General features: G+C 39.2%; 48 protein-coding genes, 1 tRNA gene and 1 pseudogene. 21 read left to right on the plus strand and 29 right to left on the minus strand.

Going from position 1 to position 57,671, the window contains the following annotated elements; all coding sequences use genetic code 11:
• Positions 1–49 precede the first annotated feature (49 nt).
• Together QZ738_RS13775 and QZ738_RS13780 are read right to left on the minus strand one after the other, a co-directional pair.
• Positions 50–949, minus strand: a complete 900-nt coding sequence (locus QZ738_RS13775; protein ID WP_293788337.1) for a DMT family transporter — start codon at positions 947–949, stop codon at positions 50–52.
• Entirely contained in the window at positions 949–1,488 is a 540-nt protein-coding gene (locus QZ738_RS13780; protein WP_293788338.1) for a GNAT family N-acetyltransferase, read from the minus strand. Before QZ738_RS13780 ends, QZ738_RS13775 begins: the two co-directional genes overlap by 1 nt.
• Positions 1,489–1,560: 72 nt before the next feature.
• Here QZ738_RS13780 and QZ738_RS13785 point away from each other — a divergent pair, with 72 nt between their 5' ends.
• The 8 genes from QZ738_RS13785 to QZ738_RS13820 all read left to right on the plus strand — a co-directional run bounded on the left by QZ738_RS13785 (position 1,561) and on the right by QZ738_RS13820 (position 9,435).
• Complete coding sequence (locus QZ738_RS13785; RefSeq protein WP_293788339.1) at positions 1,561–2,427, plus strand: LysR family transcriptional regulator; 867 nt, start codon at positions 1,561–1,563, stop codon at positions 2,425–2,427.
• A gap of 135 nt (positions 2,428–2,562) precedes the next feature.
• On the plus strand, positions 2,563–2,943 hold the full coding sequence (locus QZ738_RS13790) for a transmembrane 220 family protein (RefSeq protein WP_293788340.1): 381 nt from the start codon (positions 2,563–2,565) through the stop codon (positions 2,941–2,943).
• Between the two features lie 36 nt (positions 2,944–2,979).
• On the plus strand, positions 2,980–3,822 hold the full coding sequence (locus QZ738_RS13795; protein ID WP_293788341.1) for an EboA domain-containing protein: 843 nt from the start codon (positions 2,980–2,982) through the stop codon (positions 3,820–3,822).
• 22 nt (positions 3,823–3,844) lie between these two features.
• A complete protein-coding gene (locus tag QZ738_RS13800) occupies positions 3,845–4,825 on the plus strand; it encodes a TatD family hydrolase (protein WP_293788342.1) in 981 nt (326 codons plus the stop codon).
• A 4-nt stretch (positions 4,826–4,829) separates the two neighbouring features.
• Complete coding sequence (gene eboC, locus QZ738_RS13805) at positions 4,830–5,714, plus strand: UbiA-like protein EboC (protein WP_293788343.1); 885 nt, start codon at positions 4,830–4,832, stop codon at positions 5,712–5,714.
• 28 nt (positions 5,715–5,742) lie between these two features.
• Positions 5,743–6,906, plus strand: coding sequence for a 3-dehydroquinate synthase (locus tag QZ738_RS13810; protein ID WP_293788344.1), 1,164 nt, complete (start codon positions 5,743–5,745; stop codon positions 6,904–6,906).
• 3 nt (positions 6,907–6,909) lie between these two features.
• Positions 6,910–8,076 carry a metabolite traffic protein EboE gene (eboE, locus tag QZ738_RS13815; RefSeq protein WP_293788345.1) on the plus strand — a complete coding sequence of 389 codons (1,167 nt, stop codon included), beginning with the start codon at positions 6,910–6,912 and terminating at the stop codon, positions 8,074–8,076.
• A gap of 9 nt (positions 8,077–8,085) precedes the next feature.
• The gene (locus QZ738_RS13820) at positions 8,086–9,435 is read left to right on the plus strand and encodes an alkaline phosphatase family protein (RefSeq protein WP_293788346.1); all 1,350 of its coding nucleotides are present in this window, start codon (positions 8,086–8,088) and stop codon (positions 9,433–9,435) included.
• A gap of 705 nt (positions 9,436–10,140) precedes the next feature.
• On the opposite strand, the gene QZ738_RS13825 is transcribed toward QZ738_RS13820, so the two are convergent.
• Positions 10,141–10,287 carry a hypothetical protein gene (locus tag QZ738_RS13825; RefSeq protein ID WP_293788347.1) on the minus strand — a complete coding sequence of 49 codons (147 nt, stop codon included), beginning with the start codon at positions 10,285–10,287 and terminating at the stop codon, positions 10,141–10,143.
• Positions 10,288–10,542: 255 nt separating this feature from the next.
• Positions 10,543–10,800 (minus strand): helix-turn-helix transcriptional regulator, encoded by a 258-nt coding sequence (locus tag QZ738_RS13830; protein ID WP_293788348.1) that lies wholly within the window; start codon positions 10,798–10,800, stop codon positions 10,543–10,545.
• A gap of 1,397 nt (positions 10,801–12,197) precedes the next feature.
• Here QZ738_RS13830 and QZ738_RS13835 point away from each other — a divergent pair.
• The 3 genes from QZ738_RS13835 to QZ738_RS13845 are packed head-to-tail and all read left to right on the plus strand — an operon-like array spanning position 12,198 to position 18,012.
• Positions 12,198–13,451, plus strand: a complete 1,254-nt coding sequence (locus QZ738_RS13835; protein WP_293788349.1) for a TlpA disulfide reductase family protein — start codon at positions 12,198–12,200, stop codon at positions 13,449–13,451.
• A 1-nt stretch (position 13,452) separates the two neighbouring features.
• Entirely contained in the window at positions 13,453–16,641 is a 3,189-nt protein-coding gene (locus QZ738_RS13840) for a SusC/RagA family TonB-linked outer membrane protein (protein ID WP_293788350.1), read from the plus strand.
• Between the two features lie 15 nt (positions 16,642–16,656).
• Positions 16,657–18,012: a RagB/SusD family nutrient uptake outer membrane protein gene (locus tag QZ738_RS13845; RefSeq protein ID WP_293788351.1), complete on the plus strand. Its 1,356-nt coding sequence runs from the start codon at positions 16,657–16,659 to the stop codon at positions 18,010–18,012.
• A gap of 36 nt (positions 18,013–18,048) precedes the next feature.
• Here the strand turns inward: QZ738_RS13845 and QZ738_RS13850 are convergent, their stop codons facing one another.
• The 3 genes from QZ738_RS13850 to QZ738_RS13860 all read right to left on the minus strand — a co-directional run bounded on the left by QZ738_RS13850 (position 18,049) and on the right by QZ738_RS13860 (position 19,661).
• Positions 18,049–18,369, minus strand: a complete 321-nt coding sequence (locus QZ738_RS13850) for a hypothetical protein (RefSeq protein ID WP_293788352.1) — start codon at positions 18,367–18,369, stop codon at positions 18,049–18,051.
• 133 nt (positions 18,370–18,502) lie between these two features.
• The gene (locus QZ738_RS13855; RefSeq protein WP_293788353.1) at positions 18,503–18,928 is read right to left on the minus strand and encodes a MauE/DoxX family redox-associated membrane protein; all 426 of its coding nucleotides are present in this window, start codon (positions 18,926–18,928) and stop codon (positions 18,503–18,505) included.
• Positions 18,929–19,070: 142 nt separating this feature from the next.
• Positions 19,071–19,661 carry a hypothetical protein gene (locus QZ738_RS13860; RefSeq protein ID WP_293788354.1) on the minus strand — a complete coding sequence of 197 codons (591 nt, stop codon included), beginning with the start codon at positions 19,659–19,661 and terminating at the stop codon, positions 19,071–19,073.
• A gap of 321 nt (positions 19,662–19,982) precedes the next feature.
• Here QZ738_RS13860 and QZ738_RS13865 point away from each other — a divergent pair, with 321 nt between their 5' ends.
• The gene (locus QZ738_RS13865; protein ID WP_293788355.1) at positions 19,983–20,213 is read left to right on the plus strand and encodes a hypothetical protein; all 231 of its coding nucleotides are present in this window, start codon (positions 19,983–19,985) and stop codon (positions 20,211–20,213) included.
• Here QZ738_RS13865 and QZ738_RS13870 read toward each other — a convergent pair.
• The 4 genes from QZ738_RS13870 to QZ738_RS13885 all read right to left on the minus strand — a co-directional run bounded on the left by QZ738_RS13870 (position 20,210) and on the right by QZ738_RS13885 (position 23,664).
• Positions 20,210–21,361, minus strand: coding sequence for a hypothetical protein (locus tag QZ738_RS13870; RefSeq protein WP_293788356.1), 1,152 nt, complete (start codon positions 21,359–21,361; stop codon positions 20,210–20,212). The genes QZ738_RS13865 and QZ738_RS13870 overlap by 4 nt on opposite strands.
• Positions 21,362–21,584: 223 nt before the next feature.
• A complete protein-coding gene (locus QZ738_RS13875; protein WP_293788357.1) occupies positions 21,585–21,716 on the minus strand; it encodes a hypothetical protein in 132 nt (43 codons plus the stop codon).
• 292 nt (positions 21,717–22,008) lie between these two features.
• Positions 22,009–23,208, minus strand: coding sequence for a pyridoxal phosphate-dependent aminotransferase (locus QZ738_RS13880; protein ID WP_293788358.1), 1,200 nt, complete (start codon positions 23,206–23,208; stop codon positions 22,009–22,011).
• Positions 23,209–23,271: 63 nt separating this feature from the next.
• A complete protein-coding gene (locus tag QZ738_RS13885; RefSeq protein ID WP_293788359.1) occupies positions 23,272–23,664 on the minus strand; it encodes a DUF1573 domain-containing protein in 393 nt (130 codons plus the stop codon).
• Between the two features lie 171 nt (positions 23,665–23,835).
• Here QZ738_RS13885 and QZ738_RS13890 point away from each other — a divergent pair, with 171 nt between their 5' ends.
• Positions 23,836–26,256 carry a thiamine pyrophosphate-dependent enzyme gene (locus QZ738_RS13890; protein ID WP_293788360.1) on the plus strand — a complete coding sequence of 807 codons (2,421 nt, stop codon included), beginning with the start codon at positions 23,836–23,838 and terminating at the stop codon, positions 26,254–26,256.
• 302 nt (positions 26,257–26,558) lie between these two features.
• Positions 26,559–28,814, plus strand: coding sequence for a tetratricopeptide repeat protein (locus tag QZ738_RS13895; protein ID WP_293788361.1), 2,256 nt, complete (start codon positions 26,559–26,561; stop codon positions 28,812–28,814).
• 1 nt (position 28,815) lies between these two features.
• On the opposite strand, the gene QZ738_RS13900 is transcribed toward QZ738_RS13895, so the two are convergent.
• The 9 genes from QZ738_RS13900 to QZ738_RS13940 all read right to left on the minus strand — a co-directional run bounded on the left by QZ738_RS13900 (position 28,816) and on the right by QZ738_RS13940 (position 37,952).
• Complete coding sequence (locus tag QZ738_RS13900) at positions 28,816–29,571, minus strand: LytTR family DNA-binding domain-containing protein (RefSeq protein ID WP_293788362.1); 756 nt, start codon at positions 29,569–29,571, stop codon at positions 28,816–28,818.
• A 114-nt stretch (positions 29,572–29,685) separates the two neighbouring features.
• Positions 29,686–30,294, minus strand: coding sequence for a DUF1684 domain-containing protein (locus tag QZ738_RS13905; RefSeq protein WP_293788363.1), 609 nt, complete (start codon positions 30,292–30,294; stop codon positions 29,686–29,688).
• 10 nt (positions 30,295–30,304) lie between these two features.
• Entirely contained in the window at positions 30,305–31,402 is a 1,098-nt protein-coding gene (aroC, locus tag QZ738_RS13910; RefSeq protein WP_293788364.1) for a chorismate synthase, read from the minus strand.
• Between the two features lie 197 nt (positions 31,403–31,599).
• Positions 31,600–32,889 carry a 3-phosphoshikimate 1-carboxyvinyltransferase gene (gene aroA / locus QZ738_RS13915; RefSeq protein ID WP_293788365.1) on the minus strand — a complete coding sequence of 430 codons (1,290 nt, stop codon included), beginning with the start codon at positions 32,887–32,889 and terminating at the stop codon, positions 31,600–31,602.
• Positions 32,890–33,027: 138 nt separating this feature from the next.
• On the minus strand, positions 33,028–34,167 hold the full coding sequence (locus QZ738_RS13920) for a chorismate mutase (RefSeq protein ID WP_293788366.1): 1,140 nt from the start codon (positions 34,165–34,167) through the stop codon (positions 33,028–33,030).
• A 125-nt stretch (positions 34,168–34,292) separates the two neighbouring features.
• Positions 34,293–35,126: a prephenate dehydratase gene (locus QZ738_RS13925; RefSeq protein WP_293788367.1), complete on the minus strand. Its 834-nt coding sequence runs from the start codon at positions 35,124–35,126 to the stop codon at positions 34,293–34,295.
• 609 nt (positions 35,127–35,735) lie between these two features.
• Positions 35,736–36,689 (minus strand): sterol desaturase family protein, encoded by a 954-nt coding sequence (locus QZ738_RS13930; RefSeq protein ID WP_293788368.1) that lies wholly within the window; start codon positions 36,687–36,689, stop codon positions 35,736–35,738.
• A 1-nt stretch (position 36,690) separates the two neighbouring features.
• Positions 36,691–37,746, minus strand: coding sequence for a 3-dehydroquinate synthase (gene aroB / locus QZ738_RS13935; RefSeq protein ID WP_293788369.1), 1,056 nt, complete (start codon positions 37,744–37,746; stop codon positions 36,691–36,693).
• Positions 37,746–37,952, minus strand: a complete 207-nt coding sequence (locus QZ738_RS13940; RefSeq protein WP_293788370.1) for an RNA-binding S4 domain-containing protein — start codon at positions 37,950–37,952, stop codon at positions 37,746–37,748. Before QZ738_RS13940 ends, aroB begins: the two co-directional genes overlap by 1 nt.
• Before the next feature lie 94 nt (positions 37,953–38,046).
• Here QZ738_RS13940 and QZ738_RS13945 point away from each other — a divergent pair, with 94 nt between their 5' ends.
• The gene (locus QZ738_RS13945; protein ID WP_293788371.1) at positions 38,047–39,231 is read left to right on the plus strand and encodes a proline dehydrogenase family protein; all 1,185 of its coding nucleotides are present in this window, start codon (positions 38,047–38,049) and stop codon (positions 39,229–39,231) included.
• A 357-nt stretch (positions 39,232–39,588) separates the two neighbouring features.
• Here QZ738_RS13945 and QZ738_RS13950 read toward each other — a convergent pair.
• The 3 genes and pseudogenes from QZ738_RS13950 to QZ738_RS13960 form a co-directional block, all read right to left on the minus strand.
• Positions 39,589–39,909: pseudogene (locus QZ738_RS13950) on the minus strand (Mpo1-like protein).
• An 8-nt stretch (positions 39,910–39,917) separates the two neighbouring features.
• Positions 39,918–40,553, minus strand: coding sequence for an HAD family phosphatase (locus tag QZ738_RS13955; RefSeq protein WP_293788372.1), 636 nt, complete (start codon positions 40,551–40,553; stop codon positions 39,918–39,920).
• Positions 40,554–40,781: 228 nt separating this feature from the next.
• Positions 40,782–43,490: a PQQ-dependent sugar dehydrogenase gene (locus QZ738_RS13960; protein WP_293788373.1), complete on the minus strand. Its 2,709-nt coding sequence runs from the start codon at positions 43,488–43,490 to the stop codon at positions 40,782–40,784.
• A gap of 790 nt (positions 43,491–44,280) precedes the next feature.
• On the opposite strand from QZ738_RS13960, the gene QZ738_RS13965 reads away from it, so the two are divergent.
• The 3 genes from QZ738_RS13965 (at position 44,281) to QZ738_RS13975 (ending at position 45,681) form a co-directional block, all read left to right on the plus strand.
• On the plus strand, positions 44,281–44,466 hold the full coding sequence (locus tag QZ738_RS13965) for a cold-shock protein (protein WP_293788374.1): 186 nt from the start codon (positions 44,281–44,283) through the stop codon (positions 44,464–44,466).
• A 7-nt stretch (positions 44,467–44,473) separates the two neighbouring features.
• On the plus strand, positions 44,474–44,671 hold the full coding sequence (locus QZ738_RS13970; protein ID WP_293788375.1) for a cold shock domain-containing protein: 198 nt from the start codon (positions 44,474–44,476) through the stop codon (positions 44,669–44,671).
• A 227-nt stretch (positions 44,672–44,898) separates the two neighbouring features.
• Positions 44,899–45,681 (plus strand): AraC family transcriptional regulator, encoded by a 783-nt coding sequence (locus QZ738_RS13975; RefSeq protein ID WP_293788376.1) that lies wholly within the window; start codon positions 44,899–44,901, stop codon positions 45,679–45,681.
• A gap of 601 nt (positions 45,682–46,282) precedes the next feature.
• On the opposite strand, the gene QZ738_RS13980 is transcribed toward QZ738_RS13975, so the two are convergent.
• The gene (locus QZ738_RS13980; RefSeq protein WP_293788377.1) at positions 46,283–47,551 is read right to left on the minus strand and encodes an Hsp70 family protein; all 1,269 of its coding nucleotides are present in this window, start codon (positions 47,549–47,551) and stop codon (positions 46,283–46,285) included.
• Between the two features lie 76 nt (positions 47,552–47,627).
• Positions 47,628–49,721, minus strand: coding sequence for an HRDC domain-containing protein (locus QZ738_RS13985; protein WP_293788378.1), 2,094 nt, complete (start codon positions 49,719–49,721; stop codon positions 47,628–47,630).
• Between the two features lie 228 nt (positions 49,722–49,949).
• Between QZ738_RS13985 and QZ738_RS13990 the strand changes: the two genes are divergently transcribed.
• A tRNA-Ile gene (locus tag QZ738_RS13990) sits at positions 49,950–50,023 on the plus strand.
• Between the two features lie 719 nt (positions 50,024–50,742).
• The gene (locus tag QZ738_RS13995; RefSeq protein ID WP_293788379.1) at positions 50,743–51,585 is read left to right on the plus strand and encodes a squalene/phytoene synthase family protein; all 843 of its coding nucleotides are present in this window, start codon (positions 50,743–50,745) and stop codon (positions 51,583–51,585) included.
• A gap of 1 nt (position 51,586) precedes the next feature.
• Here the strand turns inward: QZ738_RS13995 and QZ738_RS14000 are convergent, their stop codons facing one another.
• Positions 51,587–52,300 carry a LytTR family DNA-binding domain-containing protein gene (locus tag QZ738_RS14000; protein WP_293788380.1) on the minus strand — a complete coding sequence of 238 codons (714 nt, stop codon included), beginning with the start codon at positions 52,298–52,300 and terminating at the stop codon, positions 51,587–51,589.
• Positions 52,297–53,031, minus strand: coding sequence for a sensor histidine kinase (locus QZ738_RS14005; protein WP_293788381.1), 735 nt, complete (start codon positions 53,029–53,031; stop codon positions 52,297–52,299). The genes QZ738_RS14000 and QZ738_RS14005 overlap by 4 nt, the downstream gene beginning before the upstream one ends.
• A gap of 578 nt (positions 53,032–53,609) precedes the next feature.
• On the opposite strand from QZ738_RS14005, the gene QZ738_RS14010 reads away from it, so the two are divergent.
• Positions 53,610–56,027 (plus strand): TonB-dependent receptor, encoded by a 2,418-nt coding sequence (locus tag QZ738_RS14010; RefSeq protein ID WP_293788382.1) that lies wholly within the window; start codon positions 53,610–53,612, stop codon positions 56,025–56,027.
• A gap of 197 nt (positions 56,028–56,224) precedes the next feature.
• Here the strand turns inward: QZ738_RS14010 and QZ738_RS14015 are convergent, their stop codons facing one another.
• Both QZ738_RS14015 and QZ738_RS14020 read right to left on the minus strand, forming a co-directional pair.
• Positions 56,225–56,917, minus strand: coding sequence for a DUF421 domain-containing protein (locus QZ738_RS14015; protein ID WP_293788383.1), 693 nt, complete (start codon positions 56,915–56,917; stop codon positions 56,225–56,227).
• A gap of 157 nt (positions 56,918–57,074) precedes the next feature.
• Entirely contained in the window at positions 57,075–57,341 is a 267-nt protein-coding gene (locus QZ738_RS14020) for a hypothetical protein (RefSeq protein ID WP_293788384.1), read from the minus strand.
• Positions 57,342–57,671: the final 330 nt, after the last annotated feature.

Genomic DNA, 57,671 nt, shown 5'->3' on the forward strand with positions numbered 1-57,671 from the left:
CCATCGTACTAAGATATTGATCATTTATCCGGCATCAAATATTGGCTTATCACTTTTTCTGTTTGGATAGGTTTGCCAGAGCCATTAAGGCAGGCATTCTCCATTTAAGTTCCGAAATCAGCGTGGCTGTAAAAATCAATCCTCCGCCGATCAATAAACGGGAGGTAATGGCTTCACCCAGGATAAAATGTGCTGCGAAGGCACCAAAAACCGGTTCAAAAAGATAAATGATTGATACCCTTTCGGCGCTAATGTACTTTTGAGCGATGTTTGATATGGTATACATATATGCGGTCGAAAATAATGCACAGAAAATAATACCGAACCAAAAGGTTTGCGTTTCAGGAATCCAGACCGTGTCTTTTTGAAAGAAGGCCAGTAAAAAGGTAAGTATGGCGCAGGTGGCGAACATGGGGACAATTGTTGGTACAATATCACCTTCTTTCGATTTCTTTTCAACCTGAATTAAATATATGGCAAAGCAAAAGGCACCGATAATGGTGTATAGATCGCCTATGCCAATACTTAATTTGCTGGTAACCGATATAACGAAAAGGCCGATAAGTGCTACGCAGGCCGCAATCCATATTTTCAGCGGTGCAGTTTTTCGGTAAATGATGAGTTTCATTAAAGGAATGATCACCACGGTTATCCCGGCTACAAAGGAGCATTGTGATGCTGAAGTATGGGTAATGCCCAGGGTTTGAAGGTAAATGCCCAATACAAGTGATACTGCCAGGCTTGCACCGGTTTTTATTACGGTTACATTAAGTTTTTTTACGTATTTCAAGAAAATTACCGATAAAACCACGGTGGCCAGGAGGAAACGATAGCATAAAAACAACAATGGCTGACCGTGGCCAATGGCGAGTTTGGTAACCGAAAAAGAAATGCCCCAGAAAGCGGTACCCAAAATCAGTAAAATCAGAAAAAGTGTTCTTTTTTCCATTATAATGTATTTAATTCGTTTGGATGAGCCAATTCTTTTTTCATTAACAGATCGGTTTGTTGATCGTTGCCGAGCCAGAACGCATGCTTACCGAAAGCTTTAAAACCGTTTTTTTCATAAAACCTTAATGCCCGGTGGTTTTCTTCCCATACCCCAAGCCATATGCAGGAAACCTGTAGTTCGTGAGCAATATCAATGGCTTTTTGATAAAGGGTTTGCGCTACTCTTTTACCATGAAATGCCATCAAAACATAAATCCGTTCAATTTCGATCGCATCTTCTATTGCTTCGGTTTGTGCTTCGCCAAAATTGATCTTTAAATAAGCCACTATATGCCCATCTACTAATGCAAAATAAAACTTTGATTCCCTATTATTAAGTTCTGTCCTTAGTTTTTCTGCTGAGAAACTGTTTTCCAGGTAGTCCCTCATATTTTCCGCTGTATTTACATTGGCAAACGTTTCAAAAAATGTCTGTCTTCCAATTGTTTGTAACTTTTGTATGTCGTTTGTGGTTACCTTTTCAATACTGATCTTCATGGCACGAATGTAATGAGTTGTTAAATGATTTAAAATGTTATTATTTCATTTATTAATGCATATTTTGCATTAATGGATATCCAACGAATCAAATATTTTTTAGCCCTTGCAGAGCAGCTTCATTATTGGAAAACCGCAGAGAAGGTGAGCATCACGCAGTCGGCACTTAGCCGCCAGATCCAGTCGCTTGAAAATGAGCTGGGTTTACAGCTTTTTGAGCGTAATAAGCGTAATGTGAAACTTACCCCGGCAGGTAAATTCCTGAAAGAAAAGTGGGAAATCGAATTAAATGAACTGGAATATATCCATCAATTTGCTAAACAGCTCCATTTAGGTGAACGTGGAACTATGACTATTGCGCACCCTGATTCCATATCCGCTTCGCTCATGCCCGATATGCTGGCGAAGATTACGCAGGCACTTCCCCAGCTCCAAATTAAGTTGGTGCAGGTTTTATATGAAAATCAACTGGATTTTCTGAAAAACTATAAGATTGACCTGGCCATCACGAGAGATATCAACAACGAACCGGGGATCAGGGCAAAAAAAATATATTCCGATCACCTTGCCTTGGTGGTTCCACTCGAACACTCTTTTAAAGTGTTTGAAGACCTATCTGCCGAAAGTCTGAAAAAGCAGAAATTTATACTGCCCACAAAAGATGAGGGAAGCAGTTATAGTGAGATCATCCAGGCGCTTTTCAAATTTTACGATTTTGCTCCGGATGTGTTTTTACACTCTGAGTTTGGTTCAACCATTATTGCACTGGTGAGAAAAGGCCTGGGCATAGCCATTTTACCCGATTCTTATATGCACCATCAAAGTCCTGGCTTGCGCTTTATCCCGCTACCATTTAAAACGGATTTATGGATCAATTGGCGGGCCGATGATCACAATCCTGTACTGGCCAATATTTTGAAACTTGTTTTTGAGGAATAGAAACTTAATCAAAAAAATATTTTATCGCAGTATATAATTTACATTTTACAGGCAAAAAAAGCCTTCAGTTTAAATAACTTTGTTTTTAAATGAAAATCGGAAACCGATTAAATTATTTTAAACCAAATAACTAAAATGCTTTTAATTATTCTTAACATTATTTTCTGTATCTCCTTTTTGGGCTTTGCTTATGTAAACCTTAACGATAACGACGCCTTCTTATGGGTGTCTATTTATTTAAGTGCTGCAATATGCTGCGGATTGGCGGCAGCTGGTAAATATTATCCTTTTGCTTACCTGTTTTTAACCGCTTTTTATTTAATTTATGCGGTTATTCTTTTCTTTGCAAAAGATGGCGTGCGCGACTGGATCACCAAGTACAGGCGTGAGAGCCTGGTGCAGAGCATGCAGGCTACCAAACCTTATATCGAGCAGACACGCGAATTTTTCGGTCTGTTGATTATTGCCGGCGCACTGTTGATCAATTATTTTGTTTCTGCGGGGCTAACCGCATAATAGCCATTTTGATATTTATTTAGGAGAGATGAGCATATGAAGGCCATAAACGAAATCATAGGAGCTGTTGTTAAAAATAATATCAGTGTAGAAGCCCAAAAATGGCTGGATGATTTTATACAAACTACAGATCAATCGGCACTATTAGCCAGGGTGTTCGTCATGCTGCCCCGTAAAACAGGTAAATTACCCGTTGCAATTTCTGATGACCAACAAGAGGTGCTGGATACAGCGGGGTTTGGCTATATTCGTAGCTGGACAGTTGATCGGTTGAGTCGCGTATGGTTGTTGGCCGGTTTGAAGATGAATGATAAAGAACTTTTATCTGCGGCCATTAACCGGTTATTTTTGTCGGCGGAGGTGAACGAAGCGGTAGCTTTATATTCAGCGCTTCCGTTTTTGCCTTATCCCGAAATTTGGATAAAGCGCTGTGCCGAAGGAATCAGGAGCAATATTGGTTCCGTGCTGGAAGCCATTATGGAAAACAATCCTTATGCGGCAGCAAACCTGGACGAAGCTGCATGGAACCAGCTGGTGCTAAAAGCTTTTTTTACAGATAAAGATATCAACCTGATTGTGGGTTTGGATCACCGCGCCAATCTGAAGCTTGCTTTAACCCTGGTAGATTATGCTCATGAACGCTGGGCTGCGGGTAGGGAAGTACATCCGCAGTTGTGGCGACTGGTGGGTAAATTTATCAATGCCGAAATTTTTGAAACCCTTAAAACCGGTTTGCAGCATTACAACCAGGTAGAGCAACGGGCCATTGCCTTGGCCATTTCGCAGTCTGATTACCAACCTGCAAAAGATTATATCAATACTTTTCCGGAACTTAAATTGGCTCTGGCAGATGGAAGCTTAAACTGGAATTCATTTTAACCTAAAAAAATAAGATCAAAATATGTGTTGTAGCAGTTCAATAGCAAGAGATAAAGCCTTGATGGGGGCGCCCGAAGCTTTCGATATCAGTGCGGTAAAGGGCATGAAGTTTTTCGACCCGCATGTACACATGACTTCGAGGACAACAGACGATTACCAGGCGATGGCCGATGCCGGCGTAGTTGCTTTGATAGAGCCCGCATTTTGGCTCGGGCAGCCTCGTACCGGACTGGATAGTTTCAGGGATTACTACAGCAGCCTGATTGGTTGGGAGCGGTTCCGTTCTTCACAATTTGGTATTAAACATTATTGCACCATTGGCCTTAATTCAAGAGAGGCCAATAACGAAAGCCTGGCCGAACAGGTAATGGAAATCCTGCCTTTGTTTGTTTATAAGGAAGGCGTAGTTGGCGTTGGCGAGATCGGTTTCGACGACCAGACCGCTGCGGAGGAGAAATACTACCGTTTACAGCTGGAGCTTGCTAAAGAAGCAGGTTTGCCTGTACAGGTACATACCCCACACCGCGACAAGAAAAAAGGTACCCAGCGGAGTATGGATATTGCTTTGGAACATGGACTCGATCCTTATAGTGTGATTATCGATCACAATAATGAAGAAACGGTAAAAGAGGTATTGGATAGAGGTTTTTGGGCAGCTTTTACCATTTATCCGTTTACCAAAATGGGCAACGAGCGTATGGTAGAAATTGTAAAACAATACGGTTCGGAGCGTATTATGGTAAATTCTGCTGCCGATTGGGGTATTAGCGATCCGTTGGCGGTGCCAAAAACCGCCGCACTGATGAAAATGCATGGGTTAAGCAATCAGGATATTGAATTGGTTACCTATGGGAACGCCATTAAAGCTTTTGCACAAAGCGGACAGCTTGATGAAGCTGACTTTAACGCAACGATAGACCTTACCGAGAAATTTGAAGGTAACACGATTTTACGTGGCGGACAGCAACCGAGAACAGACAAATCTTCTATTATTATAAGTTAAAGTATTGAAAAAAATAGTTGTCTATCTGCGCATGATGCGCCCGGCCAATATCGTAACCTCAGTAGCCGATATACTGGCGGGGATTGCCATTTCCGGTGTACTAAGCAATGGCTCTTCTATTCCCTGGGTATCTATTGTATTACTGGCAGCATCAACCGCTTGTTTATACGGTGGAGGAATCGTTTTTAACGACGTTTTTGATGCCGATCTCGATAAAATAGAACGTCCGGAAAGGGCTATTCCAAGTGGTATGATCAGTTTACGGCATGCAACCCTGTTAGGCGCTATCTTGCTGATTGCCGGAATCGCTCTAGCCTGCTTAAATAGCCTTACCTCGGGATTACTGGCGCTCCTGGTGGCTGTTTTTGCTTTGCTTTATAATAAATTTGGGAAACATCATTCCTTTTTCGGTCCGTTGAATATGGGGCTCTGCCGCGGATTTAACCTGTTGTTGGGAGTAAGTATGGTACCGGAAATGCTTTGGAATCATTATTATCTGGCCTTTATCCCGGTAATTTATATTTTCTCCATTACGATGACCAGTCGTGGCGAAGTTCATGGTGGTCATGCCAAAAACTTATATCTGGCCGCTTTTCTATATGCTGTTGTAATTTTGGCTATTGCTTACTTTGCTTTTATAAACGATAGGTTGGCCTGGTCACTTCTATTTTTGTTTCCTTTTGCCTTTATGATTTTCAGGCCACTTTTAAAAGCGATAAAAGAGCCTATCGGAAAAAATATCGGAGGGGCCGTAAAAGCCGGCGTCATTTCGCTTATCTTGATGGATGCCGCCTGGGCGGTAACTTTCGATGCTTTGATTCTGGCTTTTATCATAGCAGCTTTATTGCCATTATCTTTATGGCTTTCTAAATTATTCGCGGTTACTTAAACCGTTAAACACCACTTTAACAATTGTTATGGAACATTTACATCAATCCTTTACCGTACAATATCAATATAATATTTTCTTCACTTCATCGCTTTTTTTACCTGACAACGAATTGCTGAACAGCTTTTTGGTTAACTTAAATCCGGCTCTTGCTGTAAAGAAAATTCTATTTGTGATTGATGAAGGCGTAGCCAATGCACATGGAAAACTTATTGAAGAAATTAAAGCTTATTTTTTAAAACACAATAAAACCCAACTGGTTCAGGATATTCTGGTCATCCCGGGTGGAGAACAGGTAAAGAATAACACCAAATATTTTGATCAGGTGTTGGAAGCCATAAATATTCATGGCATAGACAGACATTCTTTTGTTGCCGCAATTGGTGGCGGAGCGGTGCTTGATATGGTTGGTTATGCAGCAACCGTTGCGCACCGTGGTATCAAACATATCCGGATTCCGAGTACGGTACTTTCGCAGAACGACTCAGGTGTTGGCGTTAAGAACGGAATCAATTATTTTAATAAAAAGAACTTTTTGGGTACTTTTTCACCACCTGTGGCCGTTTTTAATGATGAAGTATTGCTAAGCACCTTATCCGACCGCGATTGGCGTTCGGGTATTGCCGAAGCGGTTAAGGTGGCACTGATTAAAGATGCCGGATTTTTTGAATGGCTGGAAGCAAATGCTGTTGCACTTGCAAACCGCGATACCACAGCCATGAACTACCAGATCTGGAAATGTGCGAAACTGCATATAGAACATATCAGAAGTGCCGATCCATTCGAAAATGGTTCTGCACGGCCCCTGGATTTTGGCCACTGGAGTGCGCATAAATTAGAATACCTCACCAATTTTGAAGTGCGACACGGGGAAGCTGTGGCCATGGGAATTGCTTTAGATACCGTCTATTCCCATTTATCGGGCAGGATCAGTGCTGAAGATGCACAACGGGTGATCAATCTGATTCAGCAGCTTGGCTTTGAGCTCACGCACCCGCTATTGCAGGTTACTGAAGGGAATAGTCCGATTCTGGATGGCCTGGAAGAATTCCGCGAGCACCTTGGCGGCCAGCTTACCATTACTTTGCTTACCGGCCTGGGCAGTGGTGAGGAAGTTCATGAAATTGATGCTGAAATTTTAAAACAGGCCGCAGAAATTTTAAATCAACAGGTGGCTACTATCCAACATTAAGCGATGAAACTAAATTCGGGTCATTTAACCTTCTGTACCAATATTTATGCCGGGGAGAACTGGATGGCACATTTTGACGTGTTAAAGTCTAGTTTTCCAATACTAAAGGCAGAATTATCGCCAGATGCCCCAATGGGTATCGGTTTACGTCTTTCTAACCTGGCCAGCATCGAGTTACTGCAGCAAAATCATCTTCAAACATTTAAGCAATGGCTTGCAAAGGAAGGTGGTTACGTTTTTACCATGAACGGATTTCCATATGGCGGCTTTCACCATACCAGGGTGAAAGATCAGGTACATGCGCCCGATTGGACAACGGTAGAGCGGGTTGAATATACGCTCCGTTTGGCTGAAATCCTCTCGAAACTGCTTCCTGATGATATGGAGGGTGGCATTTCAACTTCGCCACTGAGCTATAAACCCTGGTTTAACGATTCAGAAGGCAGAAAAAACGCCACTGCTATTGCAACGGCTAATATTATAAAGGTAGCGGAAAACATACATCAGCTCTGCAGCCAAAGTGGCAAGGTCATCCATTTGGATATTGAACCTGAACCGGATGGTTTTCTGGAATCAGGGCCTGAATTTATCGATTGGTATGAAAATGTACTTTTACCCGCCTCAAATGATGAAGGTCTAATTAAAAAACACATTTGTTTATGTTATGATGTGTGCCATTTCGCCATCGGTTACGAACCACACACCGACATGATCAACGAACTGCGGCAAAAAGGCATTAAAATCGGGAAAATCCAGATCAGTGCGGCGCTGAAAGCTAAATTGCCGTCTTCTGACGCAGAAAGAGGCGCGGTATTGGATCAGCTTGCCCGATTTGATGAACCCGTTTATCTTCATCAGGTAATCGCCAAAAAAAACGATGGTGGTTTAATTCGTTATCCTGACCTTAAAGAAGCACTGGCAGAAGGTAAAAACCCTGAAGTTGAAGAATGGCGGGCGCATTTCCATGTGCCTATTTTTGTAGAGGACATGGGCCTGATCCAATCCACACAATCGGATATTACTGCGGTGTTGAACCTTCAGAAAACTAATCCCTTTACCAATCATTTAGAAGTGGAAACCTATACCTGGGAGGTTTTACCAGCTGCTTTAAAAGCACCCCTTAACGACTCTATCATCAGAGAACTGGCCTGGGTAAAAAAATTATTATAACTTAAGCATATGCATAAAACCGTTGTTATCGATATCGTAGCCCTATCCACCTCTGTAATAGGAAAACATACCCCTTTTCTCCAGAAATACATCGCTGAGCGCCACCTCACCACTATTGAACCTTTGTTGCCAGCGGTTACCACGGCTGTGCAATCAAGTTATCTGACGGGCAAATTCCCTTCAGAAAACGGTATTGTGGGTAATGGCTGGTATGACCATGAGGATGCCGAAATCAAATTCTGGAAACAGTCTAACAAACTGGTTAATGCTGATAAAATATGGGATCTGGCTAAAAAAGAAGACCCGAATTTTACCTGTGCCAATATGTTCTGGTGGTACAATATGTATTCTACAGTTGATTTTTCGGTAACACCGCGGCCTAACTACCTTGCCGATGGACGTAAACTGCCTGATTGTTATTCACAACCGGCCGAACTCCGCGACTATTTGCAGGCCAAGCTGGGGCAGTTTCCTTTGTTCCAGTTCTGGGGACCAGGTGCAAATATCAAATCCACAAGATGGATTGCAGATGCCTCGATGGAAACCGAGAAACTGCATCATCCAACACTTACCTTAATCTATTTGCCCCATTTAGATTATTGTTTGCAAAAGTTTGGCCCTGAGCTGGATCAAGTGAGTGCCGAGCTGAAAGAAATTGATCAGGTGGTAGAAGAACTCGTGCATTTTTATGAAAGCAAGGGTGCGCGCATCATCTTACTTTCTGAATATGGCATTGCACCGGTAAATCAGCCCATTCATTTGAACCGTTTGTTCAGAGAAAACGGCTTGATCCAGATCCGTGAAGAAAGAGGATTAGAATTGCTTGATGCGGGGGCATCGAAAGCCTTCGTAGTGGCCGACCATCAGGTGGCACATGTTTATATCAACGATAAAAATGTAACTGAACAGGTAAAAGCGCTACTGAAAAATGTAGCTGGAATTGATTTGATACTTGATAAAACAGCGCAGGAACAATACCATATTAACCATAAACGTTCGGGCGATCTCGTACTGGTTGCGAAAGAAAACAGCTGGTTCACCTATTATTTTTGGTTAGATGATGCCAAGGCACCGGATTATGCCAGGGTGGTGGATATCCACAAAAAACCCGGATACGATCCGGTAGAAATGTTTATGACCTCAAAATTAAGGGCAGGGTATAAGCTCCTGAGAAAAAAGGCAGGCTTCCGGTACGTAATGGATGTAATTCCGCTTGATGCTACTTTGGTTAAAGGATCGCATGGTGGCATTAATATAGCTGATCAATATAAGCCTGTCCTGGTTACTTCAAAAGCAATTGATAAAAAATTGCAGGCGCCAGATGTTTATCAGGTAATTTGGGATAGTTTAACTGTTTAAAAAATCACAAAAAATCGTGATTGCGGGAAGGCTTTTTCAGCCGACGAAGCCTGGCCTGCAGCAAACAGACAAACTTTATATTAAGGATTGCTTTCGTGAAAGATTGCTTGGTCGTTCCTCCTCGCAAGGACGACAGTTATTGGGTTTGCGGATTGAAAGGTTAGAATTTTTCAAATACATTGAAAGTTTGAAGACAGATATCCAATGGGTATCATTTCCGCAGCGGAGAACCCAAAGGCTCAGCAAAGCTGAATCTTTAACTTGGTCCAAAGATCTCACTACTACGCTTTGCTTCGCTCTAGATGACGCTGATTTTGGAATCTGTAATTGGTAGTATTTCAAATGACAGATATTTTGGTGTTTTCGATTAGTAAAGATCTTCGACTGGCTTTCCGTAGAAGTCCTTTGGACAGACTGACAATGTGTATACTTGTACTTTTTTAACCCCTGACCTCAAATTTATTATTTCCTTACAAATTTATACCCACATCCCTCAATACAGGGCGGATTAAGTTCCAGTAATTTTGCGGAGACACGGTATCTGAAGATCGTTGGCGTTTTGTGGGTTTTGCTGTAAACCTCCATTTTTACACTGTCTAAAATCCTAAATGAAAATAACTCTGGAAAGTCATCTCCCTCAAATTTACCAGCTTGATTTCCTGTTTTTTCCAGTCTAAGGTACTTGGCTGCATCGATAACTTTTGTTTACTTACCCTGTCCATTACCGATATCAAACAGGGTTTCGGTCAGTTTCCATTTTACATAAACTTCGCCCTGGCCATCATTCGCTGTTTTTTTGCACGAAGAACTAATGATAACTGCAACTGCTAAAAGAAGTAATATTTTTCTCATAACGTTTAATTTATGGCTTATACGGTAATGGACCCCAAAACGCTACCGGAAATCTCTATTAATTGTTGCTGTTTATAGCAACATCTCTAGTTATGTAGGTAAAAATGGTTCAGCTGGTCGGCCTGCTGTTTCGTATTCCGATTATCAGGGGGCGGAACAAGCTTGTATAGAATATGGTGGTCGGTTTGATTACATTAATAAGAGTATCAACCTTCATGTTGCCATTAAAGCCGGCATAACTTTCCGTTGCACATATTATTCCAGTCCGGCACTGAAATCTACTCCAAAATCAAAATCAAGAAGTACCGTTGGGTGCACTTTTAAACCGATGGCCAGTCTCATAATGGTAATGAAATTGGGGCTGGTTTCTCCGTTTTCATATTTAATGATATCTCCGGTGTTAACCCCACTTCTTTTGTAAAATTCGCGATAAGAAAGTTCCTGTTTCTCTTTTAAGGATTTTAAATGCTCGCCAAAGCTTTTCAGAATTATTTTTTCTTTCTCACTGATCATTTCATTGCTGATAAAAATACAATTGGCAATGTCTTTTATATTTTATTTAAAAATGTCATGCAATTACTTGACATTTGTCTTTTTTTTATTTAGGTTTACGTAACAAAAAAAATAGACTACTAAAAGGTAAAATTAAGAGTCTTGCAACCTCAAATCTCACGCCGTTGGAGCAAGACAGCAGATTTTATCCCATTTCTTATAGCGGAATTGCTATCTTTAGCTTTTCTAAAATAAGAGTGGGCTTCTGCTGTAATTCCATTTCAACGTAAGGCGTGAGAAACATTATGAGGTTATGGTTTGGGAAGCCCACTTTTCTTCTCTCCGGCAAGACTCATAACATAATGTTATGGGCAGGCAAAAAACAGATAGCATAATTGAGCAGATACTTACCAAAGTAAGTGCATGTTATTGTGCCATTTTATTTTCCCGCCTTTTTCAAATATTTCTATACCAGTCTCTGTCCAGTTGTCCATTCGATAGGCTTTATGCCTTGAAACCTAAAAACCCGGAATGATCTTTTGATAAGGCAGGCTAGCCTTGAAGGTTAATGAAAATTTAGGTTTTTTAATGATGATGGCCTGCCTTATTCCGCTTTGCAGAGATTATTTGATACGCCGGTAGTGCTTCTGTGCTAACGGGATATCTTATAAAAAATAAGTGGCTTGCGCTGCAATGGGATTGTTATGTCTAAATTTTTCGCTTAACACTGCTTTTTCCGCCAGACAGATTTCTTAATAACACTAATTTTTAAGTTCAAACCAACCCCGTCACGTCATCAAAAAATGAGATTCAATAATGCTTATTTGCCTCTTTTTTTCTTTTGCTGGGCTTTGTTGTACAGTCCGCTAGTGATTTGGTATGCTTTTGAACAAAATGAAAATTTGAAATCCGTTAATATGAGGGTCAGGCATCATGATGAGACGGCTGAGCGAAGGAGTTTTGATTGTTGTTCTTTTACTGATACATCATTCAGGTTTACAACCGGGCATGATCCTAAAGGTTGCAATTTAAGCGATGAAAACATTCCATTTGTTTTTTATAAAACTGATCAATGTGGAGCGCATAAGAAAAATTAGGTGGTTTCTGCCTGATTGCCGCATGCACGAAAGTTTAAACCAGACGAAAAGGGTGGTTTTGCTATTACATTTTGCAAACATTCTCTTTTTGGAATTGAATCTGCTGGCAGGACTTTCTTATTTAAATATCAACTAACCATTACAAAACCATTAGCAAAGATTTCGGTGTAGCATTTTTATCCTTAAAATGTTAAGCGGATTAACAAATTATCTGATGCCGGTACTCCTGATCCGCAAAACAGGTACGGCAAGCTTTAGCGCAGTTTTTAAAACTGCCTAAAGCCTTTTGAAATTCCGATTCAGGCTAATTAACTCAATTTTATGAAAGTATTTATTGCGACAGGCATGATGCTTGTTTTTTCAGTTTTTTTATATGCCCAGGGGCCACCAATGGCCTTAAATTTGGGTGATCGGGTGCCAGATGCTTTTTGGACCAACCCCAGAAATTTCATGGTGGATGGCAAGGTCGTGCAGAAGGATATGCAGCAATTTAAAGGTAAACCGTTGATTATTGATTTTTGGGCTACTTTCTGTATTCCATGTATTAAAGGGATGCCAGAACAAGAAAGGCTTTCCAGGCTTTTCCGGAAGGAGATCAATATCGTAAGCGTAACGACGGATAACGAGAAACAGGTTTCCACTTTTTATTCTTCAGAAAGAAATCCCATTGGCAGGGATTTTACTTCAATTGTAAATGATAAAGAGTTAAACCGACTCTTTCTACACAATAAGATTCCTCATTTGGTTTGGATCGATAGCCAGGGAATAGTAAGAAATACCACCGAGGGAGATGCACTATCGGAAGCAAATATTAAGGCAGCCCTATCTGGAAATTTAAGTGTATCCCCCTTAAATTACATTTATCCAAATACGGTTTTAATGATGAACCGGAATCCGGAGGGCATGCAATCGTTTAACCTGTTAATTAAAGGCAGAATACCAGGTATTTCGAGCTCAATGTTTCGCTCAAACGGGGCAAATACTGGAATGATCATTTTCAATCATCCGCTACGGTGGATATACAGTGTGCTGGCAAGGGGAGAATTCAGTTGGTTCTCGGATCAGCGTTTTAAACTTGATTTCGAGGATACAGATGGTTTTAATAATCCATCTTTAGATCCTGAAAATCTTTGGACTGTAGACTTATGGGTGCCAAAGGAAAAATCTGCTTCGTTAAAAAAACTGACGATGAAGTACCTGAACGAAAATTCGGGATTTTCGGCCTCAGTAAAAGTAATCAACACCGCGGTGTATAAATTAAAGTATTTACCATCAAAGGCTACCCGCCAGCTGAAAACAAAGGGTGGACGGCCAGCTAATCTGGGTTTTCATAAAGGATCGACATTTATCAACCAACCCATAACCCACCTGATAAATAATATTCAAGATTGTGCCTTTGTTAAATATCCGGTTTTGAACGATACCCAGCTCAGTTTTATGATTGATATGGAACTTTCAGAAGTGAAAGATATTGCAGCGTTAAATGCATTGCTAAACCCATACGGTTTATGGCTGGTAGCCGGTCGTCAGAAACTGGAAATGCTTGTAGTCAGTAAAACCGATAAAACAAATTAATATGAGATACATCTTATTTTTAACTGCTTTCCTCATTGCATTGAGCACAACTGCCCAGGAGAAATTAGCCGGCATAAAGGTTTTTAATGCAGAAGCGAAAACTCCTTTGGAAGGGGTGGTCCTAAAATTTACAACAATTAACAAAACCTTACTTAGTGATAGTGCAGGGAAGGTTTTGATTCCGAAATATACCGGGGCGTACACCATTGAAGTAGGCCACATGGGTTATGAAAAAACTTTAGTGAAACTAAATCTGCCCTTAAAGGCTGATCTGATCATTTACTTACAGCCTACAGTAAGGTTGCTGGACGAGGTACAGGTGCATACAGGTTACCAGACCTTGCCGAAGGAACGCTCTACAGGCTCATTTACCAATTTAGACAATAAACTATTGTCGCAACAGGTTGGGCCTAACATTATCTCCAGATTAGAGGCAGTTTCATCAGGGCTGATCGTTGACCGGTCTACCAACAGCGGTGGAAGGCTGATGATCCGCGGATTAAGTTCGATACAGGGGCCGAAAGCGCCACTGATTGTACTGGATAATTTTCCTTACGAGGGCGACATCAACAATATAAATCCCAACGATGTGGAAAGTATCACCATTTTGAAAGATGCAGCTGCTTCGAGTATATGGGGCGCGCGTGCTGGAAATGGAGTGGTGGTTATCACATCCAAAAACGGGCGGTTTAATTCGAAAGTCAAGATCGATGCAAATATCAATACCAGTGTCGTTCAAAGCCCTGACTTTTCCAGGTTAAAGCAGATCACTTCGGCTGATTATATTGATAACGAAATCTTTCTTTTTTCAAAAGGTTTTTATCAATCGCAAGTCAATAATGCTCAACAGCCAGCCTTAAGCCCCATTGTAGAACTATTGCTGAAAAAAAAGAACGGAACAGTATCGAATGATGACGCGCAGGCAGAGATTGACAGGTTAAAGTCGCTGGATGTAAGGGACCAGTATAAGCAGTATTTTTATTCAGCCGGATTAAATAATCAGGCTTCTGTTAATATCTCCGGTGGGCAGGAATCGTTTAAATGGTACTCGTCTGTTGCCATTGATGACAACAGATCGGTAACAGATGCTGTTTTCAGGAAGTTCAATTCAAAAATGAGCATGACTTACAAGCCCTATAAAAGCCTGGAGGTTAGCACCGGATTTTATTATACCAATAGTACTGCGCGCACAGGAAAGCCAGATTATGGCAGTATCGCTTCCATTTCTGGCAATCTTTATCCTTATGCAGAATTTGCGGATGCCAGTGGCAACGCCCTTGCCATTCCAAAGGAAAGGCGTGCATCTTATCTGAGTGGATTGGCAGGTGGCCTTTTGGGTGATTGGAGATATTATCCTTTAACGGATTACCAGCATGTTAACAACCAGATCAAGGTAGGAGACCTGCTTCTTGATGCCGCTTTAATGCAAAAATTACCTTATGGGTTTTCTGTTACGTTAAAATACCAATATGAAAACCAGGAACGGAAAAATCCGGTGCTTAGCGATGAGCAAAGTTATTTTGCCCGTAACTTGGTTAATGATTTCGCTCAATATGCAAACAATGTTTTAAGTTATAAGATACCGAAGGGAGGAATTCTGGATAATTCTTTCAACTCTTTACAGGTTCATAATCTGCGCGGGCAGCTAAACTATGGCCTAAGTACACCAGTACATGTGATAGCAGGATTTATCGGTGCAGAAACAAGGGCGTCGTCGGTTAACGGATTGTCTTCCAGGTTGTATGGTTTCAGGGATGATATTATTTCTGCGGGCGTGGTTGACTATACGACTGCATATCCCTCACTTGTTACCGGAAACAATTCATTTATACCAGACAGAAACGGAATCATATCTACAGATACGCGATTCGTTTCCGTTTTTTCCAATTTATCTTATTCCTATAAATCCAGATATACCGTTACCCTGAGCGGCAGAAGGGATGCCTCCAATCTTTTTGGGGTTAACACCAATGATAAATGGAATTTACTTTGGTCAGCAGGGTTACTATGGAACCTGTCAAATGAGCATTTTTTTAACAAAGACCTTTTCAGTTCGCTTAAGATCAGGGCAACTTATGGGCTTACCGGTAACATTGATCCAGCTATGACTGCAGTATCAACTATTGTTTATGTAGGAAACTCTTCCAATACCGGACTGCCATATGCCAGATTCAATACCTACTCTAATCCTTCCTTACAATGGGAAACATCCTCAATGACAAATCTGGGTGTGGATTTCTCGATGTGGAAAGACCGCTTGTCTGGTTCCCTGGAGTATTTTCATAAAAAGGGAAAAGATTTATTTGGTTTTGCGAGTCTGGATTATTCTGGTGGTGTAGGCCAATCTATTATTAAAAACGTGGCCGAGATGAGCGGGAACGGCTGGGAGATTCAGCTTAACTCCATCAATACGGAAGGCCGGTTGGTCTGGAAAAGCAGTTTTAATATAAGTGGTTACCGGGATAGGATTGATAAATATTTATTGACAAATTACCAGGGAAGCAACTTTTTAGGCATTGCAGGGGGACCTTCAATCTCTGGCGTAATTGGAAGTCCGGTTTACTCGATGTATGGTTACAAGTGGGGCGGCTTGGATCCTGCCAACGGCGATCCCATAGGATACCTCAATGGCAACACCAGTAAGGATTATAATTTAATTACCGGGCAGGGAACACAGCTTTCGGACATGGTTTATTATGGTTCTGCTGTGCCCAGGATATTTGGTGGCTTAGGCAACGGTTTTCATTATGGTAACCTCGAACTTAATGTTCACTTTAGCTTTAAGCTTGATTATTTTTTCAGGAGAAATTCCATTCAGTATGCTAATTTAAATATTTCAGGATTGGGGCATGCTGACTATAGCTTGCGCTGGAAACAGCCAGGCGATGAACTTAACACGGATGTACCTTCGCAAATATATCCGACAGTTAGTGCCAGGGATAATTTTTACCGGGGTTCTGAGGTGCTGATCACAAAAGGCGATCATATCCGCTTGCAGTATATCAATGTGGGTTACAGCCCAAAAATTCAGTCGAAGGTATTTAGAAGTTTTACAGTTTATGCTACCGTTTCGAATTTGGGCCTAATATGGGCGGCAAATAAACAGGGTTTAGATCCTGACTATGAAATTGGTCTAGCTGGTTTGGTACCTCCCAAAACATTTTCAGTTGGCCTTCGGACGAGCTTTTAATCTTAAATGAATTATATGAAAAAATTATATCTAGTAGCTATTGTGCTGACGATGTCATTACCTGGCTGTAAAAAGTTTTTGGATGAAAAATCTGATATGAAGTTGGCCGTACCAGAAAGGCTTGACGATCTGCAGGCGCTGCTGAATAACGAAAATTTAAACAACGCGGTAGATCCGGGCGCGGCTGAGGTTAGTGCTGATGATTATTTTGTGACTGATGCAGACTTGAACAGTTTGTCAAATGAGCAAAACAGAAGGTTATATACATGGGAAAAGGACAATTTATTTACCAGTGCAAACTTTCCAAATGATTGGCAGTACCTATATACATTAGTCTATACCGCTAATACCATTTTGGAGAATCTGGAGAAAATCGAGCGGACTTCGTCAAATGCTGCCCAATATGATAATATAAAAGGGCAGGCATATTTTAATCGCGCACGTGCTTACTACAATGTGTTACAACTTTGGTCTGTAGGTTATAATAGCAATACAGCAAGTGCCGATTTAGGCCCGGTAATAAGAGAATCTACTGATTTTAATAAAACTTCAGTCAGATCATCCGTAGCCAAGGGCTATAATTATGTTCTTGCTGATCTTTTTGAAGCCAAACGCTTGCTGCCAAATGTATCGGTACATCCGCTTCGCCCTGGTAGGCAGGCATCTTACGGATTACTTGCCCGTGTTTATTTAAGCATGAGAGATTATGGAAAAGCCGCGCTATATGCAGATTCGTGTCTTAAGATTAAAGCTGTTTTATTGGATTATAACCAGATCAGCACTACGCCGACATTTCCTTTTGCCAGGTTCAATGCCGAGGTTATTTACGAATCTGCTGCTTCTATTCCGCAGATTTTAAATAATTCAAGGGCAAAGATTATTCCAGATTTGATCAACCAATATGCAGCTAACGACCTGAGGAAAGTCCTCTATTTTAAGAATAACAATAATGGAACCTTTGGCTGGAGGGGAAGTTACAGGGCAGGACAAGGTGCATTTCCGGGTATTACGGTTGATGAGCAATACCTTATACGCGCAGAATGTAATGCGCGTTTGGGAAATTTTCAAGCTTCGGTAGATGATCTGAATACGCTATTGATCAAACGTTTCAAAAGTGGTACTTACATTCCTTATACGGTCAATTCACCGGATATTTTAAGTTTGATTTTAAAAGAGCGGAGAAAGGAGTTGGTAATGAGAGGTTTACGCTGGACTGATTTAAAGCGGTTTAATCTTGAGGGCGCGAACATTACGTTGAGAAGAACCGCCAACGGAATTAACTACGAACTTAAACCCAATGATAAGAGGTATGCCCTTGAAATTCCGCAAGATGTGATTGCAATAAGTGGTATTGAGCAAAATCCAAGATAAAAATTAGTGGGGAAAATTTCCCCACTAATTTTCTAATTACTGTTCTGGTGTACGTTGAGCCGATAATTGAAGAATCTCATTGTCGGTTTTTCCAGCCAAAAAAGCTTGAAGGTCTGATTGCGTGGTAACTGTTTCCGGAACTTCGATAACACATGGCAATGGCTCATTATCTTCAGTGCATTGCGCCGAAGGCTCCGAGGTATGCATGTACTTTGTGTAATCTCTCAAATTATTGTCTGGATTTGGTTGGTAAGCCCAGAAAGTAGTTGCTCTGGTAGTAGTGAAAGCACTTTGTGTTGCGATAAGGCCGAACCCCAATACGAGGGCTACAAGGCCTAAGTTGATTTTTTTTAACATGTTTTTTTAGTTTGATATTTCTTGCTTATCAAATAGGGCTTAAGCAGCTAGCCCTGCTGTTTGTTTTTCTTGGCCATCAATACAGCTTGTAGTTTTTTAATCTGTTGGCTTGGCCAGGGCCATTGTAGAGCTTTTAATCTTTGTCACGTACCTCCGGCTTTAGTGTAATAAATAGGGAAAGAATTGAGGCGCTAATAAAAAAAATATTGAAAATAAGGTGAGCTTTCCAGCCCATGGCTTTAATGATGCCACCACAACTGCATGGTTTTTTGGGAAAATATCCTGAAATGATGAGTATAATATATCCCGTAAAAACCAGCATGAGTAAGAGAGACAAAATCATGCCTGCCTTATTTGTTCTTTTAACCAATAGCAATATTGCAGTAAGTATTTCCAAAAGTGGTATTGCATATAATAGCACAAGTGTTACACCCGGACTGAAAACTTGCAGACTCATTTCCTGTTTGTAAGCCTGAAAGTCAGCCAATTTGCTGCCTGCGGTATATACCCAGAGTAAAATGAATGCTGCTGAAATAACCTTTACTATCGATGTCTTCATATCCGATTTATTTGTTATTTCGAAATTGGAGCTTTACCTGCTAAATCATGTCACATATACATGGGAAAAACATAGATATTGAAAAGAATAGATGACGGCTACATGGGTTATAACGGTAAAATTTTACGATGGAATACTTAATTTATGGGATATGCTTTTTATTTGTGTTTCTCATTGCACTTAAGGTACTGCTATGAATACCTAGGTATGATGCCACATCTTTGACTGCAGTCTGGCTAAAAATTGTCGGAAAAGATTCAAGAAGTTGACTTAGCCTTTGGTTAGCATTTTGCGTTTTTAAGCCAATCATGATCATGATCAATTTTGCCAGTATTTTCGCATTAATTTCATCATTCAAATTGGCAGATTCGCGGAAGAGTTTGTGTATGTTATCTCTGTGTTTTGTGGGGATGCTTAAGACAGCTGAGTCTTCTAAAAATTGTATAAAAAGCTGCCCTTGCATATACTTAGAGATGGATTTAAAATCTGGCAGCATATCTTGTGATTGGAAGAACATAACGGTAATCTCCTGCTCATTTTCAATGTCATAAATATATATTCTTCCACTGCCTTTAGCCAGGTAACAAAAATGGCCGATTACTATATTATTGAATGCGATTTTTTCCATTTTCCTAAAATCGGTTTGGCACATCGAATAGCTAAGGTAGGCGCGGAAGCCGATGGAAAGTTTATGATAGGAAGATAATTTAGAGAGATATTGTTCTTTTTCCATAACCCGTTTTTTAAGGTAAAGAAATGCATATTTTAAAGTTTGTCAAGTTGCTGTTGCAGCAACCCCCGGCAACCCCTTTATTTTTTTGATTTAAGAAAATAAAAGGCGCAGATCTGTTATATTTGAGCCATGAAATAAAAATTAATTTACATATTGATATTATTAGCAATAGCTATTTTACTGTTTTAGAAAACCGCAAAACTTCAAAAAGACACAGGAAAAATAGACGGTTGCCTACGCCATGCGTGGGTGCCTGTTTATCTTGTGTCTGGGCATTTTGCGGTGCCTCTAAAGCGGATATCAGGTTAACCCACGCTTTTTATGGATAGTTCCTACCAGTCAAATTATTTTCTTCTTAATCTGCCCATCGCAGAACTTCCACTATCCGAAAATTTTAAGCTTAGAAGTAAATTAATGGGTTTTTTTACCCTTCAGGATATTATCGGAATTAAACAAAAAGAGTTATCTACACTGGAGGATTATTCAGAACACTGGTATCTGGAATTTGTAGATTTCTTATACAGAAAAGAATTATTGAACCTGCTTGGTTAGCATTTGAGCTGGGCAATGCTTAACATGGTCGCAATTTTTTCGATTACCTTTTGAATATCTTTATCTAAATGCCCATAGTATGCATTTTTGAAACTTTTTTCCGATATCACCTCTTTTTCAGCAGTACTATAATGTTTCGTAACGTATTGATGTAATGCCTTCGGACTGTTTGTTATGATAATGCCCGCCTCAACCTGTAGATTGATAAAGAGTGCAAGCTGCCTAACGGTAAAGGTTACTTTAAAATTGTTTTCTAAAATCCCGCCGCGACTCAGGTCTTCGGCTATGGTATCTATTGATCGGAGATAGCTTATTTCGCTTTCGATGTACCTCAAGATAGCTTCATTAATATCTGGCAAATTTCTATTGTATGGTGTGCTGATGGTTTTAAAAACCTGTCCAATCAGTTTTTTAAAGAAATGGATTAATCTGTATTGCTCGCTAATATTTTCGCAGTTCTGAAGCTCATCATTAAGGTGGCTGCAGCATGAGTGATAAAAAGACGGATGATTAAAATTCAATGATACAAGTAGGAGTACGATATCTGAGAAATCCAAAGCTGGAACAAATGTATTTAACGCAGTTTTGAGTGAATCAAAAAAGTCGTACAGATACTTAGCCTGTTCAAAAGTAAAACGCCCTTGATAGTTATTCAGATGTTTGAAGATCTGCTTAAACAGGATAATGGTTTGAGTGTCCGAATGCAATTCTTCAAGTCTTTTCTGGATTTGGCAGGAATTTTCTGCAATATCTGAAATGAGTTGTTGCTGACTAATTGCTGAAATTGGGCAATCAAAGTCAAAATAATAAGGTAAATGTTGCTGGAGGTCTGAAACCATTTGGTTGAGTAGGTTGACTATGCTATTAATCTCCTCATTTCTGTGTTTTTGATCAGCATAAAACTCACCCTCAGTTATTACAGTTTCTAATTCATTTATTAACTGCATCAGTCCTCTTTGATGTTGCCTGACGTATGCCTTTGATCTATCGGGCTCAACCTGCATAGTATGATATAGAATGGAACTGACTATCCGTTTACTTTCTTTTAAAATTTCTTCTTTTGGCTTCTTAAAAGGGCATTGATCTGACGCTTCATTTATAACCGCATCTAATATTAATTCCCTGAAGCTTAAAATTTCGTACGTCATTTGCTTAATCGCCAAATTGCCTAATTCTAGCTTTTTTATTTTTAGCTTTCGAATTAACTTGGTGAAATTCAGCGTTAGCGTGGTGAAACTGAGTTTTAACGGTTGTTGGCTGTTATAAATTCGTTGTATTGATTTTAAACAGCTGGATCAGCATTTAAATCAGGAGGGGAAGGAATTAAAAGGCTTGCCGATTTTTTAGCTCAGACGATTATCTGCTAATGTATTATTGCAGATGGTTTTCTATTGCGCCGGAGATCTGGTTGATCTCGGCCACGCCTAAGAAAAGGTGATGACCGTTTCCGGTGAGTTTATAATCAGGAGTTAACTCTTCAGGATCGATTTCTTCTGCTTTCATTAAGATCCAGTCAGATTCCTGTTTTCTTAAAATTCCTAAAAAGCTCTCCGGAGTAAACGATTTTAAAATAATCGTCTTTTGGAATAATCTCCAGCGTTATGGCCTGATCGTGGTGATTGATTTCAATATTAAATGCAGTCATAATCTCAAAAACTCTGCATGCCGCTTATTGATTCGGTATAATATTATAGCTTACCAGATTAACCAATACTTAGGTATAAATATTGACTGTTGAAACCGATTAATTGTTTGAACTACTGCCCAACAACTAACCGGTTTAAACAATTATATTTTAATCTACTCTTCCCGGATATTGCTTCAAGGCTATTTCTAAACAGTCCATAGCGGTATTTAAATCATCTGTATTTAATACGTAAGCCATACGAACTTCATTTTTACCAGAACCGGCAGTAGAGTAAAAGCCGGTGGCAGGTGCCATCATTACCGTTTGGTTTTCATGGTTAAAATCTTCTAAAATCCACTGACAGAATTTATCGGCATCATCAATCGGGAATTTGGCTACTACATAAAATGCCCCCCCCGGATTAGGACAGAAAACGCCATCAATATTATTTAAGCGGTTTACCAAAGTATCTCTGCGTAAAGTATATTCGGTATTTACTTTCTCAAAATAACTGTCTGGTGTATCAACAGCTGCTGCACCGGCAATCTGTTCAACCATACCCGGGCTTAATCTTGCCTGAGCAAATTTTAATCCTGAAGCTATAACTTCGTTGTTTTTAGTGATTAAACAGCCTAAGCGTGCACCACAGGCACTATAACGTTTAGAAACGGTATCCATAACCACCACATTTTCATCCAGTCCCTCTAAATGCATTGGCGAAATAAATTCCCTTCCATCGTAACAGAATTCGCGATAAGCTTCGTCAGAGAATAAAAACAGATCGTATTTGACACAGAGTGTTTTTAAAGCTTCTAATTCTTCTTTGGAATATAAATAACCAGTTGGATTATTGGGATTGCAAATAATAATCGCTTTGGTTTTCTCAGTAATCAACTTTTCAAATTCTGCAATCGGTGGTAACGCGAAACCATTTTCAATGTACGAAAGGATCGGTTTCACTACCACATTGCTCATACAGGCAAAGCCATTGTAATTGGCGTAAAAAGGCTCTGGAATGATGATTTCATCTCCTTCGTTTACGCAGGTTTGCATAGCAATGGTAATGGCCTCAGAACCGCCAACGGTTACCAGGATATTTTCTGGTGTAATGTTATAGCCCAGTTTATTATAATATTCGGTAAGTTTTAAACGATAGGCAAGTGTACCTTCAGACGGGGTGTAGGCCCAAACATTAAAATCAATGTTTTTAATGGCGTTTAACATTCCTTCAGGTGTTTCTATATCTGGCTGACCGATATTTAAATGGAAAACTTTTTTACCATCTTTTTTAGCTTGATCTGCAAATGGAGTTAACTTTCGGATTGGTGATGCAGGCATCTGCACACCTTTTTGTGAAATTTTTGGCATGGCACAAAAATAAAAAAGTCCGGATGAAAATCCGGACTTTTTAAATATTATCGTTTAAAAAAATTATTTGGAAGATGCGGCAACTGTTTCACCTTTAATGTAAAGCACTTTAATTGGCGTTTTAGCATTTGAAGTAATGGTTACGGCTTTAGAAAAAGTTGATGGGCCGGCAGCAGCATTAAAGGTTACAGAAATTACACCTGTCTCACCTTTTTTAATTGGTGTAGAAGTATATTTAGGTACGGTACAGCCACAGCTTGCTTCAGCTTTGGTGATGATTAACGGCGCCTCGCCAATATTGGTATATTTGAAATCGTATGTTACTGGTTTGTTCAACACAATTTTACCAAAATCGTGCGTTTCCGACTCAAATTTAAACTCTGCAGGCTTGGTTTGTGCATTTACTGCAAGCCCAAAACCTAAAACAAAAGCGAATAATACTAAGATCTTTTTCATGTTATGCGGTTGTAATTTATTTTTTTAAATTCTAAAACAAATTTAATGTTTTCTTCATAAAACAAAAACTATTCCAAGTATATTTTGCAAATCGATATATAATTTTACAATAGAGGATAAAGGCAAGCTTTTAATTTTGCCTATATTTGCCGCAACCAATCTTTGATTACTATGCCGAATGAAAAATTGATGACCAAAACTATTGATGCTTCCGAACTTAGTTTTAACGATTTTAAATCTATCGTTATAAACGACTATAGAATTGCCTTCGAAAGCAGGCAGGCCAGTATTTTAGGCCGTAGGGAAGTATTAACAGGGAAGGCTAAATTTGGTATTTTCGGCGACGGTAAAGAGGTTCCGCAATTGGCTATGGCGAAAGCCTTTAAAAATGGCGATTGGCGTTCGGGTTATTACCGCGATCAAACTTTTGCCTTTGCAACAGGGATTTCTACCATTAAAGAATTTTTTGCACAGCTTTATGCCAATCCAACCGATGGCGCTGACCCATTTTCGGGAGGAAGACAGATGAACTGTCATTTCGCAACAAAATCGGTTAATGAAGATGGTAGTTGGAACGATTTAACACAAATTAAGAACTGCTCATCTGATATTTCGCCAACGGGTGGCCAGATGGCCCGCCTGGTAGGTTTAGCTTATGCTTCTAAATTATTCAGACAAAATAAAGAACTGGATTATTTAAAACACTTCTCTGTAAACGGAAATGAAGTGGCGTTTGGTACCATTGGTAATGCATCAACTTCGGAAGGGGTATTTTTCGAAGCCATTAATGCTGCTGGTGTTTTACAGATACCAATGGCCATTTCTATTTGGGATGATGACTATGGCATTTCAGTTCCGGCAAAATATCAAACAACTAAAGAAGATATTTCCGAAGTTTTAAAAGGTTTTCAACGTAATGCTGATCAACCGGGATATGAAATTTATAAAGTAAAAGGCTGGGATTATCCCGCTTTATGCGAGGTGTATGAAAAGGCAATACAGGTTTGCAGAGACGAACATGTGCCTGTTCTAATTCATGTTACCGAGCTTACCCAACCTCAGGGGCACTCCACCTCCGGATCGCACGAAAGGTACAAATCAAAAGACCGTTTATCCTGGGAAACAGAGTACGATTGTATCCAGAAAATGCGTACCTGGATGCTCGAATCGGCGCTGGCAACAGAAGAGGAAATTACAACACTCGAGAAAAACGCAAAGGTTTTTGTACGCGACGCGCAAAAAGAAGCCTGGAATGAATTTCTGGATAGCATTAAACCAGAGCAAAAACAGGTGGTTGATCTTGTTAGAGCCATCGCTAAACATCAGCCCGAACTGGCAAAAATTGCTGCAAATTTAGCTTCAATTGCCGATGCGCAACGCAGGGAAGTATTTGCTGCTGCACGCAAAGCCATACGTTTGTCAGCTGGTTTTAACAGTCCTGAACGTAATGAGCTATTAGCCTGGTATAAACAACAGGATCATTTAAATTATGACCGTTACAATTCCAAGCTGCATACCAACGGTAAAGAAAGTCCGGATACGATTGCATTGGTTGAAGCCATATATGATGAACAAGCTAAAATGGTTGACGGTAGGGAAGTACTCAATGCCTGCTTTAATGAAAACTTTGCACGCGATCCACGTTTAGTTGCTTTTGGAGAAGATTTAGGGAACATTGGAGACGTAAACCAGGGTTTTGCAGGCTTACAGGCCAAATATGGAGAATTAAGGATTACCGATACCGGAATCAGGGAAATGACGATAATGGGGCAGGGAATCGGTTTAGCGATGAGGGGTCTGAAGCCAATTGCCGAAATCCAATATCTTGATTATCTGATTTTTGCATTAAATGTGCTCAGCGACGATCTGGCATCGCTTTCTTATCGAACCAAAGGAATTCAAAAAGCGCCGGTTATTGTACGTACCCGTGGTCATCGTTTAGAAGGCATCTGGCATTCCGGTTCACCAATCAGTATGATTTTAAGTACGTTAAGGGGAATGCATGTATGCGTGCCCAGAAATATGACCCAGGCTGCCGGTATGTATAATACGCTTTTTAGGGCTGATGAACCAGCAATTGTAATCGAATGTTTAAATGGTTACAGACTTAAAGAAAAACTGCCAGCTAATGCCGGAGAATTTACCGTGCCACTAGGCAGCGCTGAGGTTTTGGAAGAAGGAACTGATGTTACGGTTATTTCATATGGTTCTTGCTTAAGAATAGTACAGGAGGCGGCAGAAGAGCTGAGCTTGTTCGGTATTTCTGTCGAAATTATTGATCCTCAAACGCTCTTACCTTTCGATACCACACAGGTTTGTGTAAACTCGCTTGCCAAAACCAACAAATTGCTGGTAGTAGATGAGGATGTTCCTGGAGGGGCTTCTGCTTATATTCTTCAGAAGGTGCTTGAAGAGCAAAAAGGCTATTTCTATTTAGATGGTCAGCCAAAAACATTATCGGCTAAAGCGCATCGCCCCCCATTCGGATCAGATGGTGATTATTTCAGTAAGCCATCCATTGATGATGTGATCGAAGCTGTTTACCAGATGATGCATGATGCAAATCCCAATAAGTACCCCTCACTATTTTAACTAAGGGTCTAGTACAGATAATTTTAGCCTTTTACAGCCAAATTTCTTGTTTATGTTACAAATGATTGTAATTTTGAAGTAATGGTAAAAAAAATGTGACTCGTCCGCCTTTTTTACCTTTATAAGCCAAAATTTACTTTTGTAATTTCAGAATGTCTTATCTCATCCCGGATATAAACGCTGTAATTTCAAGATTTTTAATGAATTTTTCAGCTCAGATAATTAATTAGTTCGGTCTGAAAATGAGGTCCTGTCTTGGAAATATCCAGTTAGTAAATAAAGTATGTCTTCTAAAAAAAGGCATGCTGTTTCTTTTTTTTTCATTCCTATGTACGGTAGGCTTCAGCCAGATCGCTGCACCACAGAAAAAACTGGATAGTCTTTTAAAATTAAATCAGAAGAATTCGAAATCAGACTCTACTAAAATTAAAATATTGACGGAAGTTTACCGCCAATACATGAGGATGAAAAATGTAGAAAAGGCGGAAGAATATGTCGGAAAAACCATTCAGCTTGCTCATGAGAAAAATCTGAAAAAATTTTCTGCAATGGCTTATTACCGCAGAGGTTTAATGTACCATGGGAGGTCTGAATATGAAAAAGCAGAAGAAAACTATCAACAGGCGGTTACTGAGTTTAAATCGGTAGGAAATTTGGATATGGTAGCCGGTACTTACCTTAACCTGGGAGCCTTATATAGTAGTATCCCTGATTATGCTAAATCATTGGAGGTAAACCAAAAAGCTATCGCTATTTATGAAAAAATGGGCAATGAAGTTGATCTGGCAAGTTGTTATACCAATGTCTCAACGATTTATCAGCGTTTGGGCAATCAAAGTCAGGCCCTTGTTTACATGAACATGGCGCTAAAAATATTTACTAAAGATGGAGAAAATACGAGAGGGGCGGCAGTTGTTTATGGCTTAATCGGAAGCAATTATTTCGAGGCTTCAGATCGTGAGTTAATGGAAATGAATGTGATGCCCGGCCAAAAGATAAAACTGGCATTAACCTATTATAACAAATCGTTGAAGGTATCAGAGGCTATTGGAGATTTAGGCATAATCGCTACGGTCAAAAGAGAATTGGCCGACTTGTATACTTCAACAGGACAAAAGGATATAGCATTAAAATCATATCAAAAATCGGTTGAGCTCAATAAATCGGAAGAAGATAAAGAAGCTTATGCAGCAAGTTTATATGCTTTAGGGAACTTTTACCAGAAAGAAAGTGATTTTGAAAATGCAATTATCTTGCTCAATAACAGTTTAAAAATTGCAGAAGAAAACAGACTGCTTGATATAGAAAAACAATCGACCTTAGGTTTGAGTGTTGTATATGAAAAATTAAAAGATTACAACAAATCCTTAGCTTACTATAGACGATATATTGTGGTTAGAGATAAAATTTTTGATCAGGAAAAGGAAAGGGAAATTACCAGAAGGCAAATGCAGCTTGATTTTGGCATTAAGGAACGTGATTATTTATTGAAACAAAAACTTACGGAAGGCGAGTTGAAAAGGCAGCAGCAGGAACTTGAACTGAAGAGACAACAATTGGTCTTGATTGATAAAGAAAAAGCATTGGATCTGTTAACTTTTCAAAAAGCGAAAGCTGATCTTGATCTTCAGCGCCTGGCTCAGGAGAGTAAATTTGCCAAAGCTAAATTTGAGGCACAGCTAGCCAGCGGAATAAAGGATAAACAGATTAGTAAGCAGGTACAACAGATTAAATTTGATAGTCGTGTTAAATTATTTCTTACCACAGCCACGATGCTGATTCTGATTATTGCCACGGTTATATTTTACAACCAGCGCAAAACAAAGCGTTTGAATATCATTATTAATAACCAAAAACAGGAGTTAGAGCAGCTAGGTAAAGTTAAAGACCGTATTTTTAGCGTGGTGAGTCATGATATGCGTACCCCTGTAAATTCTTTAATTTCCTTTATGCAATTGCTTGAGGGCGGTAATATTGAGCAGGAGAAGTTGAAACGGTATGCGGTTTCATTAAGAAATAACCTTACGTACACTTCCACCATGATGGAAAACCTCCTGAATTGGGCAGCCAGCCAGATGCAGGGCTTTAATCCATATTTAGAAACGTTGGATATTTACGAACTAATTAGTGAAGTTATTCTTTCTTTGCAACATCAGGCCAGTGGAAAAAGGTTGACTATTCAAAATTTGGTGCCCCCCCAAACATTTTGCAGGGTAGACTCGAATATGTTCATACTCGTTATTCGAAACATCATCAGTAATGCTATTAAATTTACTCCGGATGGTGGCACCATTACCATTAGTATGCTTACAACTGAAAGTATGCCTGAGATTAAAATTTCTGATACAGGTATCGGTTTAACAGCCGCACAGATCGAACACTTTAACAAGACAGGTTATTCTGGTGTGGCAGTGAGTACTCTGGGTACCAATAAAGAAAAAGGTACTGGCTTAGGGTTGTTACTTTCCCGGACGTTTATAAGCCTGATGAATGGTAAAATCAGCGCAGGCACCAATCCTGGTGGAGGTAGTTTTTTTAAAATAACGTTGAATAAATAATTTATTTTGAAAATCTCGACAAAATTTTCTTATCGATCGATTTTTCCAGCAATTCCTGCCTGTTAGCAGCACTTATCGGAACTGAAAAGTTATGCGCTAAATGAACTTCATGAGTAGTTAAAGTTACAATATGATTTACATTAATAATATATTGTTTATGCACCCTAAAGAAAATTTTGGAAGGCAATTGTTTTTCCAGATTTTTCAAGCTGACCAAAATAACATGTTTATCAATACGGGTAAACAGTTTTGAGAAATCACCCATACTTTCTATGTAAATCACATCATTATATTTCAGCTTCGTTATACCTTTAGTCTCTCTAAAAAAGAAATAATCCCCGTCTGTTTTATCTTCAATGCTGATGTGATCTACCTGAAGTTTATTTACTTGTTTCCTCAATTCAATATATTCAATTGCTTTATTAGCAGCTTTCAATATCCGTTCGAAGGTTGCAGGCTTAACAATAAAATCCAGGGCGTCCAAATTAAAGCTTTCTGCCGCATACTCGCTAAATGAAGTAATGAAAATAAATAAAGGCTGTTTTTTTAAGCTCTTTAATAAATCCATACCAGAAAGTTCTGGCATATCGATATCAGAAAAAACGATATCAACTAAAGTGGTTGATAAAATTTGCGAAGCTTCTATACCATCAGTACAAACAGCAATAATATCTAATGATGGGATTTTTTTAAGATGCATTTCTATGGCATCCCTTTCAATTTCATTATCATCAACAATTAAACAGCTGTATTTCATTTCGATATCAGGATATAATTAGTTTGGAAAACTGTTTCTATTTTAAAGCATGTAATTTACGCTAAAATGTCAATTATTATGCATTCAATATATTGTTTGTTTATAAAGTCAGATTTATTTCTGGTGTTTCTTTTTGCCGGTGTATAATTTCTCTCCAGCTTTTACGGCCAATGATAAATCATTTTCTGCTGGTGGCACAGGGCAGCGGTAGCCATCACTATAGGCACAATAAGGGTTATAGGCTTTGTTAAAATCAATTTCGATGTGATTATCTGTAATTTCTTTTACATTCAGATCAATGTACCTGCCACCACCATAAGTTTCCTGATTGTTGGTTTCATCTGTAAAGGGTAAAAAGAGGTGGTCTTTATACATGGGATTATTGGCTAAAGAAATACTTTTGTACAAAGTCATTTGGATTTTCTCGTTATGGAGAACAAAGTTTACATGTGCATACTTATAATAATCACTGCTAGAGCCATTAAAAGTAGGCATCTTAAAAACTTTTTCATTCTTTAGTAATTCTATGTCGGCTAAAATTTTATAGGTGCTATCTGCGTCATAAAAGTGCAGGTTTTGCAAGTCACTTTTTTTAAGTGGCGATCGCTCGTCCTTAATGAAATCCTCTTTATAAGCCTCACGATGTTTTGCAATCTGTTCAGCATAACTTTGGGCAAAGCTCTTTATGCTGATTAATAGCAATAAAAGGGTGATGATTTTCATTTGCAAAATATTAAATAACACTAGCTTTGTTCCTTAAAAACTGATCGGCTAAAACCAGTGCGGCCATGGCTTCAACAATCACTACTGCTCTCGGTACTACACAAGGGTCGTGCCTGCCTTTGCCTTTAATCTCCGAAGCTTCACCTGCGGCATTGATGGTTTGTTGGTTGTGCATAATGGTGGCTACAGGTTTAAATGCTACTTTAAAAGTAATGTCCATTCCATTAGAAATGCCCCCTAAAATGCCGCCTGCATAATTGGTAGTGGTTTTAAATACTTTCGAATCTGCAGCTTTTGGCTGGGGAATATCGTTATGCTCAGATCCTCGTAATTCGCTTCCGGCAAAACCAGAGCCATATTCGAAACCGTGAACGGCATTAATGCTAAGCATGGCTTTACCTAAATCTGCATGCAATTTGTCGAAAACAGGTTCGCCTAAACCTGCCGGACATCCTTTTATTACACAGCTTATTTTTCCGCCAACGGTATCGCCATCTTTTCTAACTGAATCAATAAATTCAATCATTTCATGTGCAGTTGCCGGATCGGCGCAGCGCACAATATTCTCTTCTCTGATTTGCAATAGAGCAGACAGGTCATTGCTTTCTAAATTTGGTGCTTCAATCGTTCCTACTGAAGTGACATGGGCAAAAATTTCGATACCCTGCTGTTGTAAAAATAATTTAGCAATTGCTCCGGCTGCTACACGGGCAGCTGTTTCGCGTGCAGATGAACGCCCGCCACCACGGTGGTCGCGGATTCCATATTTCGCATCGTAAACATAATCGGCATGGCTTGGGCGGTAAACATCAACATTATGCCCGTAATCTTTAGAGCGCTGATCTTCATTCGGAATTAAAAGTGCAATCGGTGTACCGGTACTTTTTCCTTCAAACACGCCTGATAAAATCTGAACGGTATCACTTTCCTTTCTTTGTGTGGTGATTTTAGATTGACCAGGTTTGCGTTTGTCCAGTTCTGTCTGGATAAAATCCATATCAATATCCAATTGCGCCGGACAGCCATCGATAATAACACCAATAGCCACACCATGCGATTCGCCAAAGGTTGTAATGCGAAAAAGTTGTCCAAATGAGTTGCCTGCCATATTTATTAGATAGGAGAAGGTAGATATGAGATTTGGGAAGAACCAAATTCGTATCTAGACTTCTGTTTTAAATTGTTTAGAGGTTAGATCTGAGTGTTAGATTTGAGAAGTTTTCCGCTCAAATTGCACTCAATTCCGGTTATAATGTTATTGTTTTATTTCTTGAGTCTCACACCTGGTGTCTCATATCTCATTTCTCAAATCTCTTTCACCTCAAACCCTGCTTTTTTAAAATCTTCCCAGTAATATGGATAAGATTTTTCCACTACCTGCATGTCTTCAATTTCAACTTCATTGATTAAAAGTGCAAGCGGTGCAAAAGCCATGGCCATACGGTGGTCTTCGTAGGTAGCAATGGTAATTTTATCCGGGAAATGAAGATTGTCGGTATCCAGCGTGTAAACCAGGTTATTTTCAGTTAAAGTAACGCCAATTTTGGCCAGTTCATTCTGAAGGGCTGCAATGCGGTCTGTTTCTTTAATTTTTAAGGTTTCCAAACCTGTAAAAGCCATGTTTTTACCTAAAGCTGCGGCAATAACAATAACAGTTTGTGCTAAATCCGGGCAGGTTTTTAAGTCTAAAACTTCTTTTGTATCTAAAGAAAGACCCAGGTTGCTAATGCTGATTCCCTTGTCTGTTTTACTGGTCGCAATGCCAAAAATCTTCATGATGTTTTTGATCTGGCTATCGCCCTGTAAACTTTTTTCTTTTAATGCAGGTAACTCAATTTCTGCCTCATCAGCCAAAGCGGCAATGCTATACCAATAAGATGCTGCACTCCAATCGGGTTCTACCACCAGGGTGCCTGGTTTAAACCTCTGTGGTTTAATGGAAATGGAATTCTCATTCCAGCTGTGTTCAATACCAACTTCTGCAAGCATCTCCAGGGTCATATCTACATATGGTTTGGAGGTAAGCTCACCTTCAATTTCTAAAGTCAATCCCTGAGGTAGGATAGGAGCAATCATCAGCAAGGCCGAGATATACTGACTGCTGATATCGCCTTTAATTTTTACCTGGTTTGTTTTCTGGTCTAACGGACCATTGATATTGAGCGGCGGAAAGCCTTCGGCCTCCGCATAAGCAATATCAGCGCCGATGGTTTTTAAGGCTTCTGCCAAAATACCGATAGGGCGTTGCTTCATGCGCTCGGTCCCGGTAAGTAAAAAATTACCATTTTTAGCCGAAAGATACGCAGACAAGAAACGCATAGCAGTTCCTGCAGGGCCAACATCAACCAGTTCGGAATTTGCAGTTTTTGGTTTGGAGTTTCCTTCCAATTCACCACCATCAACTCCTAATTTGGTTAGAATACCATTTAAGGTAACGGTATCAGCTGCATTCGATAAGTTCTCTACTTTAACCAGTTTCTTGCTTAAAGCGCTAATAATTAGTGCTCTGTTGCATTCGCTTTTTGAGCCTGTTAATTGGATTTCCGCATTAATATTCCTGGTTCCTTTAAAAGAAACTAAGGCATTTTTAGACATTTTTTTTTTATTTTATACTTAAATGTTAGTGCCAGATGGTAACATCTGACACCACATCAATAAATGTTATTTGTAAAAGATTTCTTTTTAATGTCAGGTTTCACCCTCCACCTTAAACCTTTAAACCCTCCACCTCAATTACGCTTTAACCTCGTTATGTTGTTCCGCAGCGATGCCTTTTTCAGCTTTACCGGCATTCATAATTTCAGTTTGTTTACGGATGGATTCGCCGTGCATTAATTCTAGGAATTTCTCTGTAAAGTTTAAGTCTAATTTTAAGGCTTTGGCAAAAGCATGGCCTTTTTTGATGATGGCATCCCAACGATTAACCTGTAAAATGGTTACCTGGTTATCACGCTTAAACTCACCGATTTTCTCTACAATAGCCATACGCTCACCTAATTTCTGTAATAAGATATCATCAATTTTATCAATTGATTTACGTAGTTCAGCTAACTTATCGGCAGATGCTTCGTTTGGAACTTCAGGTTCACGTACGGTTAAACGGTCTACCAGATCAGCTAAAGCGGCTGGTGTAACTTGTTGTTTGGCATCTGTCCAGGCCACTGATGGATCTACGTGAGATTCGATCATTAAACCTTGCATGTCTAAATCCAAAGCTTTTTGAGAAACGTAAGGAATTAATTCACGGTTACCACAGATATGGCTTGGATCGTTGATGATTGGAAGTTCAGGACATAAAGTTTTCAGTTGAATAGCCATTTCCCACATGGGTTCGTTGCGGAAAGAACTTTTCTCGAACGAAGAGAAACCACGGTGAATAGCACCGATTTTAGTAATTCCTGCCCCATTGATCCGCTCGATTGCACCGATCCATAACTGTAAATCAGGGTTAACCGGGTTTTTGATCAATACCGGAACATCATGACCTTTTAAAGCATCAGCAATTTCCTGCACGGTGAATGGATTTACCGTAGAACGTGCGCCGATCCAAAGGATATCTACGCCAGCTGCTAAAGCCTCCTCAACGTGTTTTGCATTTGCAACCTCTACCGCTGTAGGTAAGCCGGTCTCCGCTTTGGCGCGTTTTAACCATTCTAAACCAATACTTCCGATGCCTTCAAATTCTCCCGGACGGGTGCGTGGTTTCCAGATACCCGCACGCAATACCGATACTTTACCGGTAGCAGCCAGTAAGTGTGCTGTAGTTAATAATTGTTCTTCAGTTTCTGCACTGCAGGGACCGGAAATGATGAGCGGTTCGTTGTTTACGTTTAACCAGGTGTTTAAAGGCTGAATGTTTAAATTAAGTTTCATGATGATGGTTGTTAAAGTTTTTATTCCGAAATCGGATGTCCGGAGTTATATTTTAATTATTTTATTACAAGTTTTAATGTGCTGCTATCTGTCTGTGGACTCCTGACTTCGGACTCCCGACTTGTTTATACTTTATCGTTCTTTTGATACTCGCCCAAAATATTAAAGTTCGAAGTATATTTTAATGCCTTTCTAATGGCTTTATCGTATTTCTCGGTGCTTGGCCATTCTAAATCGACGTAAAAGTAATATTCGTTTCTTTTACCTAAAACCGGCATAGATTGTATTTTTGTTAAGCTTACCTCTTGTTCTGCGAATATATTTAACACAGTGGCCAATGAGCCGGCTCTGTGTCCAACCTGAAAACAGATGGAGGCCTTGTTTATTTTTTTGCCCTCGTCTGTTTTGTCTTTTTTAAGGATCAGGAAACGGGTGTAGTTTTTTTTGTTTGATTCCACACGGCGTTCTAAGATGTTTAACCCGTAAAGTTCAGCAGCTAAGCTGTTTGCGATAGCCATGGTGTCTGTTAGCTGCTCTTGCTGTATGCGTTTGGCACAGGCAGCAGTATCATTGCTTTCTACGATTTTAATGTGTGGATAATCGTAAAAGAAATCGATACATTGGCGAATGGCGATAGGGTGTGAAGTAACTACTTTAATATCTTCAAACTTTACGCCTGGTAGTGCCATTAAATGCAACTGAATAGGCAAGTAAACTTCGCCCACAACTGAAAAACCAAAATCTCTGATCAGTGTATAGTTTGGTAATAAACTGCCTGCAATAGAGTTTTCGATGGCCATTACCACGAAATCTGCCTCGTTTCTCTCTAGCTTGTCGCAGGTTTCTTTAAAAGAATTACACTCAACAGTTTCAATGTCTTTACCAAAGAATTTATATGCGGCTTCTTCGTGAAAAGATGCTTTAATACCCTGAATTGCTACACGTTTTGTCGTTTCCATTTTTGCGTTAAAACAAAAAAGTCCCGGCTGTTTGCCGGGACTTTTTTATACATTTTAATATTGTGATATATCTTTTTGCATATTAGCCCCGGCTCTCACTAAAATAGTAAAAGTAACCAAAGTAATATGTGTTTGTATTTTGCATTTCTTTTTTTGTTGAGCCAAATGTAGTAACAAAATTTAATTTGTCAATAGGAAACTGAAAATATTTTTAAAAAAATTTAATTTTGTTAAAAATTTACCAGTTCGCTTATTGGTCTTTTTGCGGCTTAAAATGGCGTAAAAGCGGATTTTTGTATGGTTGGAGGCAGGTGTTATTGTCGAAAGCGTTCAATAAAGTCGTCGTCACTTCGACTGAACGTAGCGAAACGGAGAGATCTGCTTTGATAGATCTCTCGACTACGTTACACTTCGCTCGAGATGACGGTAGCTAATAAGTAAACGTCTTATTTGAATTATTTTTATAAAATCATAGATTTACCGAATATCCATCATTTTGCATGCGAAAACATCATCTGTGTTTATCTTTAAGCATCTGGGATTAAAAAGATAGCTAAGTTCTAGTATAAAAAAGGTCTGTGGAGACACAGACCCTGGTTAAACTTATCATTACCCTGCAGAACTTAAAGCGCCATGGTCGTTAAGTGCTTTTACTTTTTCCTCATCATACTTTTTCTGCTCTTCCTCGCGCAACTCCTGCTGCATGATCTTCGCAATTTTGGTGCTTCCATCATGGCTCCATCCCGGTGGGTTAAAAACGTACTTTACTTTATCCATAAACGTCGGTGCCTTTTTTAAGTCTGCTTTTAAAGCAATAAATTCATGGAAAATAATGTTCACTGGTCCTGTATCGGTAGGCTGGGTGGTTAAGCCGTATTTAACTTTATCTTCTGGTAATTCAGCCTGGAAAGTTCCAAACCACCTGTCCCAAAGAATTAATACCATGCCCATGTTTTTATCCAGATAACGTACGTTGCTGGCATGGTGCACCCGGTGATGAGATGGCGTTACAAAGATGTATTCGTACCATTTCGGGAATTTGATATCGTATTGGGTATGAACTAGGTTGCCATAAATTTGGGTTACCAGGTAGGCGAAAAGAATATCAACCGCTGTAAAACCCATGAAGGCAAGGGGCAGATAAAAGAAAACACGGTACAATGGCTCAAAAACAGTTGAACGGAAACCTGTAGTTAAGTTAAAGTGTTCAGAGGAGTGGTGCGTAACATGCATGGCCCAGAAAAAGCGAACATAATGCCCCACGGTGTGTAAAAACCAGTACAAAAAGTCCTGCGCTAAAATCAGCACAATCCAATACGCCCAAACATTGGTAATCTGGAACAAGCGGAACTGGTAGCAATAAGCCAGCAAGAAAAAAGTAAAGGTTTTGGTCCCGAGATTGATCACGACGGCGGCCGTCATCAGGTAGATGTTTGTCCAGGTATCGCGTTTGGTATATAATTTTCTGTCGTGCTGATAACTGAAATACATTTCAACCAGGGTTAAAACGATAACGAAGCTAAATAGCCCGATCACAGAAATATCACTTCCGGTATATTTCATTTTATAAACTGTTGTAATAATCTAAACTGCTTAAAATATCGGTTGTACTTACACGGCAGTTAAACGTGCACTTACCTGTATTTTCCAAAAGTGAGAACAGGATGTTTCCATCTTCGTTCTTTTTATCACTTTTCATCAATTCCAGAAGCGTGTTATAGCTTTCTTTTTTAATGTGATATTTAGGGTATAACGATAAGATATACCTGCTGATATCTTCCAGTTCTGCTGTGCTTAATGAGCTGTTGTTGATTGAGAGTGCAGCCTCGCATACGAAACCAATGGCAATGGCTTCGCCATGTGTTAACGGATTTTCGTCATTTGCCAAAGAATAACCTTCAATGGCATGACCGATGGTATGTCCGAAGTTTAAAATCTTACGCAGGTTTTTCTCATGCGGATCGATGGTAACCACCTCATTTTTAATTTCAACTGAGCGGTAAATATCCTCTGCCGCTGGCATCAAGTAGTTGCTTGCCTTTAATTTCTCGTAATAAGGTTTGTCGTAAATTAAACCATGTTTAATCATTTCGGCAAAACCCGACAAAAGTTCGCGTTCTGGCAGCGTTTTTAAAAATGCAGTTTCAATAAAAACCATTTGTGGAAGGGCAAAGGTGCCTACCATGTTTTTTACGTTGTCTATATCAATTCCCGTTTTACCGCCAACTGAGGCATCAACCTGAGAGAGGAGAGTGGTAGGGATGTTGATGAAATCTATTCCGCGCTTGTATGTGGAGGCGATAAAGCCACCCATATCAGTAATTACACCTCCTCCAAGGTTGATCATCAGGCTTTTACGGTCGGCTTCAAAATCCAGTAAGGTTTTCCAGATGCCAATGCAGAAATCGATGTTTTTATTTTCTTCGCCTGCTGAAGTTTCGATCAGGTCAAATTCAGAAAAATCCAGGATGGATTGAAAATGGGGTAAGCATATTTCACTCGTGTGTTCATCAGCCAGTACAAAAACTTTGCTGTATTTGTTACTGGTTAAAATTGTTTTTAAAGCAGCTAAATCACTTTCGAAATAAAGCGTATGGCCTGCGCTGGTAAGTGGTTCCATTAAATAATTTCTATTTTATTTTCGCCAAAAGTGATCATATCGCCAACTCTAACCTTATAGCGTTTGCGGAATTCGACCTCACCGTTGGCTTTCACCAAACCTTCTTCAACAACGGTTTGGGCATCACCGCCACTGCCAACCAATCCGCTTGCTTTTAGCAACTGGATCAATGGAATAAATTCGCCCTCTAATTTGAATTGTATCATTTTGTGCAAAAATACGATTATTTAAAGGTTTTTAGTTTTAACAACGAATGCTTTTTATAATTTTGCACCAATCTGACTTATTATATCGTAACAAATGGATTTATCCACCAAGAAACTGCCGAATTTCGATAATACGGAAATTGCTTTCCGTCAAAAATCTAACCAGGAGCTTAAAAAAGCATACTGGCTTTTTAAAATGATTGGAAGTAATTTTCTGACTAAAGTTGGTCCGGCCATTACAAACTTCTTTTTAAATATTGGCCTGCCGATTCAGGGTGCGATCAAAGCAACCATTTTCCAGCAGTTTTGCGGCGGCGAAACCATTGCAGAATGTGATAAAGCTATTGAGCAATTGGATAAAGGTGGTGTAGGTACCATTTTAGATTATTCTGTAGAAGGGGAAGAGGAAGAAAAGGTTTTTGATGAGACCTGTGCCGAAATTATCCGTACTATTGTGCGTGCCGATGGTGATACTAAAATTCCGATTACGGTTTTTAAAATAACAGGTATAGGCCGTTTTGCGTTATTACAGAAACTGGATGCTAAAGAAACCTTAACGGCAGCAGAACAGGCAGAATACGAAAAAGTGAAACTGCGTTGCGAAATGATCTGTAAAACTGCTTATGATAGAGGCGTGCCCATCATGATTGATGCAGAAGAAACCTGGATCCAGGATACTATTGATGAATTGGCGTTGGACATGATGCGTAAATTTAACCGTGAGCGCATTATTGTGTATAATACCTACCAGATGTACCGCCATGATAAGTTGGCGGATATGAAAGCCGACCATTTAATTGCCAAGGCAGACGGCTTTATTTTAGGTGTTAAAATGGTACGTGGTGCTTACATGGAAAAGGAACGTAAACGTGCTGCAGAAATGGGCTATCCATCACCTATTCAACCTGATAAAGCCGCTTCAGATCGCGATTACAACGAATCTTTACGCTATTGTGTTGATCATATTGATGATATTGCCATTGTTGCCGGAACGCATAATGAAGATAGCAGTCGTTTATTAACTTACCTTTTGGAGGAAAAAAATATCACGCATAATCATCCTCATGTATACTTTGCACAGTTATTGGGTATGAGTGATAACCTGAGTTTTAATCTTGCCGATTCGAACTATAATGTGGCGAAATATGTTCCATACGGACCGATCAAAGCGGTAATGCCTTATTTATTCAGAAGGGCGCAGGAAAATACTTCAGTGGCTGGGCAAACGGGCCGTGAGTTAGGATTGATTGGAAGGGAATTGAAGAGAAGGAAACTGTAGTTCAGTTTTCAGTTGGCAATTCGCAGTTCTCGGTTAAGCAAGATCGTCATTTCGAGCGGAGTGCAACGCAGTCGAGAACCCGAAGGCTCAGCGAAGAGAAATCTATCCTGAGGTAGATCTCTCCGTTCCGCGTTGCTTCGGTCGAGACGGCAATTTTCTTTTAGTTTCAGCATCCTCCATATTTTTTTTCGTTATTTTTTGGAAAATGAGGGTGTTGTAGCCCTTCGGGAGGTGCAGCCTCGCTTTCCGCTATATCTTTTTGGCTGCCCTTCGACTACGCTCAGGGTTGACAGCCAAAAAGGATGCCGCTTCAATCGAGTTTAGTTGGAAAGGTTGTGCACTGAAACTATCGAAAAATCAGTTCTTCACTGCAAAAGATTGTTTACCCGTCAACAAATCATAAAAAAGGATAAAATCGCTGGCTAAACTATACAATGGATATTGAAAAGTAGCAGGTTTGTTTTTCTCAAAAAAGAAATGTCCGATCCATGCAAATCCGTAACCTAATACTGGCATAACCAAAAAGAAATGCTAGTTGTGAAAAAGAAAACCCGTAAAGAAAGCCAGGCAAACTAATCCGGTACCGATAAAATGCAAAACACGTGAGGTAGTATTGCAATGTTCGGATAAATAAAATGGGTAGAACTCTTTTAGAGACTTAAATTTTTTATCTGACATCTACTCATTTACAAGATTCCGTTCGCTTTAAGAAAGTCGCCCAACTGTGCTGGCTTTTCTGTCATTAATAAAGTGTTTAGTCCCACTTTTTTAGCACCTTCTATGTGCTGTGGACTATCGTCGATAAATAGGGTTTCGGCAGGATCCAGGTTGTTTTCTTTTAATACCTGTTCAAAAATATTAGTATTCGGTTTACGCAGCTTCATGTGCTGTGAGAAATAAGCTTTCTCAAAATAGGCATCGTAATTATTGATCTCGAATGTTGTTTTTAAGTAATTTATAATCCAGTCATAGTGGATTTCGTTGTTATTACTTAATAAAAACGTACGGTACTTTTCTTTTACTTCCAGCAGTAAATCGTGATTTTCCTGTATGGTACCAATTAACAGGCTGTTCCAGGCTTCATCGATCTGTTCATCCGTTAATTCGGAATTGCCTGCAGCAATTCTGATTCCTGTCCTAAATTCGGACGGAGAAATGGCGCCGGTTTCAAAATCATCAAATAATTGATTGTGAGCTTTGTGCGCGAAGAAGTTTTCGATATCTGCAATACCCAATTTTTTGAAAGAAGCCTGGGCAATTTTAAAATCGATATCAAATATTACGTTTCCGTAATCGAAAATAATGTTTTTAATGTTTTGCATGGAACTATAGGAATTTGCCGCAAAGATATTAATGATGGATATTAAATCATGTTTTTTAAATAAATTAAGGTTGTAAAAGATGGATTTAGTTCAGGTTGTCCTGTTGAGTCTGTCGAAACAGCTCCTCAGGTGTTTAAAAAGTTCTCTGATGGTCATTATAGACAGCATCCGTTAATACGCCCGTCATTCCCAATCAAGTGGGAATGACGACGAATTTTATTTCCAAGACTATTTAGGCTCCACCATAATTGATTGGATGATTGTCCGTTTCTTTTTATCACCCGTTTTTAATGTTTTAAATACAAAATATATATCGTGAGATTTTCCGTCTGAAATCATTTGGATCGGTACACTTTTCCTAAAGCCAGACTTTCCGATCATCATTCCTTTACTATCGTCCAATCTGATTTCGATTTCTCCATCGGATTCAGGATCAAGGTTCAGGAATGAGTAGCTAAAACCTGAAATACCGGTTAAATCGACATTTTTAATCGCTATCCAACCATTATCGCCGGTTAAAATGAGTTTTTCGCCGCCGTAAATGTCTTTACGTTCAAACCCCTTGAAGTCCTTAATGTCATCAGCATCAATCGTGTTACTTTTCAGGTTAATGACATTCGTAGTGGTTAAAGGCTTCAAACCTGCACCGCCGGCATCGGTATAGGTTGCTTTTAAAGTAAATACAGTTTTCTTTTTATCTTTAGCTGCTGCAGGAACGATTTTTCCTGAAGTTGGTAATGAGGCTTTAACGGCTTCTTTGTTGCCTAAAGACATAATCCACTCTGTAATTTTTTTCACTTCAGCTTCTTTCATTGCCGGGTGTGCCGGCATTGGTACTTCTCCCCAAACGCCATGGCTGCCACCAATTACTTTTGAAGCCAGGTAATCAACCGCCTTACTATCGTTTTTATATTTTGCTGCAATTTTTTCAAAAGCCGGGCCGATAGAAACCGCTGATTCTTTATGGCAGGTGCTGCAATCAGATTTCAGCATCAGCGATTTGCCAACGAGTGTTTGTGCGGCCTGCTGGTGCCCCAATTGTGCGCCAGCTAGATCGGTTCCTTCAGTATAGGTATTGGATATGTAAATGCGGTTAGTATTCACCTTTGCACCTTTATCGCTTACTAAAACTTTATAATCAATGGTTTTGTCTGGAAAATAAAAGCTCTTGTTCCCAGCTAAGTTAATGGTTACAATTGGGTGTTCGTTACCTGCATAAACAGGTATCACCTGGCTTTTTGCCGAAGCTTTACTGTTGTCTATCACGGTAACACTTACCGGATATTCGCCCTTTTTAGTAAAAGTATAGTTTAATGTTGGCGTACTGGTGGTTTTGGTTATTCCCTTTCCTAAGTTCCATACATATTTTAACGGGTCGCCATCAGGATCTTTAGCTGTAACGGTTGCTGTCATTTTATAAGGCAGTAAACCACTGGGTTTAGCAATAGTAAGGCGTTTAATGGCTGGCGGACGGTTGCCTTTCAGGTAATCAATTCTGGTAATTGCAGCATCAGGGTTTTTGGAAAACCAGCCTTTGCCATATTCAAGGATGTATAGTTTTCCATCAGGTCCCAATTCCATATCAATAGGCGCGGCTAAAGAAACGTTAGCCATAAACGGCTCCATACTTACGTAATCGCCCTGTGTATTCATGGTTACCGCTTTAACCCATCCACGTACCCATTCATAAATAATCAGCTTGCCATTATAATAAGCCGGGTAAGGTGAATTTGCATTGGCATAATATACCGGACCAGCCATTGCTGTACGACCGCCCGCGCCCACCTGTGGAAACTCTTTGGATTCGCCATATGGATACCAGATGTAAGCTGGCTGCGCAGGTGGAAGTTTTTCCAGACCGGTATTGTTTGGAGAGTTGTTTACAGGCGATGCAGGATCGAATGCATTCCCGCTTGCGCCATTGGTATAATCATAAGCCATATATGGATAGTTGTTGCCTATAAATAGGGGCCAGCCAAAATTCCCTGCTTTACGGGCCTGGTTTACCTCATCGTAACCCCTCGGGCCTCTTAACGGATCATCGTTGGTGGCATCGGGGCCAACCTCGCCCCAGTACAAAAAGTTGGTTTTCTGATCAACCGAAATACGATAAGGGTTTCTATTGCCCATTACGTAAATTTCAGGTCTGGTTTTTGGATTATCTTTAGGGAAAAGGTTGCCATCAGGAATACTATAGGTTCCATCTTCGTTTACTTTAATCCTCAGTATTTTGCCCCTTAAATCGTTTGTATTACCTGCCGATCTTCTGGAGTCGTATTGTTCAAATCCTTTCCTGTTATCAAGCGGGGCATAACCTTTATTTACATATTGCTGTTTTGGTGCATCAAATGGGGTAGAGTTATCACCTGTTGATACGTAAAGCAGGTTGTCTGATCCAAAAGCGATAGAGCCGCCGGTATGACAGCATATTTCGCGTTGAGAATAAAATTCCAGCACAATTTTTTCTGATTCTTTAACAATCTGATCGTTAACCAGCTTAAATCTCGAAAGACGGTTTACAGATTTGTCAAATGGACTGTAAAAAAGATAAATGTATTGGTTTACGGCAAATTTTGGGTCTGCGGCCATACCCAATAAACCTTCCTCAGCATTTACATTTGGGGTATTTGTTTTGAAATAGACATCAAGCTTGCCGGCTTCTTTTATTTTTTTGGTCTGTTTTTTATAAATTAAAACTTCACCTCTGCGCTGGGCAACTAAAATATCCAGATTGGGGAGTATTGTCATTTCGGTAGGCTCAGTAAATTCTCCCTGAGCAAGGGTAACTTTTACAAAGCGGTCTTGATCTGGCGTATCTATTTTGTTTTTTGGAAAGAAATGGAAAGCCTTATTCTCGTAAACTTTTCTGTTTAATGTAGTTGCCGATATAAAAACAAGTGCTATAGCAGATATCAAGAAGGTAAATGTTGTTTTCATCTATTTGGTTGAAGGATTTTCGATAAATATAGGATATAGTTTTATAGCCTAACGTATTGTATCAAAATTTATGCGAAAGGTATTAAAATAGATATGGATAAATTACATCACGAGCGATATGGCTATAGCTGTTACAAAACTGAAATTATACGGACAATCGGTTTGATTCATCTGATGGCTGCTTACCAGCTGTAGGAGGGATTCTCTAAATTTAAAAATCAAACAACCAAAGGTTGTTTTTTGAACTTATTTTATGTCAGTCTATTGTCATTGTAATTTAAAGCTGTAAATTACGGTATGAACGATAAAATTAATTTTATTCTTGGAGTGATTTTCCTCTTAGGTGGTTTTAGTGTTTTCTTTGTGATTTTTAGTGGTAAAAAGAGTTAGTCGATTCTGGAAAAGATTGAGGCATATTGTTTCTCCTTTTAATAGTTCGGTAAATTCCGTACCCCAATGGAATTGATCTCATTTTCTCGCATTAAAAATAAATGTGAAATGCGGGATTGCTGAATTATGCCGAATGGAATGCAGAAGACGTTTTAATATGCCAATTGGTATTTAGCATTGCTTAGTAGTATGCTTATTGATCAGTTTAATTCCACTAAGCTTTTTGCTAACTATTTTTCGAAGAGAATTTTATATGGCTTTCTATGGACTTTTGTAATAAAGTCTCCTTACTAAATCATCATTATTCATTGCCTGATCTATTGATCTGTTAGGGAAATCTATTTAATCGCTAAACATTTTTAGCTTTTTGTATGTTTATGGAGTAAATTCTAAACAAAAAATGCAGGGAACAGTAAAATTTTACGATGAAACTAAAGGATTTGGTTTCATTATAACAGAAAACGGAGAAGAAATTTTTGTTCACGTTACTGGTTTAGCTGGTAAAATCAGCCAGAATGACCGGGTAGAATTTGAGGTAGCTCAAGGAAAAAAAGGTCCCAATGCAGTCAGTGTTAAAAAGATTTAGTAATTCGATGAGATTAGGTACTGTAAAGTTTTATAATCAGGAAGAAGGGATTGGGAGTATAATACCATCCAATGGAGGGAGAGAACTGAGTGTTTTTGCCCATGGTGTGATTGACGCCATAAAAACCAGTAACATAGTTCAGTTTGATATTGAATTTACCCCACATGGCATTGAGGCCACCAGGGTAACTGTGCTATCTGCTTAGCCTTGAATTAAAATACAGGTGAATGCGATTGTTTATAATCGCCACAAAATTTGAAACTAGTCATTTTTTCTACCGAAAAGAACTGAGTAAGATATTCTGACTGCCTGGTAATCCAATTCATTTTAACGCTACTGCCTCGAGATTGACACCTCGTTATCATATTTATTTTGACAACTTGTAACCAAAGTGAATAAATTTGGTCTTATAGTCGTTTATCCATAAATTTTATGATACAGCTAGAGCCAATTAGCGGTTGTTTTCACAAAGAGCGTGCGCTACAGGCCGTATACCCTATGCGCATGCTGATTGTACGTGAGGGGAATGGTTTTTTATGCATGAATTCAGGCGAATATTCCCTCTTAAAAGGTCGGATTTTCTTTATTCCGGAAGAAGGTCTTGTCAGGCTCGATGGAGAAATAACGTTAGGCTATTGGCTGAGTTTTAGTAGTTTGTTGTATGCGGAGTTTTTACAGCAGCACTTAGATCCACAAGCTAAAAATCTGTTTTTAAAGCTATCTTTCAGGGATCTTGATCCGCATAACTCAGGTAAAACATATGGTTTACTCGATCAGCTTAAAAGAGAAATTGATCATAAAAGGGATATGCTCTTTTTAGCACAGTATTTATCATTGTTTTTAGGCTTTACCGCTGGCTTAGATGGCTATCTTGCTGCTTTAACTTTAGATGATTTGCAGTATGTACTGAGATTCAGGGCAATTTTAGAGCAATTTTATAAGCAGGAAAGATCCATTCAGTTTTATGCCGAAGGTATGGGTATGAGTTCCGGCAAATTAAATAAATTTTTAGATCGGGTGCTTGGGAAAAGTTTCGCTGTGCTCATCAAAGACCGCATTATGCGCGAAGCGGAAGAATTACTGCTTCATAGTGACTATACCATTGATGAAATAGCTAAATTACTGGGCTTTGGACACACTAGTTCCTTTAATACAGGTTTTAAACGTTATAAAGGAATGTCGGTGCTGCAATTTTACCGTTCGAGCCTCAATTGAAGTCAAAAATTGGTGCGTCTGCCAAAGAAACGTTCATCAGTTTGATTTGATCTCTTCCAGAAAACAGGTATTCCACACCTCACCACATTAATTGTTTCTCGCCTAACGCGTAAAGTTTTGCTCACTGTTCCTATTTTATCAGCCGCACCAATTTATGCCTGCTAAATTATAAAATCTACCGGTAAAGAAAAAGAAATATTCCTAAATCTGTTACGTACATGTATTTTGGCGTTTACAATCGCAGGTGAGCTGCTTTATGAAGAAAAACAACAAATATAGTGTTAGCAGTCCGTTAAAAAGGAACAATTCTTTTAAGTGGAGGAGGTCGAAATATTCTGGAAAGTGTACTATTGTAAGTTGTTAAAGTAAAACTTGTTTTATAACATCGCTCCAACACAAAGGCTGAAAGAATTAAATGCCTTTCGATCCATATTTTAAACTGTTTTTTAGGAAATGCAAGGTTAATAGAAAGTACAGCGTTTCTTTCCGTTTTCTTTTTAGAAGCTTTTCTTCCGCATTATATAGCAAAACCTTTTTGGGGTTGCCATAATATAAATTGATTGCGCTGCTGTTGATACCATGCCTTAGCCTTTATTTTGTGTTAATTTTCGAACAGATAGCCACTATAAGCGAGTCCTTTAGCTACACTTTTAAAATTATCACCAGAGTTTAATGGAATGTGTGGAAATTTCGATTTAAACAAGTTTTGCACGGCAGATACCATTGATGTACCTCCGGTTAAAAACAAACAGTCGATATCTGTAGGATTGATTTTGTGTGTTTCCATAAACCGATCCAGATAGGTATCTATTTTATTAATGTCTTTTTCGATGATGGAATTGTACTGTTGGAGCGAAATAATTTCATCAATCTCGATTTCCATATTGTGATAGGCGAATGTAGACTTGGGTTGATCAGAAAGTTCAATCTTGGTTTTTTCTATGGATCTGAACAAGGAATAACCCAGGTTATTTTCGATCAGGGTCATCAGGTTTTTGAATTTCGGATCGTTGCCGGAATAATAATAATATTCTTCGATTTCTTTCTGAATTTTCAGACCGTTAAAGAAATTCATTTTATCCCAGGTACAGATGTTTGCAAAAAGTGATTTTGGCACATTTAACACCTTACCCGGTGTGGCCTCGTATAAGGTGTTTTTTCCAAAATAAGGTGTGCCTCTGTCCCACATAAATGCCGAATCAAGACTATCGCCACCAATATAGATGCCACCAGAGGCAATCATATCATTTTTACGGTCTTTGCTGCCTACTTTGTCCGGATCGAGGATCAGATAGGTGAAATCTGTTGTTCCGCCGCCCAGATCGGCTACTAAAACACGCTCTTTCCTGGTAATGGTTTTTTCGTAGGCAAAAGCTGCCCCAATAGGTTCAAACTGAAAACGGACATCGGTAAAGCCTGCACTTTCTGCTGCCTTTTTTAACCTGGTTTGTGCCAGGGTATCTTTCATCGTATTGTCGTCATCAAAAAAAACCGGACGACCTATGACGGCCTTGTTACATTCTTCACCAATAATCTGATCGGCCTTCGTTTTTAAATCTTTAAGGATTAGCGTGACCAGGTCAGAAGCGGTATATTTTTTATTATGGATCCGGGTTTCTGTAAAAGTGGTTCTGGACAGGATCTGTTTGATGGATTTAATGAAACGGCCTTTCATGCCGTCACTCAAATAAGCAGCTATTGCCTTTTCGCCAACGATATGGCTTTCGCCATCAACAAGACTTTTTACTTCTGTAAAGTAAATTAATGATGGTATAGAAATGGTGTCTACAATTTCCTTCTTTTCTTCATCATAAATGGAAAGTGCCGAATTGGTTGTGCCAAAATCGATTCCGTATAGAAACTTACTCATGGTTTATTATGCTGTGGTTGGCGGGATAAAATGGGGCTGCGAAAGTATTAAAAAAAGAGTTAAGAACTAAATTTTTTTAAAATAACTCGCTGGTGCCCAAGTGTGCATTTACAATGCGCGTAATCTGTTGGCCGAGTTCTTTTGCATTACCAATACCTACACTTTTAAGTGCGGCCAGCTGATCGGTTGTTCTCGGCAATTTCTCTGCAATAGAAAGTAATGCTAAATCAGAAAGTACAGCATAATCCTGAGTGCCACGCTGCTGCGCGATTGTTTTGCGCCATTCGATCAAGTTTTTGTATACCTGGGGATTGGAAATCTCTTTTGGCTTAATGCTCGTTTTTACCGGTTTTTTCTCTTGTTGTTTATTGCCCGCTGCGTGTAAAGTATAGATATAATCTTTGATTGAAAAAGGATCCCATGAAATTTTAAACAGGGCTAATTTGATCTGGAGGGCATCATTATAATTGTTTAATAAGGTAAGCAGTTTATCGGAGTGTGTATCATTATAAAAATTGATAGATATAATTTTCGCCGTTAAGGCAGTGAGCTGTTCCAGTTTTGGAACAAAATAATCAGATGCTTTTTGCAAACGGTTCATAAAAGCATTTTCATCAGCCGGATTTTGGCCGGTATCGATTTTCGAAAATTCTTTTGCAATAAAATTTTTGGCTACCTTAAATATCTCCTGTTGAAAAATCCGGTTTCCCTGTTCGTAGATGGACAAAAAGGCATTTTGCTCATCTTTATCAATCAGTTTGGAGCGTCCGAGTTTTTCCCAGTCTTTAGCGATCAAGGAGAAATCCAGTAGTTCATGAATCAAGCCCCAGGTATATTGCTGGGTGTATCGAGTTAAAAGTTCAGGAGTAGGTTTATGCTGGTGGGCAGCTTTTGTGAAACTAATCACTTTCGCATCGGTAATGATGTTTTCGGCAGCCACAGGCGATTTTAAAATTAGTCCTTCCAAACTTCTGCAACGGCTCAGTGCCACGTAGGCCTGTCCGTGGGTAAATGCGGTACTCACATCCACGATTGCCTGATCAAAAGTTAATCCCTGGCTTTTATGCACGGTGATGGCCCATGCCAGCTTAAATGGATATTGCGAGAATGATCCGGTGCTGGTTTCATCGATTTTATTTTCCTCATCGCTCAGGCTATATTTGACATTCTGCCAGATTTCTTTTTCTACTTCGATTTCCCTGCCTCCATTGGTAAAAGTTACTTTTATCGAATCCTGATTAATTGCGGTAATTTTAGCCGCTTTTCCGTTATAGAACAGCTTTTTGCCGGAAGAGTCATTTTTGATAAAGATAACCTGTGCACCCAGTTTTAACTGAAGTTTTTCATCGGTTGGATAGGCATCTTTAGGGAAATCGCCACTTACCTCTGCGTTGAATTCGAAAATTTCTCCGGGCAATTTTGCTAAACAGCCGTCGTTAATTTCGTTCACCAATTGGTTGTGTGTGGTAAGGGTAATGTAATCATCTTTCCATTCCTGATCTAAAGAGGGATCGTAACGTTCATTCAGTTTGGCAAGAAGGTCAGCATCAAGGCTGTTTTCGCGCATGCCATTCAAAATATCAAGAAATATAGGGTCTGACTGACGATAAACTTTGTCTAAAGTAAACGTCAGCATAGGTGTAGATTTGAAAATCAGGCTATCAAAAAAATAAGGGCTGGAATAATAAGTGCCGAGTATATGCCAGGCATCATGGAAAATAGGGGAGAGCTGATATAGATCGCCAATCATCAATACCTGTACGCCACCAAAAGGACGATTAGAACCTTTAATTCGCTTTAAGGTACGGTCGATAAAATCAATCAGATCAACCCTAACCATACTGATCTCATCAATAATCAATAAATCAAGGCAGCGCAATAACCTTGTTTTCTCATCTGAATATTTAAAATTAGTTTCTGCATATTCATCAACAACCGGAACCAATGGCCCGAAAGGAATCTGAAAAAAAGAGTGGAGTGTAACACCATCAGCATTGATGGCTGCAACAGCAGTAGGCGCAACAATGGCGAAATTCTTTTTGGTGGTATCCCTGATTTTTCGAAGCAGGGTAGTTTTACCCGTTCCGGCTTTGCCGGTTAAAAAAACAGGCTGATTGGTGGTACTTAAAAAATCTAAAAGGAGCTGGTTATCCGGGTCAGGCGTATTCATATCAATTACAAAATTAACCTATTGCGAATTGATTTTAAGACAGCTTAAAGGGTGTTTTATCCACATTTTTTAGGTAATGGGTAGAAAGTGTTATTATCCTGGTTAAAATTAAGCAATTGAAAATGAGTTGATATTCGTTCTTTTTATGAAAAAATGCAGAAAACATTTTCTTAATTTCAATTCAAATTTGTAACATTGCACTCGCAAAAAAGGAATACCTTTTTTTTCGGGCCTATAGCTCAGCTGGTTAGAGTAGAAGACTCATAATCTTTTGGTCCCTGGTTCGAGCCCAGGTGGGCCCACTGACAATCAAGCACTTAGATGAAAATCTAGGTGCTTTTTTGGTTTTGATACGAAATAGGTACGGAACATTTTAGAAATTGGCATGTGTACATATCTATTGGTTTCGCAGCTGAATAAACTTTTCAAATAGAATATCTATTATAACCTCTTCCCAAGTTAACATAATCAGACGGAGTGCGCTTATCCGCCTATTAGAATTGAGGGTTGAATGTGCAGCAATCAGGGAGACAAGTCTAACATTTCTGTCCATCCAAATCTGTTTAAAAGTCCTGCTACCAGCGGTCAAACTGGAAAGAAACCGTTAATTTTATTAGCCAATATGATGAGCGTATTGCTAGGGAACAAGATAAAGTTAAATCGGAAGTTTTCTAACCAAAAGAATTTTAGATTATTAATATTCTTTATATGCTAGAGTTATAGTGTGTTATTTTAAGATGCATAAGTAATCCATTCGAGCGAAAAATTTAAGGTATTGTCATACTTTACATCATAACATTGACTTTATAGCATAGGATTATAGGTAGATTACTAAACATAAAGTCATCGCATATCAGTTTTTGGCAACGCAGATCTTTTTTGGTATACATTTAGGCTAGATAAGTATACATGAGAGGCTGCTTCGTATAATAACTTCAAAAGTGAAGACACTATAAAGTATCTTAAGGACTCATTAGTTGTTAATTTCAAATTAAATGAACCTTAAAATTTGTTAATATAAATGATAAATAAAGTACTTTTTGACCATGTATCAGCTGTTTGCAGCAGGAAGATAACTTTAGCCTATAGTACAAGCTTTTCATTGGGGATATCGTTTTTGGGCAGAAAATTGCAACAACCGATTTATGATATTTACGGTTTTGTTAGGCTAGCAGATGAAATAGTAGATAGTTTTGTGGAATACAATGGTTCCGTATTACTTAACGAGCTTAAGGAAGAATGTTTTGCAGCTATAAACCGTGGCATTAGTTTAAATCCTGTCATCAACTCTTTTCAGCGGACGGTTAATGAATACCAGATAGATCACAACTTGATCCATTCCTTTTTACATAGTATGGAAATGGATCTATATCCGGTAAATTTTGATTTCAATCAATATGATAAATATATCCTGGGTTCTGCAGAAGTAGTCGGTTTAATGTGTTTAAAGGTATTCGTAGAAGGTGATAGACAAGCTTATGAGAAATTGAAACCTTTTGCGATGAAGCTAGGTGCTGCTTTTCAGAAAGTAAATTTTTTGAGAGATCTCAACGCAGATTACATTCAATTGAAACGTTCTTATTTTCCGGAAATTGATCCAAATTTATTAAAAAAAGAAGATAAGCAACGTATTGAGCACGAAATCTCGGCAGATTTTAAAGAAGCATTGATTGGGATTACACTGCTTCCGGAATCTTCTCGAAAAGGTGTGTATCTCGCTTACATATATTACAAGGAATTGCTGAAGAAAATTAAAAAGATGCAACCGGATCAGTTGTTGGCCAAACGATCAAGCATCTCTAATCTGCGTAAATTGTTGCTGTTAGGTTACGCGTCTGTAAGACATGCATTAAATCTGTTATAGGTTATCTGCTCAACAAATTTCTGTTTACAAAATCAAAAAAAGGTGATCTATAGGCATTACCGATTGGGATTTCATGTTGGTCTATATATACTGTATTGTTATCAAAATAGCCAATTTTTAATTTATTGATGAGATAGGATTTAGCAACTCTGATAAATGTTTCTGGCGGCAGTTGCGACTGGATGGTTTTAATGTTCATCGCGGTAATGATCTTTTGTTCGGTGGTATGCAAAATCACATAGTCTTTCAATCCTTCTACAAACAAAACATCACTAAACAAAACTTTTATAGTCTTTTTTTCAGATTTGATAAAGCAGAAATCTTTACTAATCTCGTTGACAGAAGCCACATCTTTGCTGAGCAGTTTTTTATATGACAAGGCCTTCTCTACTGCCTTTTCAAATCTCGATTGCTTAATGGGTTTGAGTAAATAATCGATAGCATCAATTTCATAGCTTTCCAATGCATACTGGCTGTAGGCAGTGGTAAAAATGACCAAGGAATCTTTTTTTATGTTACGTGCAAAGCCCAAACCATTTAGCCCGGGCATTTGAATATCCAGGAAAACTAAGTCTGTTGGATTTTGATTAAGATAGGCAGCTGCTGGTTCCGCATGACTAAACTCGGCCATGAACTGTAGCTCGGGTAATTGTTCAATCAATAATTTGATGGCCTGTCTTGCCAAAGGCTCATCATCTACAACAATGCACTTCATAAATTTAGAATTAGTTTAATGGAATAGCTGCTGCTTGTTTCGGCAATGTTTAGTTCATGGTGATTGCCAAATAGCAGTTCGAGCCTTCTTTTGATGTTTGCCAGGCCAATACCGCCAGGAATGTTGTTAGTCAGCTCAACCGCTGGCTTGGAGTTGACACAGGTAAAGGTGAGCTGTTTTTCAATTAATTGAAAATTCACCTTTACGAAAGAGATATGATCTGGATCTAAGCTGTGCTTAATGGCATTTTCAACGAAGGAAATGAATAGGAAAGGCGGTATCACTATGCCGTGTACTTCACCTGATGTAGTTACAGAGAAATCGAAATGATCCCGGCGTATGTTCTCCAATTCGAGGCAATCTTTTAAAAAACTGATATCAGCGCTAAGCAATACCTCGGGCCTTGCACTATCGTATAATTGGTAACGCAACAAATCGCTCAAGCTCATTAATACCTGAGAAGCTTTTTTAGGGTCGCTAACGATCAATACATTGGCATTGTTGAGCATATTGAACAGGAAATGTGGGTTAACCTGATTTTTTAATTGCTCTAATTCAGCCCTTATACTGATATCGGTAAGTTCGGCAATTTCTCTGGTGTCTGATATCCAACGCTGAAAAAGTTTAATGGCTGATGATGCGCCTACAAAAACCAGGGCAAAGGCAAAATACATCGCCGGTTTGGGATCAAACAATTGCAGTGGTGCATAGCGGGTTTTTAAGTCATGCATCAGATAGGATATATAACCGATTAATAAGCTAAAAGAAGCTAGCATTAATATTAGCCCTAAGAGATAACGTCTAAACTTGCTTTTGAACAAATAAGCTGGCACCAACCAGTACATATTTACATAAGCTTGAAAAAAAAGTGTAAAGGATATCCCAATTTTCAAATAAGTAGCATAGGGTTCAATAGAATTTGGGTTTTTATAGCTGATGGCGAAAATAAACCAATAGGCTATCCACAATACAAGATGCCTGTATACACGATACTTACGGTGGGTAAATAGGTCCAATCTCGAAGAGATCTTGCTGAGCTGATTTTTATTATCGGTAAACATCTTTCTCTTCTACAAAAGTACAATTATAAAAGGCATCATAATCAGTTATTATAGCAAAGTCCATAACTGTTATACAAAATACGCTTTATTTGGCTGTTTTATATAATTTGAAGACAGCGGATTATTTAAGTATACCAGATTGGTAAAGAAATATAAAAAATAATGCGTTTGGTATAAAAAACAAAATCGCTTTGTTTACAGCACTTAGTTTTACTTTCAATTAGTTATAAATTGATAAGATATATACTGTGAAAATTAAATATTTAATTGTTTTAGCGCTTAGCATAGTAAGTTTAAACCTTTTTGCACAAACCAATGGTCTGCTAACAGGAACAGTACAGAATGCCAGTACCAGCGAGCGAATGGCTGGAGTGACCATCAGCGTTAATGATAGCTTGATAACGGCAAAAACAGATTCGACGGGTAGATTTAGAATTTCCCTGGGAGTGGGTACCTACAAAGTTTCAGCAAATTATGTAGGTTTTACAGCCGTAACTAAATACAATATTGTGGTGGGCAGCGGTAGTCCGCAATCAGTAATGTTCGAACTGCAAGTTTCTGCTGTGACGTTGAGTGATGTGGTCATCAAGTTTAACAAAACCAGATCTGCTATAGCTACTGATATGGTTACACCACTCTCTGTCCAACAGCTAACTACCGAAGAAATCAAAAGTAATCCCGGTGGAAATTTTGACGTGTCTAAGGTTATTCAAACTCTGCCAGGGATCGGAATCAGTAACGGCGGAAGTGAGCGTAACGACGTCATTGTACGTGGTGGAGCACCTAACGAAAATGTTTATTATCTGGATGGGATCGAAATTCCTTTGCTTAACCATTTTCAAACGCAAGGAAGCTCTGGCGGTGCCCAGGGTATACTGAATGTATCCTTTATCGAGAGTTTAAAGCTTTCTTCATCCGCCTTTGATGCCAGATACGATAATCCTTTAGCTTCCACATTTGTAATTAAACAACGTGAAGGTAATGCTGAACGCTTTGCTGGTAATGCCAGGGCTAGCTTAACCGAATCGGTTTTGACTTTAGAAGGTCCGCTTTCTAAAAATACAACCTTTCTAGCTTCGGGCAGGAAATCCTACTTAGGTTTGCTTTTTGGCTTAATTGATTTGCCAATTAGACCCAGTTTCTATGATTTTCAATATAAGGTAGTTCATCGTTTCAACGAGAAAACTACGCTAACAGCGATTGGCTTGGGGGCGATAGACCGTTTTAATTTTGCTGCACCAAAAGAAGCTTCACCAGAAAATATCTACACACTAAGGGCAACGCCTTACATTAACCAGTGGACCTACACCGCTGGGTTTAACCTGAACCATAAAATCAATAACGGTTTTTTAAATTTTACGCTCAGTCGAAATGTTTTTGATAACCAGCTGGATAAATATGAGGATGAGAGGCAAATAGAGACGGCGAGAACACTTTTAGTTGCTTCGCAGGAGATAGAAAACAAGTTCAGGTTCGATATCAATAAATTCGTAAACGGTTGGAAACTCTCCGCTGGTATAATGGTACAGTCAGTGGGTTACAATACCAATTTTTTCAATAAAACTACTCCTGCGGTTAACGGTAGTAGTGGAAATGTCATAAACTTTAAAAGTGATTTTGACTTCTGGAAATACGGACTTTTTTTACAAGGTTCTAAAAATTTATTTAACAACAGCCTTTTGGTTTCGGCTGGTGTAAGAACGGATATGAACACTTTTACGATCACTGGCGATAATCCTTTAAAAACACTTTCGCCGCGGTTATCAATGGCTTACCACATCAATTCTAAATGGGATATTAACGGATCTATAGGTTCTTACTTTAAAATTCCTACTTATACTTCGTTAGGGTACGTTGATCCAAATGGCGTTCAGGCTAATCAAAGCATGTCATACATCCGCTCAGACCATTATGTGTTAGGTACACAATTTTTGCCTAAAAACGATCTTCGATTTACTTTTGAAACGTTTTACAAAGCTTATAGCAATTACCCTGTGGCACTGTTAACTGGTATATCTTTAGCCAACCAAGGTGCAGAATTTGGAACAGTAGGTAATGAACAGTTGTTAAGTGTCGGCGAAGGAGAAACTTATGGTTTCGAGTTTTTTGTTCAACAGAAATTAGTGAGCAAGCTTTTTTATGTTGCGAGTTATTCTTGGTTAAGAAGTAAGTTTTCCGGTACAGATAAATTGCTTTTACCTTCTTCTTGGGATAGCAGGCATTTGTTTTCTTTAACCTTAGGTTATAAGCTGCGGAATAATTGGGATTTAGGGTTAAAATACAGATATGCTGGCGGCACACCTTATACGCCGTTTGATTTAGTGGCCTCTCAACAGAATTACTTAACCAGCGGAACAGGAACTTTAGATTATCGGAATTTAAATACCTTAAAGCTCAGGGCTTTTAGTCAGCTTGATTTAAGAGTGGATAAACGAATCAACTTTAAGAAAACTTCCTTAAACTTATATGTTGATCTACAAAATGTGCTGGCACAAAAGAACGGAAGTTTCCCTAAATATACCTTCAAAAGAAATCAAGATAATACTGGATTTGCCACTACAGATGGTAATCCCCTAGAAGTAGACGGAACTAATGGAATTCCGACCATTTTGAATACTGATTCAGGAAATATCATTCCTTCTATTGGTTTATTATTTGAGTTTTAACTCTGCGCGTATTGTTGTGGATAGACAATGATGAATATATATATTAACAAATTTTAAACTTTGTAGTTGTATTGGAATAAACAGGAGTTTCTTAAGGGATACAAGGACGGTTATAATTTTTCCGAATTAAAACAAGGAAAAGTATCAGCTAGGGGATATATTCGTTTGCGATTGTGATAACGGTTCCCTTCCCTAAGTTATTTTACCCTTGGTCCGTCGTCTGCTTTTACCCACTCATCGCGTTTGCAATTGGTACATTCTGCTTTTTGTTTTTCACTGATGTTATGAACCTTTCCGCAGAAGCTACAGGCATAAAGTCCGGCATGATCTACTGTTTTGAACGCTTGAGCAAATTCTTTGGGCATGATCGGCAAACCTGGCTGCACCTCTTTATCTGAAAAAAAGAAGATGCTTACGCAGCCGGATGTTTCGAGTATGGCCGTTTTAACCTGACCGAGATGGGAAACTCCCTGTTGTCGCAGTTCGGAAAAGAACTCATCCTGGGCAAGGGTTTCCTTCCGGAATTCATTAACGGAAAATATGCCTCCCTCAATGATATAGGTAGCTTTGCCTTCAACGAGGTCGTCAAATCGCTTGCTTTTAGCCATCAGGTAGGTGGTTAGCCTGTAGGCTCCTACAATGATGGCGAATATGGCTAAAGGCACCATAAGCCCAATTTCCTTGTAGAACATCGGATCTCCGGCTGCAGAACCCAAACTGATGATGACCACCATTTCGAATACTGATAATTGCCCGACACCGCGCTTCCCAAGAAGCCTTAGCCCGACGAGTATGATAAAGTACATCAATATGGTGCGTATGGCAATCTCGATGAGAAATCCCCACTGTTCTTCACCTACCATTATTTTGGTCCAATTGATATCCAGCATATTGAAATTTATGTTTGGTGTGAATGGGTTTAAATAAACAACCGGTCAATTTAAATATTTCAATGGTTGATTTTCCAAGAAATCCTGCAACAGTATGTTGTGCTATCTTTTTGATCGGGTGAATTGAAATATCCGGCCCAGACCCAAAATACCTGTATTATTTTTGCTCCCCGCTGGATGTTTCGGTGCTACCCTCTTCATACTTTTTTTCGCCATTTTCATCTTCGTGTACAATGAGCGAATGAGGCGCCGCAGCTGATGGATTACTTCCTGTTCCCGAGATGTCGGGTATGCTCATGATATCGATGTTGCTGTCTGTTGATGACTGAATGGCTTCGGTATTTCCCAATGCGGCCTGGGCAAGTTGTTCCTGTTTAGTCAGGCGTTGTTCTTGCTGCTCATTTTCATTTTTGTTGGCTTCCATAATTTCTTTATTACAGGTAAACATCAAAAACAGTTCGATAGTTTGCTTATTGCGAAAATGAAGCCGGCAGAATTTGGTACTGGAAAAAATTAGCGTTGCTGAAAAAGCTGTTCTTACGATTCAGGCTTTGAAGCAACAATAACTAATATGAAGAAAATCAACTCGATTTCCGCATCCCCCATGGAAATGTTTGAGATCTTACCGTTGAGTACATCGTAAACATCGATAACAAAGGAGCTAACAGTGGTCGTGATGCGGCGTAAAACTGATCGATCCTTCCGGGCCAGCTATAGGAATATGGACAAAGAGATGGCAATGTTCAGCAGGCCT

This window comes from uncultured Pedobacter sp., from assembly GCF_913776295.1.
Lineage (GTDB): Bacteria > Bacteroidota > Bacteroidia > Sphingobacteriales > Sphingobacteriaceae > Pedobacter.

Bases quoted from the DNA above. Each gene is read 5' to 3' on its own strand.
- QZ738_RS14000 (WP_293788380.1), bottom strand. From the start codon at position 52,300: ATGAAGTGCATTGTTGTAGATGATGAGCCTTTGGCAAGACAGGCCATC.
- QZ738_RS13800 (WP_293788342.1), top strand. From the start codon at position 3,845: ATGTGTTGTAGCAGTTCAATAGCAAGAGATAAAGCCTTGATGGGGGCG.
- QZ738_RS13880 (WP_293788358.1), bottom strand. From the start codon at position 23,208: ATGCCAAAAATTTCACAAAAAGGTGTGCAGATGCCTGCATCACCAATC.
- QZ738_RS13865 (WP_293788355.1), top strand. From the start codon at position 19,983: ATGGATAGTTCCTACCAGTCAAATTATTTTCTTCTTAATCTGCCCATC.
- QZ738_RS13845 (WP_293788351.1), top strand. From the start codon at position 16,657: ATGAAAAAATTATATCTAGTAGCTATTGTGCTGACGATGTCATTACCT.
- QZ738_RS13780 (WP_293788338.1), bottom strand. From the start codon at position 1,488: ATGAAGATCAGTATTGAAAAGGTAACCACAAACGACATACAAAAGTTA.
- aroA (WP_293788365.1), bottom strand. From the start codon at position 32,889: ATGTCTAAAAATGCCTTAGTTTCTTTTAAAGGAACCAGGAATATTAAT.
- QZ738_RS13930 (WP_293788368.1), bottom strand. From the start codon at position 36,689: ATGAAATATACCGGAAGTGATATTTCTGTGATCGGGCTATTTAGCTTC.
- QZ738_RS13905 (WP_293788363.1), bottom strand. From the start codon at position 30,294: ATGAAAATCATCACCCTTTTATTGCTATTAATCAGCATAAAGAGCTTT.
- aroB (WP_293788369.1), bottom strand. From the start codon at position 37,746: ATGGAACCACTTACCAGCGCAGGCCATACGCTTTATTTCGAAAGTGAT.
- QZ738_RS13940 (WP_293788370.1), bottom strand. From the start codon at position 37,952: ATGATACAATTCAAATTAGAGGGCGAATTTATTCCATTGATCCAGTTG.
- QZ738_RS13900 (WP_293788362.1), bottom strand. From the start codon at position 29,571: ATGAAATACAGCTGTTTAATTGTTGATGATAATGAAATTGAAAGGGAT.
- QZ738_RS13890 (WP_293788360.1), top strand. From the start codon at position 23,836: ATGCCGAATGAAAAATTGATGACCAAAACTATTGATGCTTCCGAACTT.
- aroC (WP_293788364.1), bottom strand. From the start codon at position 31,402: ATGGCAGGCAACTCATTTGGACAACTTTTTCGCATTACAACCTTTGGC.
- QZ738_RS14005 (WP_293788381.1), bottom strand. From the start codon at position 53,031: ATGCATGACTTAAAAACCCGCTATGCACCACTGCAATTGTTTGATCCC.
- QZ738_RS13870 (WP_293788356.1), bottom strand. From the start codon at position 21,361: ATGACGTACGAAATTTTAAGCTTCAGGGAATTAATATTAGATGCGGTT.
- QZ738_RS13775 (WP_293788337.1), bottom strand. From the start codon at position 949: ATGGAAAAAAGAACACTTTTTCTGATTTTACTGATTTTGGGTACCGCT.
- QZ738_RS13795 (WP_293788341.1), top strand. From the start codon at position 2,980: ATGAAGGCCATAAACGAAATCATAGGAGCTGTTGTTAAAAATAATATC.
- QZ738_RS13975 (WP_293788376.1), top strand. From the start codon at position 44,899: ATGATACAGCTAGAGCCAATTAGCGGTTGTTTTCACAAAGAGCGTGCG.
- QZ738_RS13885 (WP_293788359.1), bottom strand. From the start codon at position 23,664: ATGAAAAAGATCTTAGTATTATTCGCTTTTGTTTTAGGTTTTGGGCTT.
- QZ738_RS13790 (WP_293788340.1), top strand. From the start codon at position 2,563: ATGCTTTTAATTATTCTTAACATTATTTTCTGTATCTCCTTTTTGGGC.
- QZ738_RS13965 (WP_293788374.1), top strand. From the start codon at position 44,281: ATGCAGGGAACAGTAAAATTTTACGATGAAACTAAAGGATTTGGTTTC.
- QZ738_RS13820 (WP_293788346.1), top strand. From the start codon at position 8,086: ATGCATAAAACCGTTGTTATCGATATCGTAGCCCTATCCACCTCTGTA.
- QZ738_RS13825 (WP_293788347.1), bottom strand. From the start codon at position 10,287: ATGAGAAAAATATTACTTCTTTTAGCAGTTGCAGTTATCATTAGTTCT.
- QZ738_RS13985 (WP_293788378.1), bottom strand. From the start codon at position 49,721: ATGAATACGCCTGACCCGGATAACCAGCTCCTTTTAGATTTTTTAAGT.
- QZ738_RS13875 (WP_293788357.1), bottom strand. From the start codon at position 21,716: ATGAAAGCAGAAGAAATCGATCCTGAAGAGTTAACTCCTGATTATAAA.
- QZ738_RS13895 (WP_293788361.1), top strand. From the start codon at position 26,559: ATGCTGTTTCTTTTTTTTTCATTCCTATGTACGGTAGGCTTCAGCCAG.
- QZ738_RS13830 (WP_293788348.1), bottom strand. From the start codon at position 10,800: ATGATCAGTGAGAAAGAAAAAATAATTCTGAAAAGCTTTGGCGAGCAT.
- QZ738_RS13945 (WP_293788371.1), top strand. From the start codon at position 38,047: ATGGATTTATCCACCAAGAAACTGCCGAATTTCGATAATACGGAAATT.
- QZ738_RS13925 (WP_293788367.1), bottom strand. From the start codon at position 35,126: ATGGAAACGACAAAACGTGTAGCAATTCAGGGTATTAAAGCATCTTTT.
- eboE (WP_293788345.1), top strand. From the start codon at position 6,910: ATGAAACTAAATTCGGGTCATTTAACCTTCTGTACCAATATTTATGCC.
- QZ738_RS13855 (WP_293788353.1), bottom strand. From the start codon at position 18,928: ATGAAGACATCGATAGTAAAGGTTATTTCAGCAGCATTCATTTTACTC.
- QZ738_RS13785 (WP_293788339.1), top strand. From the start codon at position 1,561: ATGGATATCCAACGAATCAAATATTTTTTAGCCCTTGCAGAGCAGCTT.
- QZ738_RS13840 (WP_293788350.1), top strand. From the start codon at position 13,453: ATGAGATACATCTTATTTTTAACTGCTTTCCTCATTGCATTGAGCACA.
- QZ738_RS13980 (WP_293788377.1), bottom strand. From the start codon at position 47,551: ATGAGTAAGTTTCTATACGGAATCGATTTTGGCACAACCAATTCGGCA.
- QZ738_RS14020 (WP_293788384.1), bottom strand. From the start codon at position 57,341: ATGGAAGCCAACAAAAATGAAAATGAGCAGCAAGAACAACGCCTGACT.
- QZ738_RS13955 (WP_293788372.1), bottom strand. From the start codon at position 40,553: ATGCAAAACATTAAAAACATTATTTTCGATTACGGAAACGTAATATTT.
- QZ738_RS13970 (WP_293788375.1), top strand. From the start codon at position 44,474: ATGAGATTAGGTACTGTAAAGTTTTATAATCAGGAAGAAGGGATTGGG.
- QZ738_RS13810 (WP_293788344.1), top strand. From the start codon at position 5,743: ATGGAACATTTACATCAATCCTTTACCGTACAATATCAATATAATATT.
- QZ738_RS13920 (WP_293788366.1), bottom strand. From the start codon at position 34,167: ATGAAACTTAATTTAAACATTCAGCCTTTAAACACCTGGTTAAACGTA.
- QZ738_RS13860 (WP_293788354.1), bottom strand. From the start codon at position 19,661: ATGGAAAAAGAACAATATCTCTCTAAATTATCTTCCTATCATAAACTT.
- QZ738_RS14015 (WP_293788383.1), bottom strand. From the start codon at position 56,917: ATGCTGGATATCAATTGGACCAAAATAATGGTAGGTGAAGAACAGTGG.
- QZ738_RS13835 (WP_293788349.1), top strand. From the start codon at position 12,198: ATGAAAGTATTTATTGCGACAGGCATGATGCTTGTTTTTTCAGTTTTT.
- QZ738_RS13960 (WP_293788373.1), bottom strand. From the start codon at position 43,490: ATGAAAACAACATTTACCTTCTTGATATCTGCTATAGCACTTGTTTTT.
- QZ738_RS13995 (WP_293788379.1), top strand. From the start codon at position 50,743: ATGATAAATAAAGTACTTTTTGACCATGTATCAGCTGTTTGCAGCAGG.
- QZ738_RS13850 (WP_293788352.1), bottom strand. From the start codon at position 18,369: ATGTTAAAAAAAATCAACTTAGGCCTTGTAGCCCTCGTATTGGGGTTC.